52 protein-coding genes and 1 pseudogene (2 of these 53 cut by a window edge) are annotated in these 55,352 nt (G+C 69.5%); 20 read left to right on the top strand and 33 right to left on the bottom strand.

Annotated features, from left to right (window positions below; genetic code table 11):
* Together P7A99_RS18715 and P7A99_RS18710 are read left to right on the top strand one after the other, a co-directional pair.
* Positions 1–523, top strand: the 3' portion of a protein-coding gene (locus P7A99_RS18715) for a serine hydrolase domain-containing protein (RefSeq protein ID WP_277795273.1). Its footprint begins 614 nt before the window's first position; only the last 523 of its 1,137 coding nucleotides appear in the window; the start codon falls outside the window, past its left edge; the stop codon is at positions 521–523.
* Positions 524–826 (top strand): hypothetical protein, encoded by a 303-nt coding sequence (locus P7A99_RS18710; protein WP_277795272.1) that lies wholly within the window; start codon positions 524–526, stop codon positions 824–826.
* A 9-nt stretch (positions 827–835) separates the two neighbouring features.
* On the opposite strand, the gene P7A99_RS18705 is transcribed toward P7A99_RS18710, so the two are convergent.
* Entirely contained in the window at positions 836–1,750 is a 915-nt protein-coding gene (locus P7A99_RS18705; protein ID WP_277795271.1) for an EamA family transporter, read from the bottom strand.
* An 84-nt stretch (positions 1,751–1,834) separates the two neighbouring features.
* On the opposite strand from P7A99_RS18705, the gene P7A99_RS18700 reads away from it, so the two are divergent.
* Both P7A99_RS18700 and P7A99_RS18695 read left to right on the top strand, forming a co-directional pair.
* On the top strand, positions 1,835–2,317 hold the full coding sequence (locus tag P7A99_RS18700; RefSeq protein ID WP_277795270.1) for an Lrp/AsnC family transcriptional regulator: 483 nt from the start codon (positions 1,835–1,837) through the stop codon (positions 2,315–2,317).
* A gap of 94 nt (positions 2,318–2,411) precedes the next feature.
* On the top strand, positions 2,412–2,843 hold the full coding sequence (locus P7A99_RS18695; protein ID WP_277795269.1) for a hypothetical protein: 432 nt from the start codon (positions 2,412–2,414) through the stop codon (positions 2,841–2,843).
* On the opposite strand, the gene P7A99_RS18690 is transcribed toward P7A99_RS18695, so the two are convergent.
* Positions 2,840–4,012 (bottom strand): sialidase family protein, encoded by a 1,173-nt coding sequence (locus tag P7A99_RS18690; RefSeq protein WP_277795268.1) that lies wholly within the window; start codon positions 4,010–4,012, stop codon positions 2,840–2,842. The two genes, P7A99_RS18695 and P7A99_RS18690, sit on opposite strands and share 4 nt — an antisense overlap.
* 161 nt (positions 4,013–4,173) lie before the next feature.
* On the opposite strand from P7A99_RS18690, the gene P7A99_RS18685 reads away from it, so the two are divergent.
* Positions 4,174–5,484: a cation:proton antiporter gene (locus tag P7A99_RS18685; RefSeq protein ID WP_277795267.1), complete on the top strand. Its 1,311-nt coding sequence runs from the start codon at positions 4,174–4,176 to the stop codon at positions 5,482–5,484.
* Positions 5,485–5,544: 60 nt separating this feature from the next.
* Here P7A99_RS18685 and htpX read toward each other — a convergent pair whose 3' ends face one another.
* The 8 genes from htpX to P7A99_RS18645 form a co-directional block, all read right to left on the bottom strand.
* Entirely contained in the window at positions 5,545–6,477 is a 933-nt protein-coding gene (htpX, locus tag P7A99_RS18680) for a zinc metalloprotease HtpX (RefSeq protein WP_277795266.1), read from the bottom strand.
* 19 nt (positions 6,478–6,496) lie between these two features.
* Entirely contained in the window at positions 6,497–6,862 is a 366-nt protein-coding gene (locus P7A99_RS18675; RefSeq protein WP_277795265.1) for a zf-TFIIB domain-containing protein, read from the bottom strand.
* A gap of 278 nt (positions 6,863–7,140) precedes the next feature.
* Complete coding sequence (rpsD, locus tag P7A99_RS18670) at positions 7,141–7,758, bottom strand: 30S ribosomal protein S4 (RefSeq protein ID WP_277795264.1); 618 nt, start codon at positions 7,756–7,758, stop codon at positions 7,141–7,143.
* 204 nt (positions 7,759–7,962) lie between these two features.
* Positions 7,963–8,607 (bottom strand): hypothetical protein, encoded by a 645-nt coding sequence (locus P7A99_RS18665; protein ID WP_277795263.1) that lies wholly within the window; start codon positions 8,605–8,607, stop codon positions 7,963–7,965.
* A gap of 60 nt (positions 8,608–8,667) precedes the next feature.
* On the bottom strand, positions 8,668–9,060 hold the full coding sequence (locus P7A99_RS18660) for a hypothetical protein (protein ID WP_277795262.1): 393 nt from the start codon (positions 9,058–9,060) through the stop codon (positions 8,668–8,670).
* Positions 9,061–9,292: 232 nt separating this feature from the next.
* Positions 9,293–9,568 carry a hypothetical protein gene (locus P7A99_RS18655; RefSeq protein ID WP_277795261.1) on the bottom strand — a complete coding sequence of 92 codons (276 nt, stop codon included), beginning with the start codon at positions 9,566–9,568 and terminating at the stop codon, positions 9,293–9,295.
* Between the two features lie 30 nt (positions 9,569–9,598).
* Positions 9,599–10,432, bottom strand: coding sequence for an S-formylglutathione hydrolase (fghA, locus tag P7A99_RS18650; RefSeq protein WP_277795260.1), 834 nt, complete (start codon positions 10,430–10,432; stop codon positions 9,599–9,601).
* 159 nt (positions 10,433–10,591) lie between these two features.
* Positions 10,592–11,701, bottom strand: coding sequence for an S-(hydroxymethyl)glutathione dehydrogenase/class III alcohol dehydrogenase (locus tag P7A99_RS18645; RefSeq protein WP_165256656.1), 1,110 nt, complete (start codon positions 11,699–11,701; stop codon positions 10,592–10,594).
* 114 nt (positions 11,702–11,815) lie between these two features.
* On the opposite strand from P7A99_RS18645, the gene P7A99_RS18640 reads away from it, so the two are divergent.
* Positions 11,816–12,685, top strand: coding sequence for a LysR family transcriptional regulator (locus P7A99_RS18640; protein ID WP_277795259.1), 870 nt, complete (start codon positions 11,816–11,818; stop codon positions 12,683–12,685).
* A gap of 41 nt (positions 12,686–12,726) precedes the next feature.
* On the opposite strand, the gene P7A99_RS18635 is transcribed toward P7A99_RS18640, so the two are convergent.
* Positions 12,727–15,390 (bottom strand): TonB-dependent receptor plug domain-containing protein, encoded by a 2,664-nt coding sequence (locus P7A99_RS18635; RefSeq protein WP_277795258.1) that lies wholly within the window; start codon positions 15,388–15,390, stop codon positions 12,727–12,729.
* Between the two features lie 199 nt (positions 15,391–15,589).
* Positions 15,590–16,393, bottom strand: coding sequence for an RNA methyltransferase (locus P7A99_RS18630; protein WP_277795257.1), 804 nt, complete (start codon positions 16,391–16,393; stop codon positions 15,590–15,592).
* A gap of 96 nt (positions 16,394–16,489) precedes the next feature.
* Here P7A99_RS18630 and P7A99_RS18625 point away from each other — a divergent pair, with 96 nt between their 5' ends.
* Positions 16,490–17,521, top strand: a complete 1,032-nt coding sequence (locus tag P7A99_RS18625) for a serine hydrolase (RefSeq protein WP_277795256.1) — start codon at positions 16,490–16,492, stop codon at positions 17,519–17,521.
* On the opposite strand, the gene P7A99_RS18620 is transcribed toward P7A99_RS18625, so the two are convergent.
* From P7A99_RS18620 to P7A99_RS18610, 3 genes are all read right to left on the bottom strand, one after another.
* Positions 17,478–17,786: a hypothetical protein gene (locus P7A99_RS18620; protein WP_277795255.1), complete on the bottom strand. Its 309-nt coding sequence runs from the start codon at positions 17,784–17,786 to the stop codon at positions 17,478–17,480. The genes P7A99_RS18625 and P7A99_RS18620 overlap by 44 nt on opposite strands.
* A gap of 70 nt (positions 17,787–17,856) precedes the next feature.
* Positions 17,857–18,177, bottom strand: a complete 321-nt coding sequence (locus tag P7A99_RS18615) for a DMT family transporter (RefSeq protein WP_277795254.1) — start codon at positions 18,175–18,177, stop codon at positions 17,857–17,859.
* Between the two features lie 112 nt (positions 18,178–18,289).
* Positions 18,290–20,803 carry an ATP-binding protein gene (locus tag P7A99_RS18610; RefSeq protein WP_347276701.1) on the bottom strand — a complete coding sequence of 838 codons (2,514 nt, stop codon included), beginning with the start codon at positions 20,801–20,803 and terminating at the stop codon, positions 18,290–18,292.
* 230 nt (positions 20,804–21,033) lie between these two features.
* On the opposite strand from P7A99_RS18610, the gene P7A99_RS18605 reads away from it, so the two are divergent.
* Together P7A99_RS18605 and P7A99_RS18600 are read left to right on the top strand one after the other, a co-directional pair.
* Positions 21,034–22,248: an NADP-dependent isocitrate dehydrogenase gene (locus tag P7A99_RS18605; protein ID WP_277795253.1), complete on the top strand. Its 1,215-nt coding sequence runs from the start codon at positions 21,034–21,036 to the stop codon at positions 22,246–22,248.
* 188 nt (positions 22,249–22,436) lie between these two features.
* Positions 22,437–23,243: a hypothetical protein gene (locus P7A99_RS18600; protein ID WP_277795252.1), complete on the top strand. Its 807-nt coding sequence runs from the start codon at positions 22,437–22,439 to the stop codon at positions 23,241–23,243.
* A gap of 1 nt (position 23,244) precedes the next feature.
* Here P7A99_RS18600 and P7A99_RS18595 read toward each other — a convergent pair whose 3' ends face one another.
* The 4 genes from P7A99_RS18595 to P7A99_RS18580 all read right to left on the bottom strand — a co-directional run bounded on the left by P7A99_RS18595 (position 23,245) and on the right by P7A99_RS18580 (position 27,286).
* A complete protein-coding gene (locus P7A99_RS18595) occupies positions 23,245–24,015 on the bottom strand; it encodes a hypothetical protein (protein ID WP_277795251.1) in 771 nt (256 codons plus the stop codon).
* 37 nt (positions 24,016–24,052) lie between these two features.
* Entirely contained in the window at positions 24,053–25,246 is a 1,194-nt protein-coding gene (locus P7A99_RS18590) for a patatin-like phospholipase family protein (RefSeq protein ID WP_277795250.1), read from the bottom strand.
* Between the two features lie 97 nt (positions 25,247–25,343).
* On the bottom strand, positions 25,344–25,700 hold the full coding sequence (locus tag P7A99_RS18585) for a PilZ domain-containing protein (RefSeq protein ID WP_277795249.1): 357 nt from the start codon (positions 25,698–25,700) through the stop codon (positions 25,344–25,346).
* Between the two features lie 170 nt (positions 25,701–25,870).
* Positions 25,871–27,286, bottom strand: a complete 1,416-nt coding sequence (locus P7A99_RS18580; RefSeq protein ID WP_277795248.1) for an amino acid permease — start codon at positions 27,284–27,286, stop codon at positions 25,871–25,873.
* Positions 27,287–27,525: 239 nt separating this feature from the next.
* Here P7A99_RS18580 and P7A99_RS18575 point away from each other — a divergent pair, with 239 nt between their 5' ends.
* A complete protein-coding gene (locus tag P7A99_RS18575) occupies positions 27,526–28,098 on the top strand; it encodes a DUF2939 domain-containing protein (RefSeq protein ID WP_277795247.1) in 573 nt (190 codons plus the stop codon).
* A gap of 11 nt (positions 28,099–28,109) precedes the next feature.
* Here the strand turns inward: P7A99_RS18575 and P7A99_RS18570 are convergent, their stop codons facing one another.
* Positions 28,110–29,216 carry a serine hydrolase domain-containing protein gene (locus tag P7A99_RS18570; RefSeq protein ID WP_277795246.1) on the bottom strand — a complete coding sequence of 369 codons (1,107 nt, stop codon included), beginning with the start codon at positions 29,214–29,216 and terminating at the stop codon, positions 28,110–28,112.
* 201 nt (positions 29,217–29,417) lie between these two features.
* On the opposite strand from P7A99_RS18570, the gene P7A99_RS18565 reads away from it, so the two are divergent.
* A complete protein-coding gene (locus P7A99_RS18565; RefSeq protein ID WP_277795245.1) occupies positions 29,418–30,353 on the top strand; it encodes an AEC family transporter in 936 nt (311 codons plus the stop codon).
* A gap of 6 nt (positions 30,354–30,359) precedes the next feature.
* On the opposite strand, the gene P7A99_RS18560 is transcribed toward P7A99_RS18565, so the two are convergent.
* The 11 genes from P7A99_RS18560 to P7A99_RS18510 form a co-directional block, all read right to left on the bottom strand.
* The gene (locus P7A99_RS18560; RefSeq protein WP_277795244.1) at positions 30,360–31,160 is read right to left on the bottom strand and encodes a hypothetical protein; all 801 of its coding nucleotides are present in this window, start codon (positions 31,158–31,160) and stop codon (positions 30,360–30,362) included.
* Between the two features lie 39 nt (positions 31,161–31,199).
* Positions 31,200–34,253 carry a sensor histidine kinase gene (locus tag P7A99_RS18555; protein ID WP_277795243.1) on the bottom strand — a complete coding sequence of 1,018 codons (3,054 nt, stop codon included), beginning with the start codon at positions 34,251–34,253 and terminating at the stop codon, positions 31,200–31,202.
* Positions 34,250–34,900 carry a response regulator transcription factor gene (locus P7A99_RS18550; protein ID WP_277795242.1) on the bottom strand — a complete coding sequence of 217 codons (651 nt, stop codon included), beginning with the start codon at positions 34,898–34,900 and terminating at the stop codon, positions 34,250–34,252. Before P7A99_RS18550 ends, P7A99_RS18555 begins: the two co-directional genes overlap by 4 nt.
* An 88-nt stretch (positions 34,901–34,988) precedes the next feature.
* Complete coding sequence (locus P7A99_RS18545; RefSeq protein WP_277795241.1) at positions 34,989–35,807, bottom strand: alpha/beta fold hydrolase; 819 nt, start codon at positions 35,805–35,807, stop codon at positions 34,989–34,991.
* Between the two features lie 12 nt (positions 35,808–35,819).
* Entirely contained in the window at positions 35,820–36,398 is a 579-nt protein-coding gene (locus tag P7A99_RS18540) for a helix-turn-helix domain-containing protein (RefSeq protein WP_277795240.1), read from the bottom strand.
* A gap of 143 nt (positions 36,399–36,541) precedes the next feature.
* Positions 36,542–37,219, bottom strand: coding sequence for a YoaK family protein (locus P7A99_RS18535; protein ID WP_277795239.1), 678 nt, complete (start codon positions 37,217–37,219; stop codon positions 36,542–36,544).
* 2 nt (positions 37,220–37,221) lie between these two features.
* The gene (locus P7A99_RS18530) at positions 37,222–38,505 is read right to left on the bottom strand and encodes an alginate export family protein (protein ID WP_277795238.1); all 1,284 of its coding nucleotides are present in this window, start codon (positions 38,503–38,505) and stop codon (positions 37,222–37,224) included.
* Positions 38,502–38,936, bottom strand: a complete 435-nt coding sequence (locus P7A99_RS18525; protein WP_277795237.1) for a DoxX family protein — start codon at positions 38,934–38,936, stop codon at positions 38,502–38,504. Before P7A99_RS18525 ends, P7A99_RS18530 begins: the two co-directional genes overlap by 4 nt.
* Positions 38,936–40,810 (bottom strand): amidohydrolase, encoded by a 1,875-nt coding sequence (locus P7A99_RS18520; protein ID WP_277795236.1) that lies wholly within the window; start codon positions 40,808–40,810, stop codon positions 38,936–38,938. Before P7A99_RS18520 ends, P7A99_RS18525 begins: the two co-directional genes overlap by 1 nt.
* Positions 40,811–40,850: 40 nt before the next feature.
* Positions 40,851–41,141, bottom strand: a complete 291-nt coding sequence (locus P7A99_RS18515) for a XapX domain-containing protein (protein WP_277795235.1) — start codon at positions 41,139–41,141, stop codon at positions 40,851–40,853.
* A 61-nt stretch (positions 41,142–41,202) separates the two neighbouring features.
* Positions 41,203–41,856, bottom strand: a complete 654-nt coding sequence (locus tag P7A99_RS18510; RefSeq protein ID WP_277795234.1) for a hydrolase — start codon at positions 41,854–41,856, stop codon at positions 41,203–41,205.
* 187 nt (positions 41,857–42,043) lie between these two features.
* Here P7A99_RS18510 and P7A99_RS18505 point away from each other — a divergent pair, with 187 nt between their 5' ends.
* The 4 genes from P7A99_RS18505 (at position 42,044) to P7A99_RS18490 (ending at position 46,094) form a co-directional block, all read left to right on the top strand.
* On the top strand, positions 42,044–43,555 hold the full coding sequence (locus P7A99_RS18505) for a ComEC/Rec2 family competence protein (protein WP_277795233.1): 1,512 nt from the start codon (positions 42,044–42,046) through the stop codon (positions 43,553–43,555).
* Between the two features lie 61 nt (positions 43,556–43,616).
* Positions 43,617–44,042 carry a DUF5991 domain-containing protein gene (locus tag P7A99_RS18500; RefSeq protein WP_277795232.1) on the top strand — a complete coding sequence of 142 codons (426 nt, stop codon included), beginning with the start codon at positions 43,617–43,619 and terminating at the stop codon, positions 44,040–44,042.
* Positions 44,042–44,626 carry a thermonuclease family protein gene (locus tag P7A99_RS18495; RefSeq protein WP_277795231.1) on the top strand — a complete coding sequence of 195 codons (585 nt, stop codon included), beginning with the start codon at positions 44,042–44,044 and terminating at the stop codon, positions 44,624–44,626. The genes P7A99_RS18500 and P7A99_RS18495 overlap by 1 nt, the downstream gene beginning before the upstream one ends.
* Positions 44,627–44,723: 97 nt before the next feature.
* A complete protein-coding gene (locus tag P7A99_RS18490) occupies positions 44,724–46,094 on the top strand; it encodes a serine hydrolase domain-containing protein (protein WP_277795230.1) in 1,371 nt (456 codons plus the stop codon).
* Between the two features lie 385 nt (positions 46,095–46,479).
* On the opposite strand, the gene alaS is transcribed toward P7A99_RS18490, so the two are convergent.
* Entirely contained in the window at positions 46,480–49,122 is a 2,643-nt protein-coding gene (gene alaS, locus P7A99_RS18485; RefSeq protein ID WP_277795229.1) for an alanine--tRNA ligase, read from the bottom strand.
* Positions 49,123–49,362: 240 nt separating this feature from the next.
* On the opposite strand from alaS, the gene P7A99_RS18480 reads away from it, so the two are divergent.
* Together P7A99_RS18480 and P7A99_RS18475 are read left to right on the top strand one after the other, a co-directional pair.
* Positions 49,363–49,920, top strand: a complete 558-nt coding sequence (locus tag P7A99_RS18480; RefSeq protein ID WP_277795228.1) for a hypothetical protein — start codon at positions 49,363–49,365, stop codon at positions 49,918–49,920.
* The gene (locus tag P7A99_RS18475; protein WP_277795227.1) at positions 49,917–50,402 is read left to right on the top strand and encodes a hypothetical protein; all 486 of its coding nucleotides are present in this window, start codon (positions 49,917–49,919) and stop codon (positions 50,400–50,402) included. The genes P7A99_RS18480 and P7A99_RS18475 overlap by 4 nt, the downstream gene beginning before the upstream one ends.
* A gap of 426 nt (positions 50,403–50,828) precedes the next feature.
* Here P7A99_RS18475 and recA read toward each other — a convergent pair whose 3' ends face one another.
* Complete coding sequence (gene recA, locus P7A99_RS18470) at positions 50,829–51,899, bottom strand: recombinase RecA (protein ID WP_165256727.1); 1,071 nt, start codon at positions 51,897–51,899, stop codon at positions 50,829–50,831.
* Between the two features lie 237 nt (positions 51,900–52,136).
* On the opposite strand from recA, the gene P7A99_RS18465 reads away from it, so the two are divergent.
* The 3 genes and pseudogenes from P7A99_RS18465 to P7A99_RS18460 all read left to right on the top strand — a co-directional run.
* Entirely contained in the window at positions 52,137–53,738 is a 1,602-nt protein-coding gene (locus P7A99_RS18465; RefSeq protein WP_277795226.1) for an EAL domain-containing protein, read from the top strand.
* Between the two features lie 133 nt (positions 53,739–53,871).
* A pseudogene (locus tag P7A99_RS25255) lies at positions 53,872–54,726 on the top strand (GAF domain-containing protein); the annotation flags it as partial.
* A protein-coding gene (locus tag P7A99_RS18460; protein WP_431307688.1) for an ATP-binding protein crosses the window boundary here: on the top strand, positions 54,700–55,352 show its beginning. Its footprint extends 1,000 nt past the window's final position; the window shows 653 of its 1,653 coding nt (coding positions 1–653); the start codon lies at positions 54,700–54,702; its stop codon lies beyond the right edge, outside the window. The pseudogene P7A99_RS25255 and the gene P7A99_RS18460, both read left to right, overlap by 27 nt.

Raw genomic sequence — 55,352 nt, 5'->3', positions numbered from 1 at the left:
GGTCTGGCGCGACGACTTCGCCCCCGACATCGCCGACGGCCGCGAGGAAGGCGGCAAATGGCAGCCGCACGACGACCGCTCCAGCGTCAAGGCCGCCGGCTCGCTCGACACCACCATCGACGACATGGGCAGGCTGGCGGCGGCCATGGCCGGCGGCTGGGGGCTGTCGAAGAAGGCCCGCGCCGAGTTCGCCCGGGGCGCCCTGCCGATCGTCTCGCGCTCGGAATTCCCGACCTTCACCGAGGAGACCAACTCCGACAACGCCAATATCAAGCTGGCGGCCGGCGTCGGCGTCGTCACCTTCGAGGGACCGCAGGGCCGGGCCTTCTTCAAGGGCGGCCACAACGACATCACCGACAACATGCTTGTCTGCGTCGAGAAGCGCCGGCGCTGCGTGGTGATCCTGACCAACAGCGGTGACGGCCAGCGGATATTCCCCTCGCTGGTCAAGGCGGCGTTGGGCGAGACCGGCATGCCCTGGGCCTGGGAATACAGCCGCCTGACACCGGTCGAGGCGCCCTGAATGCGAATGTGCGTCTACGTGGCCCTGGTCGCCGGCCTTTCACTCGCGGCCTGCGGGCCGACCTACCTCGCGGACGACCGGGCCCGGACCATCGCGTGCCCGGACGAGGACCCCGTCACCCTGCGCCCCACCGACCGCGGCCGGCGTGTCGTCGTCGAGCACCGCGGACGCACGGCCGTGCTGAGCTTCCGCCACGGCCTTGGTCCCGGCGACGCCTATGCTGGCGGTGAAACTCGGATGCGGGTCGATCCCGAGGTGTTCGTCAGCGACCTGGAGGGCCGCGATATCGGCCCCTGCCACTGACCTCGAGCCTCAGGCCCCAGGCCGTTCCAGCGCCTCGGGATCCTCGACCACGGCGTTCTCGGGCGTGGTCGTCAGGATGGCGCCGGCCGAGGCGGCGACGATGCAGGCGATGGCGGCCCACTGCTGCAGCGACAGGTGCTCGGACAGCACCAGCAGGCCGGCTATGGCGCCGATCGCCGGCTCGACGCTGAGCATGACCCCGAAGGTGCGCTTGGGGATGCGCTTGAGGGCGACCATCTCCAGCGAATAGGGCACGGCGCTGGAGCAGACGGCGACCACCAGGCCCAGCAGCATCAGGTGCGGGTCGAGCAGGGTCGCGCCGGCCGAGGCGACGCCGAACGGCACGACGATAAGGGCCGCGACGCTCATGCCCATGGCCACCGAGCGGCCGCCGTGCAGATGGCCGATACGCTTGCCGGCGATGATGTAGAGCGCCCAGCAGACGGCCGCCGCCAGGGCGCAACCCACGCCGACCGGATCGAGCGCCGGCCCGCCCAGCTTCAGAGGCAGCAGCAGCAGCAGGCCGAACGCGGCCAGACCGATGCACAGGAAGTGGCTGACCTTGCGCGCATGCAACAGCGACAGGGTCAGCGGGCCGAGGAACTCGATGGCGATGGCCACGCCCAGCGGAATGGTCCGCAGCGCCATATAGAAGCAGAGGTTCATCACCCCGGTCGCCGCGCCATAGAACGCGACGCCGAGAAGATCCTGGCGCGTCAGGCGGAACCGCCACGGCCGCCACAGCAGCAGCAGCAGTACGGCCGCGAAGCCGACGCGATAGGCCGAGACACCCTGGGCGCCCACCGCCGGGAACAGGGTCTTGGCGAAGGACGTGCCGCCGGCCAGCGTCACCATGCCGCCGAACAGGGCCGCATAGGGCAACAGCGCGTCGAGCGCGGGACGGCGGATGGCGGCGGCGGACATGAGCGCAACCTAATACCGGATGCCTGGCGCTTCTCGCCGAAATTCGTCGTATACCGCCCAAAACAGGCGAGATAGGCAGGCCAGATGACGAAATCCGTCACCCTCGACAACTTCGACCGCCGGCTGCTGGAACTGGTCCGCCGCGACAATCTCGAACCGGCCCGCAGCCTAGCCGAAAAGGTGGGCCTGTCGGAAAGCGCGGTGCTGCGCCGCCTGCGGCGTCTGCGCAAGGAAGGCGTGATCGTCGCCGACGTCGCCATCGTCGATCCTGCGCGTCTCAACGCCGGCCTGACCATGCATGTCTTAGTGCAGATGGAGCGCGAAGGCAGCGCCATCTACAACGCCTTCGCCGCCGGGGTGGCGGCCCGCAAGGAGGTGCTCAGCGCCTGGCACGTCACCGGCAGCACCGACTTCGTCCTGCTGGTCACCGTACCGACCATGGAGGCCTACGAGGCTTTCACCAACGAGGTTCTGAACGACGACCGCCGGGTGCGCTCGTTCACCACCCTGGTCGGCATCCGCGAGATCGTCCGGCAGGACCCCTCGCGCGCACCGCTGGTGCAGTAATCCCAAAGGTGGAATGCGCGGCTCAGCGCTCGCAAAGATTGTTGACGTCTGCTCACTCACCTGTCGAAATCCTTTGAAAATGGGAGGACGCGACATGAGGGCTCAGGTCATCCTGATCGGACTGGCGATGTCATTGGCGGCCGGCGGCGCCGTGGCGTCGAACTGGCACTGGGCCAAGGCCTCCACCCGGGAAGAGGCCATGCGTCTGGCCACCGACAAGGCCCAGGCCAAGGCCAAGCGCAGAGGCACCTGCTTCAAGCCGGCCGTCAGGGTCGACGACTGCCAGGCGACCGCCGACGGCTTCCGCTGTCGCGCCGACAGCGCCTCGGACTTGCGGGCCTGCGGGGTGCGCGTCGGCTGGGTGTATGAGCCCCCCTTGCCGCCGACCCGGGTCCGGACGCAGCCCCTCAGCCACGGCTACGAGCCGCAGTGGACCCAGCCGTCCCCCTACATGAGCTACTCGCCCTATGCGTCGACGACCCGGGAGCTCGATCAGTTCCCGCCGCCGACGGCGGTGAGACCCTAGCGTCCGACCTCCAGCGCCGGCAGCGGCACGCGGGTGACCTGCACGTCCTCCTTGTTGGCCGCGTAGCCGACCCACAGGGCGCCGTTCCAGACCACGCTCTTGGGATAGTGATAGCCCGGCCGCTTGTACTGCCCAGCGAACCGCAGTGGCTGCAGGTCTCCTTGGCCGCGCAGGCGGAAGCTGCGGTCGAAGGTCTTGCCATCCGGCGACAGCGTCACCGCCAGCGGCAGCCGCGGCCGGTCGCTGTTGGGCGCGTTGACCAGATAGGCCGTCCCATCCGGCAAGTTGCCGGCGCTCTGCTTGGCGCGGGCGTCGGGCATGGCGGTCAGGACGGGCGTTGTCCACGAGACGCCTCGGTCGCAGCTTTCCGACGCCAGCTGGCGGAAGCTCAGCTCCTCGTCGCGGAACACCATCACGGCGCAGCCGTCGGCGCGGCGAAACAGGCTGGGCTCGATCTCGCGGCTGAGACGGCGCTCGTGGGCGGCCGCCGCGCCGGTGGCGTCACGCGGCAGGTTCTCCATCCGCCCCTGCGTCCAGCCCGCGACGCCCAGCGGATCGTCAGTGAAGAACGGCTTGGCGATCATGCCGGGACGCAGGTGGAAGGCGGTCATCAACCGGCCGTCGATGCGGTGGGGATCCTGCTCGATCACCCCCTCGACCGGCGCGCCGTCGGCGCCCGTCACGCGCCGGGGCCCGCTCCAGGTCACGCCGTCGCGGCTGGTGCGATACTCGGCGTATCCGCCCGCCCCCGACTGGAAACCGTCCGGCCAGACATTGGCGTAGGCGACCAGCGTCTCGCCGTTCGTCCACCAGCCGCCGCTGGAGCGCATCACCCCGCCCTGGCCGGCGGGTGCCAGCACCTTGGGCGCGCTCCAGGTGCGGCCGTCGTCGCTGACGGCCCAGGCGACCCAGGTGTCGGCGGAGTCTTCGTCGCGGGCCGAGCTCTGCCACTGGGCGTAGAGGCGGCCCTTGAAGGGGATCAGCACCACGCCGTTGCTGAACTTGTCGGAGCCTTCGCTCGGCGCGAACACGGTGAAGGTCTCGGCTCCCGGCGCAGCGGCGAGGCCCAGGTCCGGCTCGCCGGCGCGAAACAGGCCGGGCGCGACGGCATAGGGCGTGGCGCCCGCCGAAAGGGCCAGCGCGCTCGCCGCCAGGATCGCGATCATCATGTTTCCTCCCCGCCTTTGCGCGGCGCTTTTCCCCACCCTCCACAGGGAACGGTAACATTCAACTTTGACAACGTTGTCCAGAACATCGTTCGCTGTTAGCTTCGGGCCAAGGGATGAAACGTGATCGCGCTAAGCGCGGCGAGTGACGGGGGGATGGCCGAATGACGCCGGCTGAATTGAGCGTTGTCTTTTTCCTGCAGATGGCCGTGATCATCGCGGTCTGTCGCGCCACCGGCTGGCTGGTGAAGCGCTTCTTCGACCAGCCCCAGGTGGTGGGCGAGATGATCGCCGGCGTGCTGCTGGGGCCGTCGCTGTTCGGCCTGCTGGCGCCGGACCTGCAGCACATGCTGTTCCCCAAGGAAAGCAAGGCCGTGCTCTATGTCGGCGCGCAGATGGGCGTTGGCCTCTACATGTTCATCGTCGGCCTGGGCTTCCGCGCCGACCACTTCAAGAGCAACGCCAAGAGCGCGGCGGCGGTATCGCTGTCGGGCATGGCCGCGCCGTTCCTGGTGGCGGTCGCCATCGCTCCCTGGCTGCTGAGCCAGGGCCTGTTCGGCAAGGGCATCGACACCTTCCAGGCGGCCCTGTTCATGGGCGCGGCGATCTCGATCACCGCCTTCCCGATGCTGGCCCGGATCATCCACGAGCGCGGCCTGTCCAAGACCCCGCTGGGCACCCTGTCGCTGTCGGCCGGGGCCATCGACGACGCCGGCGCCTGGTCGGTGCTGGCCATTGTGCTGGCAACCTTCGGCGGCGGAGCGGGTGTGGCGATCAAGGCCATCGTCGGCGGCCTGGCCTTCGTGGTCTTCATGCTGACCATCGGCCGCAAGCTGCTGGCCCCGCTGGGGCGCTGGGCCGAGCGCGAGGGCAAGGTCAGCCCGTCGCTGCTGGGCGTCGTGGTCATGCTGTTCATGCTCAGCGCCTGGGCGATGGACGCGGCCGGCATCCACGCCGTGTTCGGCGGCTTCATCCTGGGCACGGTGCTGCCGCGCGGCGTCCTGACCCGCGAGATCAAGAAGCAGCTGGAACCGTTCGCGGTCGTGCTGCTGCTGCCGATGTTCTTCACCTTCTCGGGCCTTCACACCCAGCTGACCATGGTCAACAGCCTGGGGCTGGTCGCTGTCACCCTGGTGATCCTGGCCGGCTCGATCCTGGCCAAGGGCGGGGCCTGCTGGGCGGCCGCGCGCCTCACCGGGCAGGACAACGCCACGGCCATGGGCATCGGCGCCCTGATGAACGCCCGCGGCCTGATGGAGCTGATCATCATCAACATCGGCCTGCAGAAGGGCATCATCGGCCCGGCGCTGTTCTCGATGCTGGTGCTGATGGCCATCATCACCACCCTGATGGCCTCGCCGCTGTTCGAGCTGGTCTATGGCCGCAAGGCGCGCGAGAGCGGCCAGCTGGGCGCCCTGAACGAGGACGAGGACGAAGACCTCATCCACGCCAGCGCCCCAGCGCCGGCCCGCTAGCAACCAGCGCCATCGGCGAGAGAAAAAAGGCGGCGGGAGATCCCGCCGCCTTCGTCGTTTCTAGCTCCAGGGCCCGGGCCGACGACTGGGACCGCTGACCGGCACGGCGGTCTCGAGCCGCGCCCTCGTCCCCTGCCCGATCGCCAGCCGCATAAGGGCCTCGATCCGGTTGTGGGTCGTCGGGTGGGTCGAGAACAGGTTGTCGGCGCCGCGACCGGCCAGCGGGTTGATGATGAACATGTGGGCCGTAGCCGGATTGCGCTCGGCCTCGTGATTGACCACGCCGCCGCGGGCATAGGCGTCGATCTTCTCCAGCGCGCGGGCCAGGCCCCGGTTGTCGCCGGCGATCTGCGCGCCCACCCGGTCGGCCTCGTACTCGCGCGAGCGGCTGATGGCCATCTGCACCAGCATGGCAGCGATCGGGGCCAGGATGGCCAGGGCGATGGCCCCGATGATTCCGCCCGGACGCTCGTCGTCCTCGCGCGAACCTCCGAAAAAGAAGGCGAAGTTGGCCAGGGCCGAGATCGCGCCGGCGATGGTCGCCGTCACGGTCATGGTCAGGGTGTCGCGGTTCTTCACGTGGGCCAGTTCGTGGGCCATGACGCCGCGGATCTCGTCGCGGTCGAGCATGGCCAGCAGGCCCGTGGTGGCGGCGACGGCGGCGTTCTGCGGGTTACGGCCCGTGGCGAAGGCGTTGGGCTGGTCGCTGTCGATGATGCAGACCCGCGGCATGGGCAGACCGGCCCGCTGCGCCAGATCGGCCACGTCGCGGGCGTAGTTCCTGACCAGCGGCTTGGGATGGCTCTCGTCGACCTCGACCGCGCCATAGGCCTTCAGCACGATCTTGTCGGCGTTCCAGTACGAGAAGACGTTCATGCCGGCGGCCAGCACGAAGGCGATCAGCATGCCGGTCGGGCCGCCGATCATGTAGCCGGCCCCGACGAACAGGGCCGTCAGGCCGGCCAGCAGGGCGAAGGTCTTGAAGTGGTTCATGGTCCTCTTGCGCGCAGGATCAGTCGAAGATGTCGAAGAGATCGAAGCGCTTCTTCTTGTGGTGGCCGTGGCGGCGATAGTCGTCGTCGCGGTCGTAGTGCTTGCGGTCGTCGTGACGCTTGTGCTCGTTGCGCCAGTTGTCGTCGTAACGTCGCGGCTCGGGCCGCTGCTCATAGGTGGGCTGCGGACGGCCGAACGGCGACGGGCCGGACGGCGGCGCCGCGGGCGCGCCTTGCGCGTCCTCGCGCTCCATGGCCATCAGCTTTTCAAGTTCGCCGCGATCGAGCCACACGCCCCGGCACTTGGGGCACATGTCGAACTCGACACCGGCGCGCTGCACGGCCTGCATCGAGCCGTCGCAGTTGGGGCACATCAGGAGAGGCATGGGTCGTTCGGGTCCCTGGTCCAAGAATGGAGACGGGGTTCCCGATGTCGGATCCGGCACGAGGGGGAGGGACACCCGGACCCAGACATCGAGAACACCCGATGCGGTCCGACATCACGCGCGTCTTTCAGAGGGGAGGTGAAGACGCTGCGCCAGAGGGGCCCGGCCCGCTCATTGGAGATAGGAGGAGCTTTGGGGGTTTCAAGCCGCTCCGACCAACAAAAAAGGCCCCGGATCGCTCCGGGGCCTTTTCCGATCTCTTGCGAGTTCGACGCGTCTTACGAAGCGTAGAATTCGACGACGAGGTTCGGTTCCATCTTCACCGGGTACGGAACTTCCGAGAGTTCCGGAGCGCGGACGAAGGTGGCCGACAGGCCCTTGGCGTCGACCGAGACGTACTCGGCGAAGTCACGCTCGTTCGAAGCGACGGCTTCGAGGACGAGAGCCATGTTGCGCGACTTTTCGCGGACCGCGATCACGTCGCCCGGCTTGCAGCGGTACGACGGGATGTTCACGCGCTTGCCGTTCACGGTCACGTGGCCGTGGTTCACGAACTGGCGGGCGGCGAACACGGTCGGCACGAACTTGGCGCGGTAGACGATGGCGTCCAGGCGCGACTCAAGCAGAGCGATCAGGTTCTCCGAGGTGTTGCCCTTGCGACGGGCGGCTTCCTCGTAGGTGCGAGCGAACTGCTTCTCGGTCAGGTTGCCGTAGTAGCCCTTCAGCTTTTGCTTGGCGCGCAGCTGCAGGCCGAAGTCCGAAACCTTCTGCTTGCGGCGTTGGCCGTGCTGGCCGGGGCCGTAGGACCGCTGGTTGACCGGCGACTTGGGCCGGCCCCAGAGGTTTTCGCCCATACGGCGGTCGATCTTGTACTTGGCGCTATGGCGCTTGGACATAGGTCACTCTTTATGTCGATCCGAGCCGGACCTCCGGAAGGAGGACGATCTCAACGGCGGCTTCGGGTCAATCCGTCATGAAGCTATCGCGCCGCGCGGCGAGCCGGCGGCGTGAAGGCGCGGTTTATGACGGAGGGGGGCCGGAGAGTCAACGGACGGTGCGGTTCGGGCCGGCCATGGGCTTGGTGTCAAACCTGGCCATGCTCACGTCCCTCGCTCTGAAGGCAAATCGGTCTGGCGGCGGCGAATGAGGGCAAGGCCATACCAGGCGACGACGCGGCCGACAGTCAACAGCAGGGCCAGCAGCACGGGCGCGACCCACCATGATCGATCGGCCGCGCGGAGGTAAGCGATGGGGTCGACCAACGTCGCCGGAGCGTCGCCGCGCGCCACGGCCAGGGTTTCGCCGGGGGCCAGGATGCGCTGATGATCGAGGGCGAACAGGGCGACGGCGGCGGCGAAGGCGACGATGATCCAGGCCCAGCGCGGACGCGCCCGGAAACTGAACCCGCCGGCCTTGGCCACGGCCAGGACAAGCGCGAGGACCACAAGGATCCGGTTCCAGCTCTCGCTGGCGGTGAGCCCGTCGGACACCAGACCCACGAGCAGGACGCAGCTGGCCCCCGTCGTAACGGCGCGCGGCGCCTCGTCGATCCAAGGCCTGCCTATGGGCGCGGCCGTCGCGACGCCGATGACGAACAGGCAGAACGGCGCGGCCGGGCTGGTCCAGTTCAGAAGCACCAGGGCCAAGGCCGACCAGACGACCGCCTCGAGCAGGCGGAGACACCTCACCCCCAAGGCCGGTGGCGGCTTTCCCAAGGACGGTTGCTGCGTCGCCGACGTCGTCATGCGGCCACCCTACAACCGGCGCGGGCGCGTCGCCAAGACGCGCCCGCCGCGTTCATGACCTCAAGCCCGCTGCAGCGGATTGCGCACCCGCACCTTGTCGGTGCGCTGCACGCCCATGGCGTCGAGGTCGAAGCGCAGCTCCCTGCCCTCCGGCACGAGGGCGCGGCACAGGTCGGGGCGCTCGCGGGTCAGGGTGACGGCGACGCCGCTATCGCGACGGTCGGCGGTGACCTTGAAGTCCTCGGCCTTGGTGCAGCCGTTCGACGACACCCGCGCCACCAGTTCGCCCTTCTCGAGCGCGACGCCGTACACCGGCTCCAGGGTGTCGGCGCCGTCGTTGATCTTCACCGAGACGTCGCGCTTGCCGCCGTCGTCGGCGTCGATGATGACGCAGGCCGAGGTCGACAGGCCCGCGGCGACCACCAGGGCCAGGACGGCCAGTTTCTTCTGCATGTTTGAGCACCCCTCAACGGCCGAACTTGGCCTTGAGCCAGGGGAGCGTTCGCCGGCTGAACCCGGGATGAATTACCGAAAGTTCACAACCGGGGCGCGTCGCCGATCGTCAGCGCCCGAAGCCCCGGTCAGACGCCGTCCAGCACCGTCGGCCGAGTAGGCGCCAGGGCGTCGCGCCGGCGCAGACCCGGCCGGCCCTGGGCCACGCGGATCGCCAAAATCCATTCGGACCCTAGCCGTTCAGTTGCAGCGGCGACCGATGCGCGCCACGCCGCCTTCGCCCCATTGCGAGCCACAGCCCATAGGCCAGCACGAACAGCAACGACGGAACCAGGGTCAAGGCGGCGGAGGCCAGGAAGACGGCCAATCGATAGGACTGTTCCTGGCCGCCAGGGTTCAGCGTCAAGAGCGCCGACCAGCCGATCCATGTGATGTTGACCGCGGCCAGGGTGCTCCACACCAGCCGAGCCCGCCGCTTCGGCTGCTCCTCGACCAGCGCGCCGATCAAGCCAGGGCCGACCTCTCCATACAGCGAAGGCTACAACCTTTCGGCGTGCCAGTCGATATGGTCGCCGATGAAGCTGGCGATGAAGAAGTAGCTGTGGTCGTAGCCCTCCTGGCGGCGAACCGTGACCTTCAGCCGGGCCTCGGCGCCGGCCTCTTCCAGCAGCTCGGGCTTGAGCTGGTTTTCGAGGAAGCTGTCGGCCAGGCCCTGGTCGACCAGGATCTCGTCGAAGCCCTGCCCATAGCCGTCCGCGATCAGGGCGCAGGCGTCGTGGGCCCGCCACTTGGCGCGATCGGCGCCGAGATAGGCGGTCAGGGCCTTGTCGCCCCACGGGCAGTTCAGCGGCGAGACGATCGGCGAAAACGCGCTGACCGACTTGAAGAGTTGCGGGTTGCGCAGGGCGATGGTCAGGGCGCCGTGACCGCCCATCGAGTGGCCGAAGATCCCACGCCGCGCCGGGTCCAGCGGGAAGGCGCCGTCGACGGCCTCCAGCAGGTCCCTGGTGACGTAGGAATACATCTTGAAGTGCGGCGCCCAGGGCTCTTCCGTGGCGTCGACATAGAAGCCCGCGCCCTGGCCAAGGTCATAGGCCGGATCATCGGCCACGCCTTCACCGCGCGGGCTGGTGTCGGGCGCGACGATGGCCACGCCGTGCCTGGCGGCCCAGGCATAGGCCCCGGCCTTGGTGGTGAAGTTGTCTTCCGTGCAGGTCAGGCCCGACAGCCAGACGAGATAGGGGAACGGCCCCTCACCGTCTGGCGTCCAGACACTGAACTTCATCGGCGTGCCGGTGCTGGCGCTGTCGTGCCGGCAGTAACGCAGGGTCCCGCCCTGGGTGCGGTGGGTGGCGAGGGTTTCGACGGTCATGGCGCGCGTCTCCCCCTTCCCCCTTGATGGGGGAAGGGTCGGGGATGGGGGTGAACTGCGGCTGCGGACGTCACCACGACCGCGCCAGATCCTGAAATGGTGGGGTCACCCCCACCCCTGCCCCTCCCCCATCGAGGGGGAGGGGTGGAGTTAGAAAGCCTAGAACGTCACCACGGTCCGGATGCTCTCGCCCTTGTGCATCAGGTCGAAGGCCTCGTTGATGCGTTCCAGCGGCAGGACGTGAGTGATCATCGGGTCGATCTGGATCTTACCGTCCATGTACCAGTCGACGATCTTGGGCGTGTCGGTGCGGCCGCGAGCGCCGCCGAAGGCCGTGCCCTTCCAGACCCGGCCGGTGACCAGCTGGAACGGACGGGTAGCGATCTCTTTCCCCGCCTCGGCCACGCCGATGATGATGCTTTCGCCCCAGCCGCGGTGGCAGGCTTCCAGAGCCGTGCGCATCACGCCGGTATTGCCGGTGGCGTCGAAGGTGTAGTCGGCGCCGCCGTCGGTCAGGGCCACCAGGTGCGCGACCAGATCGCCCGAGACGTCCTTGGGATTGACGAAGTGGGTCATGCCGAACTTGCGGCCCCATTCCTCGCGATCCGGGTTGATGTCGACGCCGACGATCATGTTGGCGCCGACCAGCTTCAGGCCCTGGATGACGTTCAGGCCGATGCCGCCCAGGCCGAAGACGATGGCGTTGGCGCCCGGCTCGACCTTGGCGGTGTTGGTCACCGCGCCGACGCCCGTCGTCACACCGCAGCCGCAGTAGCAGGCGGTCTTGAACGGGGCGTCCTTGCGGATGCGGGCCACGGCGATCTCGGGCAGCACGGTGTAGTTCGAGAAGGTCGAGCAGCCCATGTAGTGGTGGATGGTCTGGCCCTTGTAGGAGAAGCGGCTGGTGCCGTCCGGCATCAGGCCCTTTCCTTGCGTGGCGCGGATCGCCGTGCAGAGGTTGGTCTTGCCCGAAAGGCAGCTTTTGCACTGGCGGCATTCGGGCGTGTAGAGCGGGATCACGTGGTCGCCGACCGCCAGGCTGGTGACGCCCGGGCCGACCTCGACCACCACACCCGCGCCCTCGTGGCCCAGGATCGACGGGAACAGGCCTTCGCTGTCCAGGCCGTCCAGGGTGTAGGCGTCGGTGTGGCAGACGCCGGTGGCTTTGATCTCGATCAGGACCTCGCCGGCCTTGGGGCCTTCCAGGTCGACCTCGACGATCTCCAGCGGCTTCTTGGCTTCGAAAGCGACGGCGGCGCGGGTCTTCATGGCAGGCTCCGATGAGTTCTTGGCCATTGTGGTACGCCGATGCGCGGCCGGCGATAATCCCCCACAAGGCAAAACATTGTTGCCACACAGGGACAATGAGCGCACGACCGCGCCATGAGCCGCTGGGACGGGATCGACGAGTTCGTGGCGACGGCCGAGGCCGAAAGCTTCTCGCAGGCCGCGCGGCGGCTGGGCCTGTCGACGTCAGGCGTCAGCCGCGAGGTGGCCAGGCTGGAGGAGCGACTACAGACCCGCCTGCTCTATCGCACCACGCGCCGGGTCAGCCTGACCGACGCCGGCCGGGCGTTCCTGGCCCGCTGCCGCGACCTGATCCACGATCGCGACGAGGCCCTGGCCGCGGTCGGCGAGGAGGACGGCGAGGTCAAGGGCCTGCTGCGTATGACCTGCTCATCGGCCTATGGCGAGCGCTACGTCGTGCCGGCGGTCAACGCCTTCGCCCTGGCCCACCCCAAGCTGTCGCTGCACATCGAGCTGGACGACACCGTGCGCGACATCGTCAGCGAGGGCTTCGATCTCGCCATCCGCTTCGGCCGCCTGACCGACAGCCGCCTGATCGCCAAGCGCCTGGCCTCGCGCACACGTCGCCTTTGCGCCTCGCCCGACTACCTGGCGCGGGCCGGAACCCCGACCACCATCGCCGACCTCGATACCCACGCCGGCGTGCTGGGCGCGGCCGACACCTGGCCGTTTCGGGAGGGCGAGCGCGAGATCGCCTTCAAGCCCCAGGGCCGCTTTCGCTGCAACAGCGGCCAGGCGGTGCTGGACGCGACCCTGCAAGGGCTGGGGATCTGCCAGTTGCCCAATTTCTATGTCGACCCGGCCATCGCCGACGGCCGGCTGGTTCCGCTGCTGGAGCACGCCAATCCCGCCGACGAGGGCGTCTGGGCCGTCTATCCGCACCTGCGCCTGCTGCCGGCCAAGGTGCGGCTGCTGGTGGAGCATCTGGAAGGCAGCCTCGGATAGCCCCCTTCCCCCTTTGATGGGGGAAGGGTCTCCAGTTTCAACTACAGCAGCTTGCGCAGGCTCAGGCGCACGGTCCGCCCCATGGCGTCCATGTAGTCCTCCTGATAGGCCTGCGGCGTGCGGCCCTGGTCGTCGCGGACCTGCTGCTTCTCGTCGAACAGGTTGTCGACCGCCAGCGTCACCCGCGACCCCTTCAGCCAGTCGTAGCGCTGCACCAGGTCCTTGCGCTGTCCCAGGTCGGCGAAGCCCGACAGGCTGACGGTCGGGATGTCGGCGAAGAACAGGTCATCGCCGCGCGGGCCGCCGTCGACCCAGGTGGCCGAGCGCCAGGCGCTGCGCAGGCCGCAGCCCAGGCCGTCCTTGGCGAGATTGGCCTGCAGGTTGACCTCGTGGCGCGGCGTGCCGCCCCGGCGGCCCAGCGACGCTCCGTCCAGAAGGTCGAGCGGGGTCATGCCGTCGCGGATCACCACCTCGTCCTGCAGCCGCCAAAGGTGGTTCAGCGAGACGTTCAGGAAGCCCTGACCCGGCTGACCGCCGGGGCGCATCATGAAGCCCGGGCCGCCCGCTTGCCCGCCCCCGCCCGGCCTGCCGCCAGGCGCCGCGGGCGGCGGACCGCCCCAGCGCAGGTTGTAGTTCAGGCCCCAGCGCAGTTCCTGGCGGTCGGCGTGGGCGAAGTTCACCGGCCGGGTGTCGACCGAGGTGAGGCGGCCCGTGGCGTCGCGCACGAAACGGCTCGGGAAGGCCGCCTCCAGTTCCGGCGACACGGCCGGGAAGCTGGCGATCTGATCCTCGACGCGGCTGGCCGTGTAGTTGCCCCACAGGGACAGCTCGCGCTTCTCGAACGGACGGTAGTTGAAGCCCAGCTTCACCACCTGCCGGCTGTCGGCGCCCAGATTGGGGTTGCCGCCCTCGATGCGGGTGACGTTGACCGTCTGGTTGGTGGCGAAGTCGTACATCGCCACATTGGGCGTCAGCAGTACGGGGTCATTGACCTGCTGGGGCGAAGGTTCGCCCTCCTCGGTGCTGTAGTTCAGCGACAGGTTCATCCGCTTGACCGGCGACCACGACAGGCCGCCGCCGGCGGTCATCAGGCCGCCGATGTCGGAGAACTGCTCGTAGAGCAGGTTGCCGTTCACCGACACGCCGCCCAGGAAGCCCAGCACGCCGTCGCGCTCGGCGAGGGGCGCATCGGCGCTGGCCGACAGCGTGCCCCTGTCGCGCGTCAGGGTGCGGCGGGTGAAGACGCCGGAGCGGACACTCTCGGCCTCGACCTTGCGGCTGTCGACCCCGCCCTTGACCGTGGCGCGCAGGCGCCCCGCCGGCAGCTGCGCCACCGTGCCGTTCATGGTCAGCTCGGCCTTGGCGTTCGTGGTGATCGAGTCAGCGGTGTCCTGGGCGGCGTAGCGCAGCAGGCCGGTCGGGATCGGGCCGAACGGATCGACCTGCGGATCGCTGGCCGCCACGGCCGCGCGATAAGCCGCGGTGTCCAGGCCCCGACCGGTGCGGTTGGCTGTATCGGTCAGGTCGTAGTTGCCGGCGAAGGTCCAGCGCCAGCCGGCCATCATGCCCAGCGCGGTCATGCCGGCCTCGAACTTGTCGGTGTCGGTCTTGCGGCGCAGACCGTCGGGCACGTCGAGATAGCGATAGAGGGCGACGTCCCGCGCGAACGGCGAATAGGGGCTGTCGGCCTTCAGGGCCAGGCTGACGCCGGTCAGGCCGTTGAAGCTGACCCGGCTCGTGCTCTCGACATTGCCACTGAACGTCGTGGTCACATTGCCCAGCGCGCCGAGCACCAGATTGCGGGTGTATGAGCCCTGGACAGCCCCCTCCTCGCCCCGCGCCAGCAGGGTGCGCGAGGCGGTCAGGTCGTCGGTGGCCGCCCGACCGGCCCCGGCCACGAAGTCGGCCAGGCTGGGGGCCCCGCCCGCAAACGACGCCGGCACGGACGCCACCGTCACCACCGAGCCGGCCAGGGCCGACAGGGCCGGATCGAGCTCGGGCCCGGTCGCCGTGCCGATATTGCCCTGGATGTCGTAGGGGGTGCTGCTGGTGCGGACGATGTCGCGCTCGGCCTCGTACAGCGGCGTTTCGCGGCGATAGCGGACATTGACGGTCCAGCGGGCGTCGGCGTCGACCTTGAACAGGTTGCCCTTCTGCTCGTTGAAGGTGCGGCCGCCTTCGGTGGCGAAGCGGAACTCGTCCTCCAGGTTCAGAGAGCGGAAGTCCTTCTTCAGGATCAGGTTCACCACGCGCTGGTCGGCGCGGTAGCCATAGGCCAGGGCGGCTTCCTCGCGCAGGATGTCCATCCGCTGGACGGCTTCGGGCGGCAGGCCGGCGATCTCCTGGAAGCCCGAGATGCGCTGGCCGTTGACCAGGGTCACCGGCCCCTCGCCGCCCCGCCCGCGCGAGCTGACGGTCAGGGGCTCCAGCATGGTCATCAGTTCGGCAACGCTGCCCGCGCCATAGGCCTTGATAGCCGCCTCGTCGAGCGAGACCTCCGGCTCGACGGGGCTATCGGTCTTTCCGCGGGGCGCCGACTGCACGGTCACGCCCTCGACGATGGCGTCCTCGGCCTCGATGACGGGCATGGTCGCGGGCTTGGTCTCCGGCGCCTTGACGTCCGGAACCTTGATCTCGGGGGGCCTGGTTTCCGACGGCGGCGCCGTCCCGACGGCCACGGTCGCGACCATACCCTGCAGAAGCACGCCACTCAGCGCCATCGCCATGCCCCCTACCCTAAGCCCCCGGCGTTCAACCGCCGCCTATCCCACAACCTGAACCTTGGTTGCAGATTTTGGCTGGATAGCGGCGTTTTCGCCAGGGCGGAAATTAAAGCGCCGTAAGGTGGGAAACCGGTTACTGCGGCGAAACGAGGCTGCGCCTTCCGCAAGGGAAGGGCGAGACTCAGTCCTCGCCCTTGTCCACCGCCTTCTGGGCCAGCTTGGCCAGCACCCGGCCACGTCCCTTCGACAGGGCGGTGATCACGCCGCGGAAGGTGCGCACCTCCTGATCGGTCAGGCGGGCGCGGGCCAGCGGGACGCGCAGGTTGCGCACCATAGACGGCCTCTTCTCGGGCGGATGATAGAAGCCGGCCTTGTCGAGCTCTGCTTCCAGGTGTTCGTAGAGGCCCATCATCGCGGCCTGGTCGGCCGGCCCCTCGACGTTCAGCTCGAACTTCTTCCAGGGGCGGTCATCGACCGTCATCTTCCATTCGTAGGCGTTGATCGACACGGCCTGGGCCAGGTTCAGCGACCGGAAGCGCTCGTCGATCGGGATCGAGACGATGGCCTGGCACAGGGCGATGTCGTCGGTCTCCAGGCCGGCGCGCTCGCCGCCGAACAACAGGCCGACCTTGCGCCCCTGCTCGACTTCTTCCGCCAGATAGGCGGCGGACTCGCGCGGGGTGTAGACCGGCAGGCGCGTCTCGCGCGGGCGGGCCGTGGTGGCGTAGACCAGGTGCAGGTCGGCGATCGCCTCGGCCAGGGTATCGAACACCTTGGCGTCGTCCAGCGGCCAGCTGGCGCCCGAGGCGCTGGCCCAGGCCCGCTCTTGCGGCCAGCCGTCGCGCGGATTGACCAGCCGCAGCTCGTAGAGGCCGAAATTGGCCATGACCCGGGCGACCGAGCCGATGTTCTCGGCCAATTGCGGGGCGTTGAGGATCACGCAGGGGGGCGTGCGGACGATTTCAGAAGGCGTGTCGGCGGTCATGGGCGTCCCTTTGCCGTCGAGCCACACTTTGACGCAAGTCCGAACCGTCGTCTGGCGCGTTTAGCCTCCGCTCACGCTTGGAGGCTTTCGAACCCGATGCATCGCCGCGCCCTGCTCGCCGCCCTCGCTGTTCCCGCCCTGCCGACGGCGCTGGCGGCGTGCCGCGAGCCGGCCAGGGCCCGCCGGGAACAGGCCCTCTTCGACCACCAGGCCTTGACCCTTGCCCTGACCGCCGTCGCCGAACGCGCGCGGCCGGGCGACCTGGGCGTGGCCGTGCAGGACCTGACCACCGCCCAGCGGGCGGCCGTGGCCGGCGATCACCTGTTTCCGCTGGCGGGCGTCTGGACGGCCCCGCTGGCCTCCGCGGTGCTGGCCGAGGTCGACGCCAAGGCCCTGTCTCTCACTGACACGATAGAGGTCGAGGACGTCGACCTGTCGCCGCCCCCCGGCGGCGTGGCCGACGCCTGGCCGGGGCGCCGACGCTGGACGGTGGAGGAACTCCTGAAACGCGCGGTGGCCGGCGGCGACAACACCGCCGCCGACGTGCTGATGAAGCGGATCGGCGGTCCCGGCGCGGTCACCGCCTGGCTGGACCTGAAAAAGGTCGAGAACCTGCGGGTCGACCGCTACGCCCGCCAGCTGCTGCCCGAGCAGACGGGTACGGCCTCGTTCCGGGCCGAGTGGCGAGGCCAGGCGTGGCGCAAGGCCGTGCTGGCCACGCCCGAGGCGACCCGACGCGCAGCTCAGCGGCGCTATCTGGCCGACCCGCGCGACAGCACCACGCCGCTGGCCGCCCTTCGTTTCCTCGAAGCCTTGAACCAGGGCGAACTGACCGGTCAGGACGACCGCCGACGACTGCTGCGGATCATGGAAGCGGCGGCCGGCGATCGCCTGCGCCCAGCCCTGCCGGCCGGCGCGCGTCTGGCGGCGGTGATCTCGGCCACGCCCTGGGACCTTGGCCTGACGGCGGCCGACAACACCCTGGCCATGATCCGCCTGAAGGACGGCCGCCGGTTCGCCGTGGCCATCTTCCTGAAAGCCTCGCCGCTGGAGGAAGCCGACCGCGACGCCCTGATGCTCGACGTCATGCGGACGGTGATGCAGGCGGCGGAGCAGGCGGGTCGCTAGCGCCGCGCTCGATCTTCGCGGGCGATCCGGCGTCGATGTCGAACGCCCAGCGGACATGTCGTGCGAAGTCCAGCGCCCGTCCGGGCAGGCGACGAACGAGCGGCCACAGCAAACGCCCGACCAGCAGGAAGCCCGCCAGGTACTGGATCGCCAAGCCGAAGAAGAACAGCGCTGCGGAAAGCAGCTCAAGGCCCGCTGGGACGGTGACGACCGTCGAAGCAATGCCGACGCCCATCAGCGTCAAGCCGACCATCTGCAGTTTCATGCCGCCCCCCGAAGCTCCGCGCCTTCCATCTGCACGCAGCCGCGGCTGGATGGAAGGCGCAGCTTCGAACTCAGTGCGACGACGACAGCTTCATCAGCACCAGGCCGCTGACGATCAGCACGGCGGCGATCACGCGGGTGATGCTCAGTTGCTCGCCCAGCACCGCCACGCCGACCACGAAGGCCCCGACCGCGCCGATGCCGGTCCAGATGGTGTAGGCCGTGCCCAGCGGCAGCGACTTCATCGACAGCGACAGCAGGCCGAAGCTGGCGAACATGAAGATGATCGTGGCGATGCTGGGCCAAGGCTTCGAGAAGCCTTCCGAGGCCTTCATGAAGAAGGCCCAGACCACTTCCAGCAGACCAGCGATGATGAGGAAAATCCAAGCCATGACGGCGTCCCCTTGCAAGAACGCCGGGCCGTCCCGGACTTAAACCCGCCTGCGACGACGGTGGAGGACGTGGCCTCGCTCGGTTGTGGGCGGGGAGATAGTCCCGAACCGCTCAGCCTTCAAGCCTCGAGGCGACCTCGCGGGCGGCGGCGCGATGCCGCGCCGAGGCCAGGGCCTGGACCAGCAGGCCCGGATTGAGCGGCTTGGCCACGTGCAGGTCGGCCCCGGCTGCGTGGGCGGCGGCGATGTGCTCGTCCATGGCGTTGGCGGTCAGCATGATCACCAGGATCGGGTCGGCGTCGGCGGCCGCCTCGCGGGCGCGCAGCTCCCGGGTGGCGGTCAGTCCGTCCATCACCGGCATCTGCATGTCCATCAGCACCGCGTCGAACGGCTGGCCCTCCAGCGCCCTGAGCGCCGCCTCGCCGTCCTCGACCATGGTCAGGTCGACGCCGAACGGCTCCAGCACGATCTCGACGACCTTGCGGTTTCCCGGATGATCCTCGGCGACAAGCACCCGCATGCCCTCCAGCGACACCGGCCCCTCGTCGTCCTCGTGGTCGTGATCCAGGCTTTCGGTCGAGGGCTGCAACGGAAGGTCGACGACGAAGGTCGCGCCCCGCCCCACCACCGCCCGCGCGTCGATCGAGCCGCCCATCATCTCGGCAAGGGCCGCACAGATCGAAAGCCCCAGACCCGTGCCGCCGAACTGGCGGGTGATCGACTGGTCGGCCTGAACGAAGCGCTTGAACAACCGCTCGCGCACCGCGTCGTCGAAGCCCACCCCGGTGTCGCTGACGCTGAAGCGGATCAGTTCGCCCACCTTCTCGACCGACAGGTCGACGCCGCCGACGCTGGTGAACTTCACCGCGTTGCCCAGCAGGTTGGACAGGATTTGGCTGATGCGGCCCGCGTCGCCGTCGTAGCGGCCGGCGACGTCCGCCGCGACCGACCACGAGAAGGCCAGGCCCTTGGCCTCGGCCGAGGCGCGGTGCAGCTCGGCCATGCCGGCCACCAGCCCCTCCAGGTCGAAAGGCGCGAAGGTCAGCTGGAATTCGCCGGCCTCGATCTTGGAGACGTCGAGAATATCGCCCAGCACCTGTTCCAGCAGGCGGCCCGACGAGGCGACCAGGGCGGCCAGTTCGCGCCGGCGGGCCGGATCGGCCTCTTCGGCCAGACGGTCGCCGACGGCGATCACCCCGTTCAGCGGCGTACGCAGTTCATGGCTCATATTGGCCAGGAAGACCGACTTAGCCTGGTTGGCCTTCTCCAGCTCGCGGGTGCGCTCGGCGACCCTCACCTCCAGCGAGCGCAGCAGGTCCTCGTGCACTTCGCGCTGCTTGCGCAGGGCGCGGGCCAGGGCGCCGATCTCGTCGCCGCGGGCCTCGATACGGGCGGCGGCGGCGCCGTCGTCGTCGTGATGCGCCTCGGCCAGGCGCTGCAGCGGCGCGACCACCTCGCGGGCCATCAGGCGGTAGAGCAGAAGCAGCTGGGCCAGCACCCCGATCACGCCGAACAGCAACACCCAGGAGGCTGTCTTGACCGCGTTCCAGACGATCTGGTCCGAACGGAAGGTCATCAGAAAATACCAGTCGGGCTCCTTCATCCGGCCATAGGCCACTACCCGGTCCCGGTCGCGCAGGGCGCCGACGTCGCCGCCATGCTCTCGGATCCGGGAGACCAGATCCGACACCCGCTCGCTCGACTGCACCTTGGCCACCTGGGCGGCGTCCACCGCCCCGTCACGGGCCAGCCCCGGCGCGGCGATCAGGTCGCCGTCGGCCGAGACGATCATGTTGGTCCCGCCCGGCAGGGCGTCGGCCACGGCCCGCAGCAGGAAGGAGTCCAGCGACAGGCTGGTGCCCCAGGCCCCGACGTGGCGCTCGCCCAGGTCGAAGGGCGTGACGCAGGCCGCGTTCAGGCCGCGATCGGTGGGGTTGGAGATCACCTTGCGCAGCTTGGTGCACTTCATCACCCGCTGCGGGTTGTTGGCCGGCAGGGTGATCTGGTTGATCTCCTCCTTGCCGAGGTCGAAGCCCGGCGGGGCCTTGCTGCGATAGTAGATCAGCCGGTCCTTCCGCCTGGGACCGAACATCACCAGTTGGGTCCGCGGCGTGAAGAAGTAGAAGTTGTCGTAGTGGCCGATCTCGGTCTCGCCGGCGTTGGCCACCACTTCCATGGCTCCGACCAGCAGCGCCTTGTCCTCGCGCGTCAGCTCGCGGGCGTTGGGCACGAAGCCGCCGATGCCGTAGACATAGTGATTGCCCATGCGGCCGCCGTCATAGAGGCGCGGCGCGGTGCGGCGGGTGCCGTCGCCGAACTCGGGAAACAGCTGGTCGAACTGCTGGTCGATGTCGGGCTCGATCTCGCGCAGCCGCCGCATCAGGGCCAGGCTGGCGGCGTCGTGCACCTTGACCAGATCCGAGAATAGTCGGTCCTCGGTCTTCACCCGCTCGCCGACATACTCGGCCAGATGCCGCATCTGGGTCTCGGCGGCGCTCTTCTGCACGAAATAGAAGGTCACGGCCGTGACCAGACCGGTCACCGCGATCGACAGAAGGGCGGCGAAGGCCAGCAGCCGGCGCGCCAATGGCGACATCACGTCGGTATGGCGCCACAGACCGCTCAAGACGCTCCCCACTCTCGCCCCCACATGGGACGTCCGGCACTACCACAACCCATTAGGGCGCTGCGGCGCCCATGTCGCCTGCGGTGGAATGCCGCGCTCGACCAGCGGACGCCGCACCGCGCAGCCTTTCCCCCACGGCCGCAACAGTCTATAGGGCTCGCCGTCCGCGCCACGTTCCGGCCCTGTGCGCCGAGCGTCAGAGCGCGCCACCGCGAGAGGAAGACCCCGCAATGGCCAAGATCAAAGTCGCCAATCCCGTCGTCGACATGGACGGCGACGAAATGACCCGGATCATCTGGAAGCTCATCAAGGATAAGCTGATCTTCCCGTATCTGGACCTGGAACTGGACTACTACGACCTGTCGGTCGAGAACCGCGACGCCACCAACGACCAGGTGACGATCGACGCCGCCGAGGCCACCAAGAAGCACGGCGTGGCCGTCAAGTGCGCCACCATCACGCCGGACGAAGCCCGCGTCGAGGAATTCGGCCTGAAGAAGATGTGGAAGTCGCCGAACGGCACGATCCGCAACATCCTGGGCGGCGTGATCTTCCGCGAACCGATCATCTGCCAGAACGTGCCGCGCCTGGTGCCGGGCTGGACCCAGCCGATCATCGTCGGCCGTCACGCCTTCGGCGACCAGTACCGCGCCACCGACTTCAAGATGCCGGGCAAGGGCACCCTGTCGATCAAGTTCGTCGGTGAAGACGGCGAAGTCATCGAGCACGAAGTCTACAAGGCTCCGGGCGCCGGCGTGGCCATGGCCATGTACAACCTCGACGACTCGATCCGCGAGTTCGCCCACGCCTCGTTCGCCTACGGCCTGAACCGCAAGTACCCGGTCTACCTGTCGACCAAGAACACGATCCTCAAGGCCTATGACGGCCGCTTCAAGGACCTGTTCCAAGAGGTCTACGACGAGCACTACGCCGAGCAGTTCAAGGCCCTGGGCATCCACTACGAGCACCGCCTGATCGACGACATGGTCGCCTCGGCGCTGAAGTGGTCGGGCGGCTATGTCTGGGCCTGCAAGAACTACGACGGCGACGTGCAGTCGGACATCGTGGCTCAAGGCTTCGGGTCGCTCGGCCTGATGACCTCGGTGCTGATGACGCCGGACGGCAAGACCGTGGAAGCCGAAGCCGCCCACGGCACGGTGACCCGTCACTACCGCCAGCACCAGAAGGGCGAGTCGACCTCGACCAACTCGATCGCCTCGATCTTCGCCTGGACCCGTGGCCTGGCCCACCGCGCCAAGCTCGACGACAACCAGGAACTGGCCAAGTTCGCCGCCACCCTGGAAAAGGTCTGCATCGACACCGTCGAAAGCGGCTTCATGACCAAGGACCTGGCCCTGCTCGTCGGCGACAAGCAAGGCTGGCTGACCACCGAAGGCTTCCTCGACAAGATCGACGAGAACCTGCAGAAGGCCATGGCCGCCTAAGCGGTCCGGACTTCCGGTAAGGACGAAGGCCCTCCCTCGCGGGAGGGCCTTTTTCTTTGCGACATTGGCGAACACTGGCGGCGTTAAGCGACATGTCCGCATCTGGGCGATCCCCGCCACGATCCTGACGCGCCGCCTCTCCATCCTGAACGATGCGTCGGCGTCCCGGCGCTCTTCATGAACGCCCGATGCCACGACCACTGATCGACCCGCCCTCCCGCCGCGGCGCCTCGCGCGCGACGAAGCTGGCGGCCGGCCTGTTCAGCGTCGGGGCCCATGTGGCCGTGCTCGCGGCCGTGATGCTGTCCCAGGGCGAGCCGCGTCCGCCCGAGCCCGAACCGTTCGCGGTCGATCTCGTCCAGCCGCCACCCCCGCCTCCCCCGCCCCCGGAACCCAAGCCGCCCGCGCCGGAGCCCAAGCCCGACTCCAAGCCGGCGCGGCCGCCCTCGCCCGCGCCGCCCAAGCCTGACCCCAAGCCGCCCAAGCAGACCGCCCGGCCAGCCGTGCGCCCGCCCGACGTCGAGCCCCTGCCCGCCACGCCCGCCGACACCACGATGCTGGCGGCCGAACTGGGCGAGGCCGAGCTGGCCGGGGCCACCACGGTCGGCACGGGATCGGGGAACGGCTCCGGCGACGGCGCCAGTTGCGACATGGTCCGCCGCCTCCAGGCGGCCCTGCGCCGCAATCCCCGCGTCCGCTCGGCCCTAGCCGCCGCCCATGGCGAGGCCGCGGCCTCGGGCAAGGCGGTTCTGGTCTGGAACGGCAAGTGGCTGCAGAGCCCTGGCCAGGTCGGGCGAGGCCTGGCGGGCGTTCGCGAGGCGATCATCATGGAGGTCGGCTTCGCGCCGGCCGCCTGCCGGGCCGACACCATGCGCGGGCTCGTCGTCGTCAGCCTCGCGGACGGCCCCGGGGCCCCGCGCCTGGCCCTGGGCGATGCTTCCTGGCGCTGGTCGGACCTGCTGTTCGCGCCGGGCACGCGGCGACGCGGCGCCTGATCTAGTTCCGGCGCTGATAGCCGGGATAATGGCGGATCTGGTCGTCCACACAGAGGCCGAAGGGCCGAGCGCCGTCCGCCCCATAGGCGGCGGTGCGGTCGAAATCCCAGGCGATCCTGCCGTCGGCCTCCAGCCTCGCCTGGCCGGGCGGACCGCCGCACGCCGCCGACACCGCGTCGAGCATGGGCTGGCTGACCTTGGACGGCAGGAACGAGTCGACGCTCATTTCAGCCGGCGTGGAAGGGAGGCCTGTTACACGGCGCAAAACCGGATAGGCCCGATCAAGATCGGGACGGACGTCCGCGAAAGCCGATCGCACCGTATCGACGCCGAGCCCTCGGACCGCCGCGCAGTCGCGGCTCCAGGCGTCGAGACCCGCCTCCATGGCCCCCCAGGTACGCGCCGCGCTGGATGTCTCCGCCCGGGACAGCTCGCGCCGGCTCCAGCAGACCGCTCGCCCCTTCGGATCCTGCAGGCGGACCGACAGCAGGAGCGCGAAGCCCCCGCCCCGGCGCTCAAGCTCGACCTTGACCGGAAGGTCGGGCGGCGACCATTCGGCGGCGGCCCCGAGCAACCGGCAGCCCGCCCAACCGGCGCCGTCCGCCACGCAGGTTCTTCCAGGCTTTGGGCCATAGGTCCGGCTCATGGTCAGTCGGCCCAGCGGCTCGACGTTGGTGAAGCCCTCGGCGGGCGCGATCACCACGTCGGCGGCGGCTTGCCCCACGGGAAGCGCCAACAGCATGGCCGCCACCGCGGCCCCCCAGCGCTTCATGCCCCGTTTCCTCCCCGTGCCTGCGCCCGAGCCGAGGCTAGCGCCGCGCCGGCGGGGCGTCGATGACGATGATCCCCGTCGCCGCCGCCTTCTCGGTTTCGGCGGGCTTCCAGTCGCCCCAGGCCTTGCCGGTGCGGCCCTGCTCGCGCCCCAGGTTGAACAGGCGGCGCATCGCGCCGTCGCTGAAGTCCAGGCTGTTGGCCTGCGCCTCGTCGGGCACGGCGGCGACGCGGAAGGCCAGGCCGTTGCGCTGGGCGAAGGCGGCGTTGGCGGCTAGGTGGGCGCGGGTCGACGCCTTGCTGCCGCTGTCATAGCTGCGCTTGAGGATGGCCGTCAGCTTGCCGGCGGTGACCGCGTCGCGCCGGCCCAGTTGCCCGTTGACCAGCACATAGATCGAGCCGCCGCCCGCGGCGCTGGCGGGACGGCTCCACAGGACCAGACTTTCCGGCACCGCCAGGAACGGCGTGTTGACCCCGCCGTCGACGTGCATCTCCTGAATGATCCGCCCGTCCTTGGCCCGGCCGGCGATCAGCACCGGCGGGAAGACCCCGGGAATGCTGGCCGAGGCGGTCAGCACATCCTTGAACAGCTTCAGCCCCTGCTCTCCCCCCTGCCGGGCGATCAGGCCCATGTCCCAGATCACCGTCTCCTCGCTGTCGAGGTTGGTTGTGGCCACCAGCAGCCGCCGGCCCTTGGCGTGCTCGGCGGCGATGGCGGCCAGCATCTGCGGCGTCACCGCCCTGTCGACCAGCTTGCGCAGAGCCGAGCTGCTGTAGAGGCTGGGCGAGGCGAAGGTGGCCAGTTGCCGCCAGGCCAGGATGTCCTTTGCGCCGCCGTCGGAATAGGCGGCCGCCAGTTGCGGATCCCAGGAGGGGCCGAGGAAGGCGAAGGGCGCGGCCAGGGCGCCGGTGCTCACCCCCGTGACGATGCGGAAGTCGGGCCGCCGTCCGCTTTCCGTCCATCCGACCAGCACGCCGGCGCCATAGGCGCCGTTGGCCCCGCCGCCCGACAGCGCCAGGATCGCGGTCGGCCCCTGGCCCTGCTCGCCCATGATCTGGCGTTCGAGCTGGCGCACGGGCGCTGCGTCGCTGGCGACGATGCGCGGGTCGGCCGTGGGGATCACCGCACCAGGCGCGACGCGAACCACGCCCTCGGGCGGCCGGGCCATGGTTCCGCATGCGGCCAGCAACAAGGCGGCGCAGAGGGCTGCTGCACGAAGGATCGAGGTCACGCGCTCACCTTGGCGTCTGGCGAAATCCGACAGAGCCAGCAACGCGCGACTTCGATTCCGGTTGGCTCAGCTTGCCCTCGCGGAAGCCGTAAAAATGCTAGTTTCCGCGGGGATCCTTGGGCCAGGGGCCGACCATCTCGACTACCCGGCCCGCGCCCTCGGCGCCGCCCAGCGGCTCGGTGAAGGCGCGCGAGTCGATGAACTGCAGGCCCATCTGGCCGTCGCCCTGCCAGACCATGCGGGTCAGGTGAACCATTCGGCGCGCCGGATCGACCAGGTGCAGAACCTCCGGCGGAACGGCGAACTCAGGCGCGGCGATGCGCGCGCCGCCCTTGGCGATGTCGATCAGCCGGCAGCGCAGGGGCTCGCCGCCCACCACGAGGTAGGCTTTGCGCGAGGCGGGATAGCGGCGGTAGGCGCGCTTTTCCATTCCCAGGACTTCGATCTGAGTCATCGCGGCGATCCTAACCCCAACTCGGGCCAAACGACCGCGCAATCGTGCGCGAGACGTCGCGACGGACCCTAGGGGGCGTTGCAAAGACCGGGCAAGGCGCGAGCCCCTTCCGTCCCCAGGAAGGCGGCCCCGTGTTCAATCTTGACCCAGAATGGGTCGGCCAGGGCCGCTCAAGCCAGCTTCGAGTGCTTCCGCGAATAGCCGAAATAGATCACGCAGGCGGCCGCCACCCAGACGCCGAACAGGGCGAAGGTGTCCCACGGCAGGCCGATGATCAGGTAGCCGCAGAAGGCCACGCTGGCGATCGGCAGCACCGGATACAGCGGAACCTTATAGCCGCGCGGCAGGTCGGGCCGGGTGCGGCGCAGGATGATCACCCCGGCCGAGACGATAGCGAAGGCGATCAGCGTGCCCATGCTGGTCAGGTTGACCAGCACGTCCAGCGGCACGAAGGCGGCCAGGAAGGCGATGAAGGCCGCGACGATGGCGGTGTTCCAGGTCGGCACCCGGGTGCGCGGGTCGGTCTTCTGGAAGATGCGCGGCAAGAGGCCGTCCCGGCTCATGGCGAACAGGATCCGCGTCTGGCCGTACATGACTACCAGGGTGACGCTGAAGATCGAGATGATCGCGCCCAGGCACAGCACCAGCGAGGTCCAGCCCGCGCCGGTCAGGTTGCGCAGGATCACCGCCAGACCCGCCTCCTGGCCGGCGAAGGCCGTCCAGGGCTGGGCGCCGACGGCGGCGATCGCCACCAGCACATAGACGCCGGTGACGATCAGCAGGCTCAGCACCACGCCCAGCGGCAGGTTGCGGCGCGGGTTCTTGACCTCGTCGCCGGCGGTCGAGACCGCGTCGATGCCGATGTAGGAAAAGAAGATCGACGAGGCCGCCGCCCCGATCCCGGCCACGCCCATCGGCGCGAACGGCGTCAGGTTCTCGGAGTTGAAGCCGGTGAAGGCGATGACCACGAAGAACAGCAGCACCAGCAGCTTGGCCACCACCAGCACGGCATTGATCGTGGTCGACTCCTTGGCCCCGCGCAGCAGCAGCACCATGCACGACCCCACCAGCACCACGGCCGGCAGGTTGAACACCCCGCCCGCGCCCGGCGGCTTGGCCAGGGCGTCGGGCAGGCGCCAGCCGAACAGGTCGACGAACAGCTCGTTCAGGTACTGGCCCCAGCCCACGGCGATGGCCGAGGCCGACACCGCGTATTCCAAGAGCAGGCAGGCGCCGACGATGAAGGCCACGAACTCGCCCAGGGTGGCGTAGGCGTAGGAGTAGGACGAGCCGGAGACCGGGATGGTCGAGCCCAGCTCGGCGTAGCACAGGGCCGTCAGGGCCGCGGTGATCCCGGCGATGACGAACGAGACGATGACCGCCGGACCGGCCAGCGGTACGGCCGTGGTCAGGGCCACGAAGATGCCGGTGCCGATGGTGGCGCCGACGCCCAGCATGGTCAGCTGGAAGAGGCCGATCGAGCGTTCCAGTTCATGCGGCAGCTCGTTGGGATTGTCGTCGCCCTCGGCCGCGATCGCCCCGACGGGCTTGCAGCGGAAGAGATCGGCGATGCGCGAGCCGGCCATGGGCGCTCCGGGAATTCTTCAGGGGCGGCGAAGGCTTAAGGTCACGCCGTAAGCGGCGACCCCATAGAGCGCGACAGCCCCTGGGGGAAGCGGATTCCACTCGGCCAGCGTGACAGCCAAAAGTGGGAACCGGTTTTGGCGCCCGTCACGCGCAGGACTTGGAACCCTTCCTGAGCGAACGCCCTTGCAGAGAGGGCATGAATGCCCATTCTAGGCGGCGTTAACCGTGCGGGGGCGCAATGACTTTGCAGAAGCGGATCTGGGACCTCCTGGTCCTGGCGATCTTCATCTTCGCCGCCGCCTTCGCCACAGCGCCCTGGTTCGCCTTCCGCGCCCTGAAGGCCGCGGCTCAGTACGAGGACGTTCAGGCGCTGGGCGAGCTGGTCGACTTTCCTGTGGTGCGCCGCAGCCTGACCGGCCAGCTGGACGAGGAGGCCCCCGCCGCCAAGCCCGAGGCGCCGTCGCTGTGGACCAACCCGATGGGCGTCTTCAAGCGCGCCATCGAACCGATCGCCCCGCCCGAGCCCAAGGTCGACCGCTACCTCACCGTCCAGGGCCTGTCGGCCCTGACCCGCGGCTACGCCCCCGGCGCGGCCCCGCCGCCGGCCGCCCGTCCTGAAACGGTGTGGGGCCGGATGCAGGCCGTGGTGCGAGGCCCCTATCCGACCATCGCCTACTGGGACCCCAACCGCGTGCGCATCGCCGTACGCCGCCCGGGCGACAAGGCCAAGGCCACGATCTTCACCTTCCAGCGCCGCGAGCTGTTCGTCTGGAAGCTGGTGCACATCCGCCTGCCGGCGGACGAGCGCTAGAACGCGGGGTCTCAGCTCACATAGGCCGCCCGCAGCTGGTGCAGCAGCTTGTTGGCCGCGCCCTTCGACGCCGCGGGGCCGACATTGCTGGCCGTGATGATCGCCGCCCCACGTCCCGGCGCCAGCATGATCACCTCGTGCCACATGGTGTTGGACCCCTCGTGGACCAGCAGCGGGCCCTTGCTCCATGGCTGAGTGGGCACGACCAGCCAGCCCAGGGCGTAGATCGCGTCGCCGACGGGCGTGGTCAGGCGCTTGACGCTGTCGGCGCTCAGTATGGCGTTGTCCTTGAGGAACAGGCGCGCGAAGCGGGCGTGATCGGCCAGGGTCATGTGCACCGTGCCCGCCGGCCCCATGGCCGGGGGATTGTCGGAGGGCTCCGCCGGATCGACCGGCGTCAGCCCGCCGCCCGGCGCCGACAGATGCCCCCAGGGAATCGCACCCTTCGGGGCGCCGAACCCGGCCGAGGTGATCCCCAGCGGCTTGAATAGCTGGACGTCGATCGCCTGCTCCCAGGGCGTTCCGGTGATCGCCTCGATCGCCGCCCCGACCAGCACGTAGTTCATGTTGGCGTATTCGTACTTGCCAGGCGTGGCGCTGGGCGGCGCCGACAGCAGCTGGGCGGCCAGCTCGGCGCGCTGTTCGACCAGGGGCCGCTTGTCGGCATGGGCCCTGGCCAGCCAGCCGCCGGCCATCAACGGCTTGTCGCTGATGCCGGACACGTGGCTCATCAGGCGCTCGACCGTCGTATCGCTCCAGGCCGGATCGAGCTTCGCCCCCGGAAACAGCGAGGCCAGGCTCGCGCCCCACTTGGCCTTTCCCGCCTCGACCAGACGGGCATAGAGCGCGGCGGTCATGGCCTTGGTGTTGGAACCGATGTGCCAGGGATCGGTCGTCTGCGCGGGGTCGGCGGCCCCGGCGCGACGTACCCCGGCCACGACCTGCTGGGTGACCTTGTCGGCGTCGCTGACCAGGCCCGCCAGCGCCGGGACCCCGGTCTCGGCCAGGATCGCGGCGGGATCGACCGTCGGCAAGGCCATGATCTGCCTGGCCGAAGCCAGCGACGGCGCGCCCCCGGCGACGGCGGCGAGAGCCAGAAGGCGGCGGCGATGCAGCATGAAATCGACCCTCACTTACGGTTGAGGTCCATTTCAATCGCAGGACCCGAGGCGCTGCAACTGAAAGTTATGTAAGTAAAGGCGTCACCCTCAAAGCACGGCTTTTGACCCCGGCGCGGGGCTGGTGCTATCCAGCGACCCGCGTTTTCCGCCGAGGCTCCCGCGTATGATCGTCCGACGTCCGTCCAAGGCCCGCCCGGCGTGACCGAGCTGATCCTGGAAGTCCTGGCCCGGGCCCTGCCCTTCTTCCTGCTGGTCGGCGCGGGCGTGACCCTGGCGCGGCTGCAGCTGCTGGACGGCCGCATGGCCCAAGGCTTGTCGGCCTACGTCTACTGGATCGGCTTTCCCGCCCTTCTGGTGCATTCCCTGTCGCGTATGGGCCGGCCCGGCCATGACCTGACCCTGGGCCTGGCGGCCTATGCCGGCTGCCTGGCGGCGATCATGGCCCTGATGGTCGGGCTGGGCCTCGTCCTGCGCTGGAACCGCGGCGAGCGCGCGGGCGCGGCCATGGCCGCCGGCGTCGGCAACAGCGCCTTCCTGGGCCTGCCCGTGGCGGCGGCGGTGTTCGGACCCGAAGTGGCCCGCGTGGGCGCCGGCATGGTCGCCATCGACTTCGTGCTGGCCACCGCGCTCGGCGTGGCCTTGCTGGGCTGGGCCGGCGGCCGCTCGGTCTGGCGCTCGACCATGCAGGCGTTCCGCAATCCGATCGTCGCCGCCGCCCTGTTCGGCACGGCCCTGGCCCTGCTCGACCTGCAACTGCCCGGCGTGCTCGACCGCGCGGTCGGCGCGGCGGCCGCCTCCGGCAGCCCTGTGGCGCTGGTGGCGCTGGGCGTGGTGCTGGGCCTGCCCGCCGAGGCCGATGCGGCCCCGCCGCGCTGGAGCCCGGTGGCCGCCGCCGCGATCGCCAAGCTGCTGGTGCTGCCGATCCTGGTCTGGTTCGCCGTCGGCCTGACCCCCGCCCCGCCGGCCTTCCACCTGGCCGCCACCCTGCTGGCCGCCACCCCGACGGCGGTCAACGTCTTCATCCAGACCCGCGCCTACGGCGTCTTCGCCCGCGGCGGCGCGCGCACCGTCGCCCTGACCACCGCCATCGCCTGCGTGACCCTGTCGGCCGTGGCGGTTTGGCTGAAGAGCTGAGCGCCTTCAGCCGCCGGCGAACAGGCGCTCGTCCAGGATCCAGCTGATACGACCGCCGCCGGCGTCCTGGCCGCAAAAGCGCGTCTGCCCCCAGTAGATGTGGTCGCGATCAGGCGCGGCCCAGACCAGGCTCGCCTGTCGCATGCGTCGAAAGACCTGGCGACCGGTAGCCTGCTCGACCATCGCCTCGCCCATCTGCGTGATCGTGAACCCACCGTCCAATTTACGCTCCTCGTAGAGGCCCTTCACGCGATAGGGCGCCGAGAAGGAGCCGCCGGGGGCGTCGAGATCGACATGGTCGCCTATCCGCTCGACGGCCAGGCAGGACGCCGCTTTCGCCCAGACCTCGGTGTGGCGGGACCATCGACGGATAACCAGATCGAGCCGCCGATCGCAGTCGTTCGAGGCGCGAAGGCCGATGCGATATACGCCCGGGGCCGTGATGACAGGCGCAAACCAGCCACCCCCGGCCTCGTTGACATGGACCACCGCGTAGCTCGCGCCCGTTCGGCTCAAGGCCCGCGCCACGGCCGTGGGCCCATCATCGACGGCCAGCCCGGCAGGCGCCGGACGTTCCCCATCCCAGCGATCCTTGAGTCCCTCGCGGCAGAGGGCCTCCCACTCAGCCGGCGCTGGCGGCGCCGAACGCGAGGTCGCCACACCCTTCGCCGCGAGCGCCGAGAACGTCACCGGATCGACCCAGCGGTTGGTGGGTCCGTCGACGCAGCCGGCCAGACCGATCGCGGGCGCGAGCGCCAGCAGCCAGGGCCGAACGCGGTGAACCACGGCGGGGAGGACCTTGATCATTCAGGCAACTTCAAAGCTTCGCCACTCGTTCGCGCAACCCTAGGAAGCCTGACGCCCCTTGTCCACGCTGCGGCCCCTGTTCGCCCCCAGTCGCGCGAACCAGGGCTGGGTCGGATAGGCGATGACGCCGGCGACGCTGAGCGCAATGGTCGTGCCCTTGCCCGAGGCGCTCTCGATGGCCAGCTGGGCGCCCATCTTGCCTGCCCGCTCGTGCATGCCGATCAGGCCGTAGTGGCCCTCGCGGCTGGCCCAGGCCATGCGGTTGGCGCCGATGCCCACCCCGTCGTCGCGGATCGTGACCTGCAGCTGGCGCACCCCGTACGAGACCTTGACCAGCACCTGGCTGGCCTTGGCGTGGCGAGCGGCGTTGAACAGCGCCTCGCCGGCGATGCGGACGATCTCCTCCTGCACCAGCGGCTGCACGGGGCGCGAGGTCCCCTCCGACACCAGCTCGACCTTCACCCCGGTCTCGAAAGGCTGCTCGGCCATCAGCTCGCGCAGCACGATGTCCAGACGCCGCACCTCGGCCCCGCGCAGGTCGCGCACCCGGTCACGGCCTTCCACCAGCATCTGGTCGGCGCGGTCGAGGGCCTGGTTGATCACGTCCCTCGCCGGCAGGTCGTCGGGGATCTGATAGGCCACCGACTGGAACCGCATGATCAGGCCCTGCACGCTCTGGAGCAGGGTGTCGTGCAGCTCGCGCGCTATGCGCTCGCGCTCGGCGGCGCGCTGCTCCAGCCGGTCCTTGATCTGGGCCGCGACGCGCCGCAGCCGCAGGGCGTAGACGCCCCACAGCGCCAGGGCCACGGCCAGCACGCAGGCGGCCCGGAACCACCAAGTCTCGACCAGGGTCGGCGGAATCTCGATCGTCAGTGTCGAGCCCTGGTCGTTCCAGACGCCGTCATTGTTGGCGGCCTTCACCCGGAAGTGGAACGTGCCCGGATGCAGGTTGTCGTAGATCACCTCGCGCCGGTCCCCGGCGTCGATCCAGTCCTTGTCGAAGCCCTCCAGTCGGTACTGGAAGCGCACGCGGTCGGGCGCCGAGAAGCTCAGCGCCGTGTAGTGGATGCGCAGGCCGCGCGTGCCGGCCGGCAAGCGCAGGGTGGACGGATCCCGGAAATGCCTGTCGCCCACCATCACCGCCCGGATCGCCACCGGCGGCGGCAGGGTGTTGACGGTCAGGCGAGCCGGATCGACGACCACGACGTTTCGGCGGGTCAGGATCCAGATGCGGCCGTCGCCGCCGGCGGTGATCTGCTGGCCGGGTGACTTCTGGACGAAGCTGTTGAGGCCGTCGCGGAAGTCGAACACCCGGCGCGGCAGCGGCGCGCCCGGCTTGTCGAGCGCCCGGTCGAGATCGGCCGAGCGCATGCGCACCACGCCGGCGTCGCCGATCGTCCAGGTGTCGCCGGCCGCGGTCTGGACCAGGCCGTTGACCGAGGCCAGCCAGGGATAGCGCTCGGCGTCGAGGCTGGCCGTCGCCCCACCACGCAGCCGGGCGAAACCCTGTCCGCCGCTGAGATAGAGCGCCTCACGCCCCGGCAGCAGGCCTTCGATCTCACCGACGGCGAAGCGGGCCTTGTGGATCGGCTCGAACGGCGAACGGCCCTGAAGCGGCGGGGCGTTGCGGAACAGGATCGCCGCACGGCCGTCAGGCTGTAGCGCGGCGTTGGAGGCGATGAGCCCTCCGCCCAGGGCGCCTGACCAGCGGCTCCACGCGCCGCCCTCGCGCCAGTAGAGGCCCTTGTCCAGCGCGGCCATCCACAGCCGACCGTCCTCGTCTTCCGCGCAGCCGTAGGCGCTGGCCTCCGCCGGCTTGGCGAAGGTCTCGACCTTGCCGGAGCGCACCCGCAGCATCGTGTCGCGCAGCGTGACCCAGACGGCGTTGTCCGCGCCCGCGCACAGCGAGCCGGCCGACCACTCGGTCTTCAGCACGGGCCTCGGCGCCTGGCCCGGCGCGATGACGTAGAGGGTGTGGGCGTCGGCGACCCAGACCTTGCCGTCGGGCGTGGAGGTCATCCGGTAGCCGCGCGCCGAGTTGGGCGCGATGGCCTGCTCGACCGTCACCGCCGCGGGCCGCAGCATGTCCAGGCCGAGCTCCGTGCCGAACCAGACATTGCCCTCGCGGTCCTCGAACACAGCGTGGGTCTGGTCGGAGGTCAGGCCGTGAACGGCCTTGTATGACTGGATGCGAAGGGCGCCGGCGTCGGCCCGGCGGGCGGCCACGCCCGGCGCGGGAATGTGGACCACGCCGTCGGTCCAGGTGGCCCCCCACAGGTCGCCCTTGCGGTCGAACAGTATGCGCGAGGCGCCCACCTCGTCACGACGAGGATAGGCCTGGGTCAGCGAAGAGGCCGCCGGCGCCTCGCCGCGCAGCAGGCGCGTGCTGGTTGAATCCGACAGCCAAAGGCGGCCCAGACCGTCCTGCGCCAGGCTGGCGCGGCGGGCGACCCTGGCTCCGGTCGGCGAGAAGCGGGTCTCGCCTGGCGCGCGGCGCAGCACCGTGTCGCTCAGCACCAGCCACTGCACGCCGTCGCGGTCGAAGAAGACCTGCCAGACTTCCTGCTCGGGCAGGCCGGCCTCGGGGCCGAACTCCGTCCAGCGGCCGTCATGCCAGCGGGCCAGGGTGGCGCGCTTGCGGCCGCCTCGGGCGACCCAGATCCCGCCCTCGCGATCCTCGGCCAGGCTGGTGACCTCGCGCGAGGGGTTGGGCATGCGGGCGTCGATCAGCCGGCCGTCGCGATAGACCGCCACGCCGCCGCTACGGCCCAGGCCCACCCACAGCGCCCCCGAGCGCGCGCCCAGCACCTGCGAGACGTTCAGCCGCCCGGGCTTGGGACCGTCGCGCTGGATCGGTTCGAAGGCCACGCCGTCGAAGCGGAACAGGCCATCGACGCTGCCGATCCACAGATAGCCGTCCTTGGACTGGCCGATGGTGTTGACCCGGCTGGGCGCGCCGCCCTCGATCGACCAGCTGACGCGCTTGTACTCGGCCAGGGGCTCGAGCGTCGGCGCGGCCCCGGCCGTCGCAGCCAGGGCCAGGACGAGCGCCGCGCCCGCCAGTCCGCCAAGAAGCCCCCCCGCCCGGCTCAAAGGTCGATGATGCCGCGCTTGGCGGCCACGGTCACGGCGTGGGTCCGGTCGTTGACGTAGAGCTTGGCGAAGATGCTCTTGATGTTGGACTTGATGGTGTCTTCCGACAGGTTCAGCTCACGGGCGATGTGCTTGTTGGAATTGCCGTTGGCGATCAGTTGCAGGACGGTGATCTCGCGGGCGTTCAGCGGCTCGTCGATGGCGTGGATGGCGATGCGCTCGGCCACCTCGGCCTGCAAGTGGCGACGGCCGGCGTGGACGCCGCGGATGGCGTCCAGCAGGTCGCGGCGCAGGCTGCTCTTGAGCAGATAGCCCGCCGCCCCGGCCCGCAGGGCGTGCAGGGCCTGGGCGTCGCCGGTGAAGGTGGTCAGCACGATGATCCGGGCCTCGGGGTGCGAGCGGCGGATGGTCTCGATGGCCACCACGCCGTTGCCGGGCATCTGCAGGTCCATCAGGGTGATGTCGGGGCGCAGCCGTTCCCAGCCGGCGATGGCCTCGTCGCCCGTGGCCGCCTCGCCGACCACCACCATGTCGGACTGGGTCTCGAGCACGGCGATCACGCCCTCGCGCAGCATGGGGTGGTCGTCGGCGATCAGTACGCGGATACGGTCGTCGCCGGCCTCGACGGTGGCGGGGTGCTCGTTCATTCGACGTCCGGAAACCGGTCCTTACGCATGGGACTCGTACAGTTGGCGGGTTTGGCGGACCGCGACCATACACGAAAGCGGCGCACGACTACCCTTTCGGGGATTGACCGGTAAGGGCCGCGCGAACGGCGGGCGCCGTCGCCCGCGCATTGGCCAGGGCCCAGTCGAGCGCGAAATCGGCCACATCCTCCCAGCCCGCCTCGTTGCACAGCCAGTGCGAGCGGCCGGAAAAGCATTGCAGATCGGTGCGGGTGGCGGCGCGGCGCTGGTGGCGGGCGGCGGCGGCGACCACGGCCGGCGGCGCCATGCGGTCATCGTCGCCGGCGATCAGCAGCAGCGGCGGTCGCCGTCGCCCCGCCCCGGCGGTCCGGCCGCCTCCGCCCAGCAACGCCTGCCGCAGCACCCGGGCGGGCGCGGGAACCACGTGCGCGGCATAGGCCTCGTGACGCTCGTTCTCCGGCAGGGCCTGGGCGAACAGGGAGGAGAAATCCTCGGCCGACAGCGGCGCCGCACCGCTCCAGCGGGTCAGCAGCCGGCGCAGCACCCAGGCCGCGCGCGGCCGGGCCAGCAGATCCAGCGGCGGCGTCGAGGCGATGGCCACCCCGCAGGCGCCGCAGCCGCGGTCGAGCAGGCGCTGCACGATCAGCCCGCCAAGGCCGTGGCCGATCAGGATCGGCGGCTCGACCAGGGCCACGGCATGGGCGGCGTAGGCGTCGACGACATCGTCGAGGGTCAGCCTGCCCAGGGCGCGGGGCGACAAGCGGCGCAGGTCCTCCACCGGCCCATCCAGCAAAGGCCAGGCCGGTGCGATCACCCGCGCCCCCTGGGCCTCGTAGCGGGCCTTGAACCGGTCCCAGGCGCGCGGCGTCAGCCAGGCGCCATGGATCAGCATCACGCAGGTGGTCACACGCCTCTCCGTTCAGCCGACCGCGACCGCGGGCCGCTCGATCTGGCCGGCTCCCCCGCTCAAGCGCCGCCAGACGCTGGGCGACATGCCCTCGAAACGGCGGAACATCCGGCAGAAGTGAGCCTGGTCCGACAGGCCGCAGGCCAGGGCGATGGCGGCCAGGGAATCGCTTCCGTCCAGCATCATGGTCTTGGAGCGGGCGATGCGGCGGCGGTTGACATAGGCCTTGGGCGCGTCCCCGAAACTGATGCGGAAAGCGCGCGAGAAGTGGCTGGGGCTGAGCCGGGCCGCCGCCGCCATCTCGGCGCTTGAGATCCGCTCGGTCAGGCGCGCCTCGACCATGGCCTTGATCCGCAGCACCTGCCAGGGCGCAAGCCCCCCGCGCTGCATGACCGGGGCGGCGAAGGCCTTCGGCTCGGATCCGATCTCAATCTGAGGCAAGAGGCGCACGGCGACGGCGATGCAGCGTTCGGCGTCGGCCGGGTCGGTGGCCAGGGCGTGACGGGCCTGCATCAGAAGCAGGCGGATCTGGTCTCGGGCGGGATCTGGAGCAGGTTCGGGAACGCGGGTCGATACTGTCTGCGCTTGCATCGTCGCTCTCTCGGCTGGTCTCGGGCTCGCCGACACGAGGACGGCGCGCAGCGAAACTCGACCAAAGGGCGCTCGGCCGCCATTCCCGCCCGGGTGAAGTTGACCTACCCAGGCGGGTGAAGCTCGCGGCCCGAATGGGAGCGCTACCCGCGCTGGCTGCGGGCCTCTGCCGAGAACAGCGACAGGAAGGCCAGCACGGCCGAGACCGAGAACGCCCACGTCCCGCCGAACGCGAAGGCCAGCGCTCCCAGGCCGCAGCCGGCCGCGAACAGGCCCACGGCCGCCGACAGCTTCCTGATCCGCGCCACCGAGGCGCCCCGGTCCGGGCCGCCGCCGCGGATCAGCTCTGCAACGTCGAGCATGATCTGGGTGGTCGAGCCGGTCATCAGCGTGGTGGGCGGCGCGGTCGGGATATGCACGCGGTGGGCGGCGTTCTGGATGGCCATGGCGCAGACGAACAGCACCGCCACCAGGATCAGCTGCCAGCTGTCGCCCTTGGCGAACGGCGCCAGCACGACGGCCGCCACCGAGCCGGCGATCAGCAGCACGGTCTTGACCGCCAGCATGATCCGCAAGGTCGGCAGATTGGCCGCCGCCAGCTTGAATGTGACCAGCCGGCTGATCACCACCGCCGCGCAGAACACCGGCAGCACCAGCAGCTTGGCGATCGCCCCGTCCGCGCCATGGATCATGGCCGCGCCGAAGGTGACGAAGTTGCCGGTCACGTGGGCGACGAACACGCCCTGCAACGCCAGGAAGCCGACCGTGTCGAGATAACCGCCGTTGAAGCTCATCAGCTGGGAAAGGCTCGGAAATCTCATGGTCACCATCCGTACTTGAGCTCGACGCCGAGATAGTCGCTGTCGTCCCGGCCCGAGGCGCGCAGGGCGCTTCCGGCTTCGTAGTGGACGGCCTCGATGGTCCCGGTCAGGCTCGGGTTGAAAGCGTAGTCGGCCCGCAGGTGGGCGTAGGCCCCGGTCCAGCGTCCGCCGCGTCCGGCCGTGCCGGACAGGGGGACGAAGGGCTGGGCGTAGATCGCGTCGGTCGTCTCGCGCCGCCATTGGCCCGCCAGGGCGGCGGTGACCGCCAGGCCCTTGGCGGGCGTCACGGTCACCGACGGCTTGACGTGCACGAGGTTGGCGTAGCCGGTGTAGGCCGCGCGGGTGAAATAGGCGGCGTTGGGGTAGAGCGGGTCGAAGGTCCCCACCCGCCCGTCGCCCGGACGCGCATCGCCGCTGGCCGTGTCGACCTGGAAGCCCAGGCGCGGCTTCCAGGACAGGCTTTTCAGCGTCCAGCCGATCCGCCCGCCGGCGGCCCAGGCGCGGGCGTCGCTGGTTCCCACGTCGCCGCGCTGGACCATGGCTTCCAGGTCCCAGTCCAGCGCCCCGGCGCCGCCGAGATAGCGCAGGTCGTAGGCCTGGCGGTCCTCCTCGCCGACCGCGTCGACATAGCGGGCGGTCGAGCGGGCGAACCGGGCGGCATAGGCCGAGACCGCGCCGCCGGGCGCCTTGCGCTCGACCCGGATCAGATCGAGCCGCACATTGCCGCTGGAGGTGTCATCGAAGGCCTCGTCGTCGTGATACTGCACCGGCTGGCTGACGAAGCCGGCCAGCTTCCAGGGCCCGCGCGACCAGTCGGCCCACACCGCGTCGAACGACTGGCGCACGCCGGGGCCGTCGCGGGCCGACAGGAACCTCTGCTGGTCGATCGGAAAGTCCTGGCGGCCGACCCGCACATTGGCCTTGCCGCCCCAGACCTCGGCCTCGTAGCCGACGAAGGCCAGACGCAGGTCCAGGCGGTTCTGGTCGGCCGGGCCGATGTCGCGGCGGCCGAAGGCCCGCACGTCCTCGATCTGCACGAATCCCTGCCAGCCGCCCTTGCGGGCGTCGGCGTGGACCTGAAAGCGCTGCGACAGGCTGGTGTCGGAAGGCTCGCCGCCGAAGCTGGCCGCGTCGCCCGTCTCGATCCGCTCGCGCAGGGTGAGGCCGAGGGTCAGCGAGGTGTCGGGCCGATCCTCCTGCCAGCGGTTGACCTTGATCGCCGGACGCTCGGCCGCGAAAGCCGGAACCGCGACGAGAACGAGCGCCGCGGCCGCCAGCGTCCTCATGCCCCCTTCTCCGAAGCATGTTCCTTTGGTTGCAGGTCGTGCCAGGCCACCAGCAGGAAGCCGCCGATCAGGCCCAGGTGCTCGAAGAAGCTGTTGGTCGCGCCGAAGCGGTCGGGCGGGCCCATCTCCCAGAAGCGGTTGGCCATGAAGGTGGCCCCTAGGGTAAAGGCCGCCAGCGCCAGAGCCCCTAGCCAGCGCAGCCGGCCGGAAAGGATCATCAGCGAGGCGACGATCTCCAGCACGATGACCAGCACCGCGAAGAAACCGGCCGGCGACAGGCCGAAATGGGTCATCTCGGCCAGGGCGCCGGGGAAGTCGAAGGCCTTGGTCAGTCCGCCCTGGATGTAGGCGGCGCAAAGGCCCGCCAGGGCGATCCAGCGCACCGCCGGCACGAGGAAGGCCCCGCGCAGGCGTTGGACGGGCGTGTTCATCAGACCGCCCAGCACGCGCAGCCGAGCGCGCCCCAGAACGACTTCAGATCGGCGATCGGCAGGCTCTTGGTCCAGGCCGTGGCGTGGTCATGGCCGTGGACGCCGCAGCTGCTGGCGCAGCCGCACGAAGCCGCCGCCTGGCGACGCAGGGTCTTGTCCGTCTCCGGTTCGGCCCAGGCGGCGTAGCCGCCGAACACGCGCACCGGCGACCAATCGGGCATGGCCGGCGGCACCTCGTTCTCGTCCAGCTTGGCGAAGTCGCCGGCGCCATAAACGATCTTGCCGCCGACCATGGTCAGGTCCGAGGTCATGTCGGCGATCTCGTCCTCGGGCACGCCGAAGAAGTCGCGGTCGGGCACGATCAGGTCGGCCAGCTGGCCTTCCACGATCCGGCCCTTCTTGCCTTCCTCGTTGGAGAACCAGGTGACGTTCTCGGTCCACATGCGAAGCGCGCTCTCCCTGTCCAGGCAGTTGCGCTGCGAATAGAGGCGCGTGCCGCCGACGGTCTTGCCGGTGATCATCCAGGCCAGCGAAACCCAGGGATTGTACGAAGCCACGCGCGTCGCATCCGTGCCGGCCGAGACCTTCAGGCCCTTCTCCAGCATCTTGGCGATCGGCGGCGTCGCCTCGGCGGCGGCCGGGCCGTAGCGCTCGAGGAAGTATTCGCCCTGGTAAGCCATGCGGTGCTGCACGGCGACGCCCCCGCCGAGGGCCGCGATGCGGTCGATCGACTTCTCCGAGATCGTCTCGGCGTGGTCGAAGAACCAGTTCAGGCCTTCGAGGGGCACGTCCTTGTTGACCTTCTCGAAGACGTCCAGCGCCCGGTCGATGGTCTCGTCATAGGTGGCGTGCATCCGCCAGGGCCAGCGGTTCTGGGCCAGGATGGTCACAACCTCTTCCAGTTCGCCTTCCATCTGCGGCGGCATGTCGGGGCGCGGCTGGCGGAAGTCCTCGAAGTCGGCGGCCGAGAACACCAGCATCTCGCCGGCGCCGTTGTGGCGGAAATAGTCGTCGCCCTGCTTGTACTTCGACGTCTTCGTCCAGTTCAGGAAGTCGTCCTTCTCGCCCTTGGGCTTCTGGGTGAAGAGGTTGTAGGCCAGACGAATGGTCAGCTGGTTCTCGTCGGCCAGCTTCTGGATGACCTCGTAGTCGTCCGGATAGTTCTGGAAGCCGCCGCCGGCGTCGATCGCCCCGGTCACGCCCAGGCGGTTCAGCTCGCGCATGAAGTGGCGGGTCGAGTTGACCTGGTAGTCGAAGGGCAGCTTGGGGCCCTTGGCCAGGGTGGCGTAGAGGATCTGGGCGTTGGGCTTGGCCAGCAGCAGGCCGGTCGGGTTGCCCTGGCTGTCGCGGATGATCTGGCCGCCGGGCGGTTCGGGGGTGTCGCGGTCGTAGCCGATGACTCGCAGCGCCGCCGCGTTCAGCAGCGCGCGGTCATAGAGGTGCAGGATGAACACCGGGGTGTCGGGCGCGACGGCGTTCAGCTCCTCGATGGTCGGCAGGCGCTTTTCGACGAACTGGTGCTCGGTGAAGCCGCCCACGACGCGCACCCACTGCGGCGGCGGCGTGATGGCCACCTGGCGCTTGAGCATGTTCATGGCGTCGGCCAGCGAGCGCACGCCGTCCCAGCGCAGCTCCATGTTGAAGTTCAGCCCGCCGCGGATGATGTGCAGGTGGTTGTCGATCAGGCCCGGCAGCACCCGGCGGCCCTTCAGGTCGACGACCTTGGTGTTGGGGCCGGCCAGGGCCATGACCTCGGTCTCGGTTCCGACGGCGGCGAAGCGTCCGTCGGTCACAGCCACGGCCTCGGCGTTCGGATTGCTGCGGTCCAGGGTGGTGAAGCGGCCGTTGCGCAGGATCAGGTCGGGCGAGGTCATGGGCGGAACTCCGGGGGAAACTTGGGGGAAACTCGGGTCGTCAGGCCTTGGGGGCGGCCGGGGGCTCGTTGTCGGCCAGCTCGGTCGGCTTCTGGCCGCACGGCAGGGGGCCGAACATGTGCGGCGCCACCTGATGCTTCAGCCACGAGACGGCGGCCGGCTTGCGGGCCATCCAGCCCTTGACCAGCGGCGGGATCTGCTCGCCGACCAGAATGCCGAACAGGCCGACCAGGGCCACCACCGGCGGCGCGGGCGAGCGCACCTGGAGCAGGCCGTAGAACACGCCGACCGCGAGGCCGGCGGCGAGCGACAGGATGTAGATCTTCATCATGGGAACGCCTTGCTGGGGCGCGCCGCGCCGGTCCGGCAACGAACCGGCGCGGGCGGGCTGGTTAGCCTTCGTGGGCGTTGAACATCGACTTGGCGTAGATGATGCCCAGGCCATAGGCGCCGCCGTGCGTCTTGGCGATGCCGGTGGTCATGTCGTAGGTCTCGGTGCGAGCCCAGTCGCGCTGCATTTCCAGCAGGTACTGCAGGGCGGTGATCGGACGGGCGCCGGCCTGGATCATGCGCTCGACGGCGCGCTCGTGGGCCTCGGCCGAGACGTCGCCGCAGGCGTCGGTGACCACATAGACCTCATAGCCCTGGGCCAGGGCCGACAGCGCCGGGCCGACGATGCAGACGCTGGTCCAAAGGCCGGCCAGCACGATGCGGTCCTTGCCGATCTTGTTGATCTCCTCGATCACCGGGGCGTCTTCCCAGGTGTTCATCGAGGTGCGGTCCAGCAGGGTCTTGCCCGGGAACGGCGCGGTGACTTCGGCGAACATCGGGCCCGAGAAGCTCTTTTCGGCCACCGTGGTCAGGATGGTCGAGACGCCGAAGCCGGCGGCGGCGCTGGCCACCAGGCCGGCGTTGTTGCGCAGGGTGATCGCGTCGATCGAGTGGGTCGCAAAGGCCATCTGCGACTGGAAGTCGATCATGATCAGGGTGTGGTCGGTCGGCGTCAGCAGCTGCGGGCCGGGGGTCGGGGTGGCCTTGATCGGCATCGACTTTGTCCTTGGATGCGGAGTGGAAGAAGTCCGCGGAATGTGTCGACGCAGACAAGAATGGTCTTGTTCAGTCGCCCCGCGATTTGGCCAAGCGGGCCATCGGGGACCATCCAAGGTTCGCGATGAACTTCAGGCGCAATCGCGCTAGAATGCTCCCATGGGTTGAAATTCAGGGAGGGGCGCGATGGCTCACGTCTATGCCGGGCTCGGCCACGACGGGCGGAAGATCTTCCTCTACGCCGCCGACCGTAAGACCAAGGTGCGGCAGGTGCTGTGGGGCGACTGGCTGAGCCTCGACGGCGAGGAACCCGACGGCTGGCTGCGCATCAAGTGGTCGCCCAACGCCAATCCCCAGATCCTCTACATCCCCAAGGCCGACACGATCGCGACCCGTCCGCTGGAGATCGTGTTCCTCGACGTGGGCCAGGGCGACGGGGCGGTGCTGATCACCCCCGAGACCGGCGACAAGGAAGGCGTGATCGTTGTCGACGCCGGCGAAGGCGACAACATGGAGCGGTTCCTGAACGGCCGCTTCAAGGCCTATCGCGGCTTCTCGTTCGACTCCGCGGTGATCACCCACCCCGACAGCGACCACTATCTGGGCTTCGAGGCGATCTTCGCCAATCCCAAGATCGGCTTCAAGCGCATCTGGCAGAACGGCCTGGTCGAGCGGGCGGTCTCGGGCACCTGGGCCAAGCTGGGCGCCTTCGTGAAGGACCCGGCCAGCAAGATCACCTACCAGACCGAGCTGGCCCAGACCGAGGCCGACGTCCGCGCCCAGCTGCCCGACCGCAAGGCCAACGCCCGGTACGGTTTTCCCGGCGTCATGCAGGCCGCGCTCGACAATCCCAAGGTCGGCGAGATCGGCATGCTGTCGACCGAGCACGGCCAGATCGAGGACGGCCGCAGCTACATGCCCGGCTACGCCCCCTCCGACGATCGCGGCTACGCCATCGAGGTGCTGGGCCCGGCGGTGGAGCGCGACGCGAACGGCAAGGCCCGCCTGCGCCGCATCGGCGGCTCGTACGGCGAGACCAAGAACGGCCATTCGATCCTGCTGCGCCTGACCTACGGCCGGTTCAGCGTGTTCTTCGGCGGCGACCTCAACGAACCGGCCGAACGCTACCTGCTGACCCGCTACGCCGGGCTTTCGGCCTTCCCGGCCGCCGGCGGAACCGAGTACCGGATGATGGTCGGCAAGGTCGCCCAGCGCTTCCGGTCCGACATCATGAAGGTCTGTCACCACGGCTCGGAAAAGGTCACCGACGCCTTCCTCGAGGCGGTCAATCCGGCCTGCTTCATCATCTCGTCCGGCGACGAGGAGGGCCACGTTCACCCGCGACCTGACCTTCTGGGACGCCTCGGCCGGGCCGGCCGCGGGGCCTCGCCCGTGCTGCTGTCGACTGAGCTGCAGCGCTCGACCCGCGAGAAGACCGACCAGGCGCTGATCGAAAAGGTGGGAAAGGCCGTCGCCGAGCTGGCGGCCGCCCCCTCCCCCGCCCTGGCCGAGACCATCAAGGCCGACCTCGCCAAGCTGTCGAAGACCAATGTCGACGTCTACGGCGCCATCTACCTGAAGACCGACGGCCAGCGCCTGATCACCGCCTTCAAGATCGAGGCGAGCAGCCCGACCGACCTGTGGTTCTACTACGAGTACGTCTTCACGCCGGGCGGAGAGCTGGTGCTGGTGACTTGAGAACGCCGGGATCCCGCCGGGCCGTTCGGCGTTGAACAGGCATCTGTTGCGGGGGCGTTCGATGTTCCATTCCATGTCGGCCGGGGTTCTGGCCTTGATGCTCTCCGCGAGCGCGCCCGCCGGCGACTGGAACGGCGTCTACAGCTACACCCACGACGGCGGACGCACGGCCGGCGGCTCGCCCATCCTGGTCACCTGGCGCCTCGAACTGAAGGGCGCCGGCTGCCGGTTCCACGGCGAGGGCTTCCAGACCCAGGAGACCTTCCGCTGCAGCACCCACGCCACGCCCGAGGGCCTGGAGGTGCGATTCCTCGCCTATCCGCCGCCCTCCGCCGGCAATCGCTTCGGCGTCGAGGTCTACAAGCCCGGCGCGCCGCTGTTCACCCTGTCGAAACTTCAAGGCCGGGTGCTGACCCGCTGGACCGGCTTCGTCCCCGACGAGGGCGTCGTCCGCTCGCCCGCTCCCTATTTCCGCAAGGTGCGCTGATGGGGGCCTCGAAGATCCTGCTGGCGCTGCTGCTGGTCGGCGGCGCTGTCGGCGCGGCGGCCCTGGCCTACGACGCCGCCCGGCCGAAGGTGCATCCGATCAAGGCGGCCGAGGCCCGCGAGCACCCCGCCGCGCCCCCAACCAAGACCACCGCCAACCTCTTCGGTCCGGCCCAGATCATCTACGGCGACACCCTGCGGGTCGAAGGCGTCGAGGCCGACCTTTGGACCATAGTGGCGCCGAAACTGGACCTGACCTGCCGCAAGGACGGACAGGCCTGGGCATGCGGCGAAGCCTCCAGGGCCAACCTGGAAAAACTGATCGGCGGTCGCCGGGTCGCCTGCCGGCCCGAGGGGCCTCCCTCGCCCGACGATCACTGGCAAGGGCTCTGCTTCGTCTCCGACACGCCCTGCGCGGAAGACGGCGGCGGCCATTGCGAGTCCGACCTTACCTCCCTGAACCTCGCCCAGGTGGAACAGGGCTGGGCGAGCAACTTCGAAGGCCAGTACTCCGATTCCGAGGAAGCGGCCCGCGAGCGAAAGGCGGGCCTGTGGGCGTCGGATTTTGCGGAAACGCGCCAATAGCGGGCCCTCGGACCGGCGCCTCGGCGCACGCCGTTCGCCTTCCGAGGGGTTGCAGCGACGCCACGACGCGCTAGGACACTTTCATCGTGTTCATGTGATGCGGATTCGACGCTGGGGGGCTGCCGGCGGCGGGCCGCTGTTTTCCTGCGTACGGACGGCCAGCCTGACCAAGTTCCTCAAGACCTCGCAGTTCACCTTCCGTCGCCGCCGCTGGACCGGCCGGCGCATTGCAGTGGTCGCGGCTGTCAGCGTCGTCGCCCTGGGCGCGGCGACCTTTGGCCTGTCGCGCTGCACGCGCCAGCCGCACGCCGCCGACGAGAAGACGATCACAGCGGCCGCCACGCCCGTCGTCCTGCCGCTGAAGCCGCAGGACTGGCGCGGCGAGATCGACTACCGCGCCCTCGACGCCCGCATCCAGGCGATGATGCGCGACCGCTCGATGACCGGCCTGGCCGTGGCCGTGGTCGAGGAGGGCCGGCTGTCGTTCGTGAAGGGCTACGGCATGACGGCCCCTGACGAGGGCGAGCAGGTCGGTCCCGACACCGTGTTCCGCTGGGCGTCGCTGTCCAAGACCGTGGCCGGTTCGCTGAGCGCGCGCCTGGCCCAGGACGGGGCCTTCTCGCTGAACGACCCGCTGGGCAAGTTCCACACCAGCCTGCGCCTGCCGGCGGGCGCCCAGGAAACCCTGACGATCGAGCAGTTGCTGTCGCAGCGTACGGGCCTGCCGCGCAACGCCTATGACGGCTGGCTGGAGGGCGGCCGCGCGCCCAAGATGATCCGCCAGGCGCTGGGCGACGTGCCGCCCCAGTGCCCGCCGGCCACCTGTCACACCTACCAGAACCTGGCCTTCGACACGATCCGCGAGGTCGTCGAGACCGCCACCCACCGGCCCTATGCCGAAGAAGTGCGCCAGCGCCTGTTCCTGCCGCTGGGCATGAGCAGCGCCACGATCGGCATGGGCGAACTCAGCGACGCCAGGCACTGGGCGCGTCCGTCGCGCTACGGCCGTCGCCTCACCCTGGCCGAGGCCTATTACCTGACCCCCGCCGCCGCCGGCGTGAACTCCAACATCGTCGACCTGGCCCGCTGGATGCAGGCCCAGATGGGCCTGGCGCCGGCCGTGCTGCCGGCCGGCGTGCTGGAAGAGATCCAGCGGCCGCGCGTAAACACCGGCAAGCCCTACGGCAACTCGCCGCTGGGCCGCACGCTGGAAAAGCCCGGCTACGGCCTGGCCATGCGCAGCTTCGGCTATCAGGGCCACCGCCTGGCGGGCCACAGCGGCGCCGTCGACGGCTATCGGGCCACCATGATGTTCGATCCGGCCAGGAAGACCGGCGTCGTGATGCTGTGGAACAGCGAGAGCAGCCTGCCCTTCAAGCTGCAGGCCGAAGTCTTCGACCTCTACTACCACCGGCCCTTCACCGACTGGCTGGAACTGGGCAAGGGCCAGGTCCAGCTGGAGCCGTAACAAATCCCTCTCTCTTTGAGAGAGGGAGGGGTCCGCCGCAAAGCGGCGGGAGGGTGAGAGGTTTCACCCTTTCAGAACTATGCGTCGACACTCCGTGGCGCCGGCCGCTTTTCTCCGAGCGTCCCCGCGAAGGCGGGGATCCAAGCTGCGTTTCAGGATGAGGCGCGGCCGTGAGGGACCCGCAGGCTCTGCTTGGGTCCCCGCTTCCGCGGGGAATGACGGATTTGGGGGAACGCCGTCGAATGACTGGTGATCCGGCGAAGGCGCGCGCGCCAGAAGACCGAGGGTCTTCCGGCAATGGCTGTAACCTCTCACCCGCCCGCCACCTACGGCGGCGGGCCCTTCCCTCTCTCCAAGAGAGAGGGAAGATCGTCCATCGTCAGTATCAGCCGGCCAGCACGGCCTTGATCGCCGCCAGGCCCTCGTCGGCCTTGCTGGCGTCAGGCGCGCCGCCCTGGGCGAAGTCGGGCTTGCCGCCCGCGCCCTGGCCGCCCATGGCGATCACGGCGGCCTTGGCCAGGTCCGCGGCGCTGAACTTGCCGACGAGGTCGGCGGTCACGGCCACGGTGACGGCGGCCTTGCCGTCGGTCGTGCCGACCAGGGCCACGACGCCCGAGGCCAGCTGCTTCTTGAACTCCTCGGCCACGCCGCGCAGTTCCTTGCCGCCGACGCCGTCGAGGACGCGGGCGATCAGGGCGGTGCCATTGACGTCTTCCGGACCCGAGGCCGCGCCGCCGCCGCCCAGGGCCAGCTGCTTCTTGGCCTCGGCCAGTTCCTTCTCCAGCTTCTTGCGCTCGGCCACCAGGGCGTCGACGCGGGCCAGGACCTCGGCGACCGGGGTCTTGAACTGGTCGGCCAGGGCCTTGGCGACGCCGGCCTGGTCGAGCAGGAAGCGGCGGGCCGCCTCGCCGGTCAGGGCCTCGATGCGGCGCACGCCGGCGGCCACGCCCTGTTCCGAGACGATCTTGAACAGGGCGATGTCGCCGGTGCGGGCCACGTGGGTGCCGCCGCACAGTTCGACCGAGTAGGCCTTGCCGGCTTCGGTCAGGCTGTCGCCCAGGGTCAGCACGCGCACGCTGTCGCCGTACTTCTCGCCGAACAGCGCCACGGCGCCGGCCTCGATGGCCGCCTCCGGGGCCATTTCCTCGGTGCGGGCCGCCACGTTCTGGCGGATCACGGCGTTGACCTCGGCTTCGATGCGCTCGATCTCGTCGGCCGACAGCGGGCCGCCGTGGCTGAAGTCGAAGCGCATGCGCTCGCCATCGACCATCTGGCCCTTCTGGGCGACGTGCGGACCCAGCACATGGTGCAGGGCCGCGTGCACCAGGTGCGCGGCGGAGTGGTTGGAACGGGTGGTGTGGCGGCGATCGGCGTCGACCGAGGCCACGACCTTGTCGCCGACCTTCAGCGGACCGGCCAGCTCGACGCGGTGCACGTGCAGTTCGCCGGCCTGCTTCTGGGTGTCGAGCACGCGGCTCTCGGCGCCATTGGCTTCGATCACGCCGGTGTCGCCGGCCTGGCCGCCGCTTTCGGCGTAGAAGCTGGTGCGATCCAGCAGCACGTCCACGGTCTGGCCGGCCGAAGCGGCCTCGACCTCGGCGCCGTCGGCGACGATGGCCTTCACGACGCCGGTCGTTTCGGTGGTCTCATAGCCGACGAAGTCGGTGGCGCCGGCCTTTTCCTTGATCGAGAACCAGGCGGCCGCCGCGCCCTGCTGGCCCGAACCGGCCCAGTTGGCGCGCGCCATCTCACGCTGCTTCTGCATGGCTGCGTCGAAGCCGTCGGTGTCGACGGTCAGGCCCTTGGCGCGCACGGCGTCCTGGGTCAGGTCGAGCGGGAAGCCGTAGGTGTCGTAGAGCTTGAAGGCGGTCTCGCCGTCCAGCACGTCGCCGGTCGACAGGTTGGCGGTGGCTTCGTCGAGCAGGCCCATGCCGCGGCCCAGCGTGGTGCGGAAGCGCTCTTCTTCCTGGCGCAGGGTCTCGACGATCGAGGCCTCGGCGCGGCGCAGTTCCGGATAGGCCTGGCCCATCTCGGCCACCAGGGTCGGGGCCAGACGGTGCATCAGGGGCTCGTTGGCGCCCAGCAGGTAGGCGTGGCGCATGGCCCGGCGCATGATCCGGCGCAGCACATAGCCGCGGCCTTCGTTCGACGGGGTCACGCCGTCGGCCAGCAGGAACGACGACGAGCGCAGGTGGTCGGCGATGACGCGGTGCGACGGAGCCTGGTCGCCCTCGGCCTTGACGCCGGTCAGCTCGACCGAGGCGGCGATCAGGGCCTTGAACAGGTCGATGTCGTAGTTGTCGTGCACGCCCTGAAGCACGGCGGCGATGCGCTCGAGGCCCATGCCGGTGTCGATCGAGGGCTTGGGCAGCGCCAGGCGCTCGCCGCCAGCGATCTGCTCGAACTGCATGAACACCAGGTTCCAGATCTCGATGAAACGGTCGCCGTCTTCATCGGGGCTGCCCGGAGGGCCGCCGAAGATGCCTTCGCCGTGGTCGTAGAAGATTTCCGAGCACGGGCCGCAGGGGCCGGTGTCGCCCATGGACCAGAAGTTGTCGCTGGTCGGAATGCGGATGATCTTGTCGTCCGACAGGCCGGCGATCTTCTTCCACAGATCGGCCGCCTCGTCGTCGGTGTGGTACACCGTGACCAGCAGCTTTTCCTTGGGCAGCTTGAACTCGCCGGTCAGCAGGGTCCAGGCGTGGTGGATCGCCTGTTCCTTGAAGTAGTCGCCGAACGAGAAGTTGCCCAGCATCTCGAAGAAGGTGTGGTGGCGGGCGGTGTAGCCGACGTTGTCGAGGTCGTTGTGCTTGCCGCCGGCGCGGACGCACTTTTGCGAGCTGGTCGCGCGCGGGTGCGCGGGCGTCTCGGCGCCGGTGAAGACGTTCTTGAACGGCACCATGCCCGCATTGACGAACAGCAGGGTCGGATCGTTCTGCGGCACCAGCGGCGCCGACGGCGTGACGGCGTGGTCGGCCTTGCCGAAGTAGTCGAGGAAGGTGCTGCGGATCTCGTTGAGGCTAGGCATCGTCGTCTCGGGAATCTCGAAAGGTCCGGTGTCGGCCGGAGGTCGGGGCTGCATAGCGCGGTTTCAAGCTTTGTGGAAATCGAACCTCGTCAACGGCCGACAGCCGGCGGGCGGGGGCCAGCGCTCGGAGCCCCGGACATGGGGCCATGTCCAAGGATCTTGGCCTGGGAGCTGCAATCTTGGGAATGGCTGACGGCGCGAGCTCAAGCTACGATCGACAAGGCTCACAGGGGGAACAGCATGATTACCGCGGTGGCGCTGGCCTTGGCTTTGGGTGAAGCTGTGGGCGGCGGCCCTCAGGCCGACGGGGACCTGGAACGGTGGGAGGGCTGCGCGGCCGCCGCCGCCCCGGCCTGTTCGGCGCCGCCGGAAACAGCCGCCTGGCGCAGCTGCCTGGAAGCCACCGACCCGGCCCGGCCAGACGACTGGGATCGCTGCGAGTTCGTAGCCTTTTCCAGGTGCTTCGACGATCGCGTTGCGGGCCCGACCGGCCTTCTCCTCTGCAGCGCACAGCGCGTGGTGGCGGCGCGGAAGATCGCCGACGACTGGATCGCCGACCTCGACCGGCGAGGACTGAAGGACAAGGTCGAGAGGATGACGGCTTTGCGATCGCTGACCGAGCTGCGCGCCCGCGCCGATCTTCCTGCGGACCAATTCGGAGCTTCGGCCCACCGGCTCGGAACCTGGACCAGCGGCCTGCGGTTTCTCGACGCCATGCGCCGCGCTTCGCAGAGCCCGACGCCCATGGCGTCGGGCCCCTCTGCCCCTTTGGCTCCAAGTCTGAGCGAGGAGCCATGAAGGAGCAAGCCATCTCGGCGGCGATCGGGACCGTGCGGGTCGCCGGGCGGCGCAAGCGCGGCGCCTGGCTTTTCTGGGCCGCAATCGCCGTCGTCATCGCCGCGCCGTTGATCGCCTTCGTCGCCGGGCAGCAGCGCGAAGCCGGCGTGGCGGCGGAGGCCTATTGGAGCCTGGCCGGAACGCCCTGCCCCACGCTGGAGCCCGCCGCCTTCGCGGCCGGCTCGCGCAAGCCGATGACCTTTACCTTCGACGGGGCCGCCATCCAGCGCCGGGCCGGCCACATGGAGTGCACCCACCGCACCTATCCGCAGGCGGGCGGCCGGCGCGAGGCGCCGGTCTGCGACTTTTCCGGTCCGATCGCCCTGGCGGTCAGCGTCGGCGAGATGCGGGCCTTCTACGCACCGCCCGGCTCGGCGCGTGTGGCGGTGGTCGACGGCCGGCCCGTTTGCGTGCAGCGACCTTGGACGAAGATCGGCGGCTGACGGGACTGAAGGGGATCGTATCGGTCGCAAGGCGAAAGCCGACCAGTACTTCGAAAGCTGAGAACGGCCCCCCTCCGGCGCTTCGCGCCACCTCCCCCAGAGGGGGAGGATCTTTGGCGACGGCGCTCCGCCTGCTCGGCTGGGCCTGCGCACGCACGGCCCCGGCCCTGCCTGTCCAGGACAGCCCCGCCCGGCTCTTGGCCGATCGGCCTTGCGGCGGTCGCCCCCTCCGTCACGGCGCCCCCGGCGCCGCGCCACCTCCCCCGTTGCACGGGGAGGACAAACGAAATCGGACGCCTGGCATGGGGTCCAGGCGTCCGGGGATCGCGGCCGTCGACGGCGGTGTCGTGCCGCCGCGGGCTATAAGGCGGGGTCGCCCTCGGCGGGCGGCGGCCGCGACGTTCGGCGCAGGCGCGCGCCGAAACCTTAGTCTTCGTCGCCCTCCTCGGGGCCGCCGACCAGAAGTTCTTCCTCGATCTTCTGCGAGGCGCGGCGCACGGCCGTTTCGATCTCGTTGGCCAGGTCCTTGTTGTTCTTCAGGAACTCACGGACGTTGTCGCGGCCCTGGCCGATACGCTGGCTGTTGTAGGAGAACCAGGAACCGGCCTTGTCGATGATCCCGGCCTTGACGCCCAGGTCGATGATCTCGCCCAGCTTGGAGATGCCCTCGCCGTACATGATGTCGAACTCGACCTCGCGGAACGGCGGGGCGACCTTGTTCTTCACCACCTTGACACGGACGTTGTTGCCGATGATCTCGTCGCGGTTCTTGACCGAGCCGGTGCGGCGGATGTCCAGGCGCACCGAGGCGTAGAACTTCAGGGCGTTGCCGCCCGTGGTGGTTTCCGGGCTGCCGTACATCACCCCGATCTTGTGACGGATCTGGTTGATGAACAGGACGATGGTGTTGGCCTTGTTGATCGAGCCGGTCAGCTTGCGCAGCGCCTGGCTCATCAGTCGGGCCTGGAGGCCAGGCAGGCTGTCGCCCATCTCGCCTTCGATTTCGGCCTTCGGGGTCAGGGCGGCCACGGAGTCGACGATGACGATGTCGACCGCGCCCGAGCGCACCAGGGTGTCGGTGATCTCGAGGGCCTGTTCGCCGTTGTCGGGCTGGGCCACCAGCAGGCTGTCGAGATTGACGCCCAGCTTGTGAGCGTAGGACGGGTCGAGCGCGTGCTCGGCGTCGACGAAGGCGGCGGTGCCGCCCGCCTTCTGGACCTCGGCCACGGCGTGCAGGGCCAGGGTCGTCTTGCCCGAGCTTTCCGGGCCGTAGACCTCGATCACCCGACCCTTCGGCAGGCCGCCGATGCCGAGCGCGATGTCGAGGCCCAGCGAGCCGGTGGAGACCGCTTCGATCTCGACCTTGCCCTTTTCGCCGAGCTTCATCACCGAGCCCTTGCCGAAGGCCCGATCGATCTGCGCCAGAGCCGCCTCTAGCGCCCGCGCCTTGTCGCCTTCTTCCTTGCCCACGAGTTTCAAAGCCGCCTGACTGGTCATTGGATGATCGCCTTATTCCATGATTCCGACCGCTGGGCCGGAAGTTCGGGCGCCGCTACGCCCACCGCCTGTGGAATGATTAACACGTACACATTTTGTTCTATGTTCGCAAGATGTTCTTTTTCGTTCGTCCGATCGCTTCTGCGACCGGCTGTCGCGGCTCTCGAAACCCGCCCCATGCACGGGTCCTTAAGCTAAGACCGGTCAGGATGGCCCCCTCTGGGGGAGCTCTGTCCTTTGTCGATCGATCCACGCCGCTTGCTGGGCCTAGCCTTCACCAGCGCCGACCTGCTGCTCGAACTCGAGGGCGACCGGGTCAGCCTCGCCCTGGGCGCGGCGCAGAAGATCATGGGCAAGTCCGAGGTCTCCCTGATGGGCCGCGTCTGGCGCGACCTGTTCACGCCTGCCGACCGCCCGCTGATGGACGCCGCGCTTTCGGCTCTCGACGACGGTCAGCGCCGGGGACCGGTCACCGTCCGCGTCGCCGGCGAGCCGGAGCGCTTCGTTGGAGTCACTCTGCGGGCCCTCCCCGACAATTTCGGACGTACCTCGGTGGCGATCACCGCCGCCCGCGCCCCCGCCGGCGGCCTGGACGCCGTCGGCCTGCGCCCGCGCGAGAATTTCGACGAGATCGCCAAGGGTCTGTTCGAAGCGGCGAGGGTCACAGGGCTCGAGCTGGAGCTGGCCATGGTCGAGTTCGCGGGCCTGGCGGCGCTGCGCGAGGGCCTGGCCCCGCCCGAAGCCCTCGCCCTCGACATGAAGATCGCCGGCGCCGTGCGCGCCGAGAGCCACGCCGGAGCCATGGCCACCCAGGTCTCGCCCGAGCGCTTCGCCCTGCTGCGGGCCAAGGACGACCGGCCCGACGCCCTGGCCGCCCGCCTGACCCGGATCGCCGCCCTGGACGCCAGCGCCCACGTGGTGCCGCTGGACGGCGGGACTTCGTCGCGCGGCCTGCGGGCCCTGCGTTACGCCCTGGACGACTTCCTGCGCGAGGGCCTGAAGGAAACCCCGCCGATGACGCTGTCGGAGGCGATGAACCGGTCGGTCAAGCGTACCCTGGCCCGCGCCGGCGCCCTGGGCGCGGCCGTCAGCCAGCGGCGCTTCACCCTGGCCTACCAGCCGGTGGTCGAGCTCTCGAACGGCCAGGCCCACCACCACGAGGCGCTTGTGCGCTTCGAGGACGGCGCCAGCCCCTTCGCCCTGATCCGCATGGCTGAGGAATTCGACATCATCGAGGAGCTGGACCACGCCATCGCCGAGCAGGCGGTGCGCCGGATCGCCTCCGACCGGACCGGCAATGTGCGCCTGGCCGTCAATGTCTCGGGCCGCACCATCGTCAGCGAGACCTTCGTCGACCACATCGGCCGCCTGCTGACGGCCACCCCGTCCGCCAAGGGCAAGCTGATCTTCGAAGTCACCGAGACCAGCGCCATCGACGATCTGCCGCGCGCCAACCGCCACATCCAGTCGCTGCGGGGCATGGGCTCGCTGGTCTGCCTCGACGATTTCGGCGCCGGCGCAGCCTCGTTCGCCTATCTGCAGGAACTGACCCTCGATATCGTCAAGATCGACGGTCGCTACGTGCGCGAGCTGGCCGGCAACAGCCGCGACGGGGCCATGGTCCGCCGCCTGGTGGAGCTGTGCCGCGACCTCAACGTCCGCACCGTGGCCGAGATGGTAGAGACCGCCGAGGTCGAGGACGTGGTCCGCAAGGCCGGCGTCGACTTCGCCCAGGGCTGGCTCTACGGCAAGCCGGCCGACCAGCCGCAGCCCTCGCAGAAGCTGTCGGCGATCAAGCCCGTGGCCCGTCGCGCCGGCGTGTCGGAAGGCTGGGGCTGAACCGAAACGATCCTCAACAAGCTTTGCCTTGGTTGCGTGGAACCGTTGAACGCGCCATGCGTCTAAGCGTCTGAGCCCGCGCGTCCGCGTCGGGAAGCCGACGCAGCCTGGGGATCGGGGGCCTTCAGTCCGTATGCACGCCGCCGATCCGTCGGAACGCGAGGCTCGCCGCCTCGCGGCGCTCCGTCGTTACGACATCCTCGACACGCCGCGCGAAGCCGCCTTCGACGAGATCGTCGCTCTCGCGGCCGAGATCTGCGGCGTTCCGATCGCCCTGGTCAGCCTGGTCGACGAGCACCGCCAGTTCTTCAAGGCCGAGATCGGCCTGGGCGTCGACGGCACGCCGCTGGACCGCTCGTTCTGCGTCAGGACCATCCTCGAAGACGATCTGCTGCTGGTGCCCGACGCGACGCTCGACCCGCGCTTCGCGAGCAATCCGCTGGTCACCGAGGCGCCGCACGTGCGCTTCTATGCCGGCGCTCCGCTGGTGACCCGCGAGGGGCTGCCGATCGGCGCCCTGTGCGTGCTCGACACTGCGCCCAAGGACCTGTCACCCGTTCAGCAGCGCACCTTGCAGGTGCTGGCCCGCCAGGTGATGAACCAGCTCGACCTGCGCCTGTCGCTGCAGGCCAGCGCCGACAGCGAGCGCAAGTACCGCACCCTGTTCGACTCGATGGACGAGGGCTTCTGTATCATCGAGTTCCTCGACGGCCCGCACGGCCCCGACAGCGACTACATCCACATCGACGCCAACGCCGCCTATGCTCGCCACGCCGGAATCCCGAACGTGGTCGGCCAGAAGCTGCGCGAGATGGTGCCGGACGAGGCCGACGCCTGGGTGGCGCGCTACGGCCACGTGCTGCGCACCGGCGAGCCGATCCGCTTCGAACAGGAGCTGGTGGCCACCGGCCGTTATCTCTCCCTCTCCTCGTTCCGCATCGAGCCGCCCGAGCGCAGGCAGGTGGCGGTGCTGTTCCAGGACGTCACCGAGCGCCGCCGCGCCGAGCTGGCCCTGCGCCGGCTGAACGAGACGCTGGAGCAGCGCGTGGCCTCCGCCCTGGCCGAGCGCCGCGTGCTGGCCGACATCGTCGAGGGCACGGCCGCCCTTGTACAGGTCGTCGACAACGACTTCCGCTGGCTGGCCGTCAACGGCGCGGCCGCGCGCGAGTTCGAGCAGGTGTTCGGCGTCACGCCCCGGGTCGGCGACAGCATGATCGACCTGCTGGCCGACCAGCCGGACAACCAGGCCCAGGTGCGGGCGGTGTGGTCGCGGGCCCTGGCGGGCGAGGAGTTCGTCAAGGTCGAGGCCTTCGGCGATCCGGACGGTTACCGCCGCTTCTACGAGATGCGCTTCGGCGTCCTGCGCGACGACATGGGCCTGCAAGCCGGCGCCTACCAGTTCGTCTACGACGTCACCGCGCGGCTGGAGGAGCAGGAGCGCCTGCGCGACGCCGAGGAGGCCCTGCGCCAGGCCCAGAAGATGGAGGCCGTCGGCCAGCTGACCGGGGGCCTGGCCCACGACTTCAACAACCTGCTGTCGGGCATTTCCGGCTCGTTCGAGATGATCGGCACGCGCCTGTCGCAGGGCCGCTCGCGCGACGTCGAGAAATACCT

Origin of the sequence: Caulobacter endophyticus (assembly GCF_029543245.1) — a bacterium.
In the GTDB taxonomy this organism is placed as follows: domain Bacteria; phylum Pseudomonadota; class Alphaproteobacteria; order Caulobacterales; family Caulobacteraceae; genus Caulobacter; species Caulobacter endophyticus_A.
Note: the sequence above shows the minus strand (reverse complement) of the source record. Positions and strands in the feature narration are given on the sequence as shown.

Excerpts from the sequence above, each read along its gene's own strand:
- P7A99_RS18710 (WP_277795272.1), top strand. The coding sequence starts at position 524 with ATGCGAATGTGCGTCTACGTGGCCCTGGTCGCCGGCCTTTCACTCGCG.
- P7A99_RS18705 (WP_277795271.1), bottom strand. The coding sequence starts at position 1,750 with ATGTCCGCCGCCGCCATCCGCCGTCCCGCGCTCGACGCGCTGTTGCCC.
- P7A99_RS18700 (WP_277795270.1), top strand. The coding sequence starts at position 1,835 with ATGACGAAATCCGTCACCCTCGACAACTTCGACCGCCGGCTGCTGGAA.
- P7A99_RS18695 (WP_277795269.1), top strand. The coding sequence starts at position 2,412 with ATGAGGGCTCAGGTCATCCTGATCGGACTGGCGATGTCATTGGCGGCC.
- P7A99_RS18690 (WP_277795268.1), bottom strand. The coding sequence starts at position 4,012 with ATGATGATCGCGATCCTGGCGGCGAGCGCGCTGGCCCTTTCGGCGGGC.
- P7A99_RS18685 (WP_277795267.1), top strand. The coding sequence starts at position 4,174 with ATGACGCCGGCTGAATTGAGCGTTGTCTTTTTCCTGCAGATGGCCGTG.
- htpX (WP_277795266.1), bottom strand. The coding sequence starts at position 6,477 with ATGAACCACTTCAAGACCTTCGCCCTGCTGGCCGGCCTGACGGCCCTG.
- P7A99_RS18675 (WP_277795265.1), bottom strand. The coding sequence starts at position 6,862 with ATGCCTCTCCTGATGTGCCCCAACTGCGACGGCTCGATGCAGGCCGTG.
- rpsD (WP_277795264.1), bottom strand. The coding sequence starts at position 7,758 with ATGTCCAAGCGCCATAGCGCCAAGTACAAGATCGACCGCCGTATGGGC.
- P7A99_RS18665 (WP_277795263.1), bottom strand. The coding sequence starts at position 8,607 with ATGACGACGTCGGCGACGCAGCAACCGTCCTTGGGAAAGCCGCCACCG.
- P7A99_RS18660 (WP_277795262.1), bottom strand. The coding sequence starts at position 9,060 with ATGCAGAAGAAACTGGCCGTCCTGGCCCTGGTGGTCGCCGCGGGCCTG.
- fghA (WP_277795260.1), bottom strand. The coding sequence starts at position 10,432 with ATGACCGTCGAAACCCTCGCCACCCACCGCACCCAGGGCGGGACCCTG.
- P7A99_RS18645 (WP_165256656.1), bottom strand. The coding sequence starts at position 11,701 with ATGAAGACCCGCGCCGCCGTCGCTTTCGAAGCCAAGAAGCCGCTGGAG.
- P7A99_RS18640 (WP_277795259.1), top strand. The coding sequence starts at position 11,816 with ATGAGCCGCTGGGACGGGATCGACGAGTTCGTGGCGACGGCCGAGGCC.
- P7A99_RS18630 (WP_277795257.1), bottom strand. The coding sequence starts at position 16,393 with ATGACCGCCGACACGCCTTCTGAAATCGTCCGCACGCCCCCCTGCGTG.
- P7A99_RS18625 (WP_277795256.1), top strand. The coding sequence starts at position 16,490 with ATGCATCGCCGCGCCCTGCTCGCCGCCCTCGCTGTTCCCGCCCTGCCG.
- P7A99_RS18620 (WP_277795255.1), bottom strand. The coding sequence starts at position 17,786 with ATGAAACTGCAGATGGTCGGCTTGACGCTGATGGGCGTCGGCATTGCT.
- P7A99_RS18615 (WP_277795254.1), bottom strand. The coding sequence starts at position 18,177 with ATGGCTTGGATTTTCCTCATCATCGCTGGTCTGCTGGAAGTGGTCTGG.
- P7A99_RS18605 (WP_277795253.1), top strand. The coding sequence starts at position 21,034 with ATGGCCAAGATCAAAGTCGCCAATCCCGTCGTCGACATGGACGGCGAC.
- P7A99_RS18600 (WP_277795252.1), top strand. The coding sequence starts at position 22,437 with ATGCCACGACCACTGATCGACCCGCCCTCCCGCCGCGGCGCCTCGCGC.
- P7A99_RS18595 (WP_277795251.1), bottom strand. The coding sequence starts at position 24,015 with ATGAAGCGCTGGGGGGCCGCGGTGGCGGCCATGCTGTTGGCGCTTCCC.
- P7A99_RS18585 (WP_277795249.1), bottom strand. The coding sequence starts at position 25,700 with ATGACTCAGATCGAAGTCCTGGGAATGGAAAAGCGCGCCTACCGCCGC.
- P7A99_RS18580 (WP_277795248.1), bottom strand. The coding sequence starts at position 27,286 with ATGGCCGGCTCGCGCATCGCCGATCTCTTCCGCTGCAAGCCCGTCGGG.
- P7A99_RS18575 (WP_277795247.1), top strand. The coding sequence starts at position 27,526 with ATGACTTTGCAGAAGCGGATCTGGGACCTCCTGGTCCTGGCGATCTTC.
- P7A99_RS18570 (WP_277795246.1), bottom strand. The coding sequence starts at position 29,216 with ATGCTGCATCGCCGCCGCCTTCTGGCTCTCGCCGCCGTCGCCGGGGGC.
- P7A99_RS18560 (WP_277795244.1), bottom strand. The coding sequence starts at position 31,160 with ATGATCAAGGTCCTCCCCGCCGTGGTTCACCGCGTTCGGCCCTGGCTG.
- P7A99_RS18550 (WP_277795242.1), bottom strand. The coding sequence starts at position 34,900 with ATGAACGAGCACCCCGCCACCGTCGAGGCCGGCGACGACCGTATCCGC.
- P7A99_RS18540 (WP_277795240.1), bottom strand. The coding sequence starts at position 36,398 with ATGCAAGCGCAGACAGTATCGACCCGCGTTCCCGAACCTGCTCCAGAT.
- P7A99_RS18535 (WP_277795239.1), bottom strand. The coding sequence starts at position 37,219 with ATGAGATTTCCGAGCCTTTCCCAGCTGATGAGCTTCAACGGCGGTTAT.
- P7A99_RS18530 (WP_277795238.1), bottom strand. The coding sequence starts at position 38,505 with ATGAGGACGCTGGCGGCCGCGGCGCTCGTTCTCGTCGCGGTTCCGGCT.
- P7A99_RS18525 (WP_277795237.1), bottom strand. The coding sequence starts at position 38,936 with ATGAACACGCCCGTCCAACGCCTGCGCGGGGCCTTCCTCGTGCCGGCG.
- P7A99_RS18520 (WP_277795236.1), bottom strand. The coding sequence starts at position 40,810 with ATGACCTCGCCCGACCTGATCCTGCGCAACGGCCGCTTCACCACCCTG.
- P7A99_RS18515 (WP_277795235.1), bottom strand. The coding sequence starts at position 41,141 with ATGATGAAGATCTACATCCTGTCGCTCGCCGCCGGCCTCGCGGTCGGC.
- P7A99_RS18510 (WP_277795234.1), bottom strand. The coding sequence starts at position 41,856 with ATGCCGATCAAGGCCACCCCGACCCCCGGCCCGCAGCTGCTGACGCCG.
- P7A99_RS18505 (WP_277795233.1), top strand. The coding sequence starts at position 42,044 with ATGGCTCACGTCTATGCCGGGCTCGGCCACGACGGGCGGAAGATCTTC.
- P7A99_RS18500 (WP_277795232.1), top strand. The coding sequence starts at position 43,617 with ATGTTCCATTCCATGTCGGCCGGGGTTCTGGCCTTGATGCTCTCCGCG.
- P7A99_RS18495 (WP_277795231.1), top strand. The coding sequence starts at position 44,042 with ATGGGGGCCTCGAAGATCCTGCTGGCGCTGCTGCTGGTCGGCGGCGCT.
- P7A99_RS18490 (WP_277795230.1), top strand. The coding sequence starts at position 44,724 with ATGCGGATTCGACGCTGGGGGGCTGCCGGCGGCGGGCCGCTGTTTTCC.
- alaS (WP_277795229.1), bottom strand. The coding sequence starts at position 49,122 with ATGCCTAGCCTCAACGAGATCCGCAGCACCTTCCTCGACTACTTCGGC.
- P7A99_RS18480 (WP_277795228.1), top strand. The coding sequence starts at position 49,363 with ATGATTACCGCGGTGGCGCTGGCCTTGGCTTTGGGTGAAGCTGTGGGC.
- P7A99_RS18475 (WP_277795227.1), top strand. The coding sequence starts at position 49,917 with ATGAAGGAGCAAGCCATCTCGGCGGCGATCGGGACCGTGCGGGTCGCC.
- recA (WP_165256727.1), bottom strand. The coding sequence starts at position 51,899 with ATGACCAGTCAGGCGGCTTTGAAACTCGTGGGCAAGGAAGAAGGCGAC.